Genomic DNA, 57,671 nt, shown 5'->3' on the forward strand with positions numbered 1-57,671 from the left:
CCAACTTCCGCTTCCATCCTACTTTAATAGTGCTAGTACTTAGATCACTCAATGTAAGTAGTGTGTGAATTATTGTTTTGTCTTAACTTCTTTAGTTTCAAGTTCTACAGTTCAAAATCGATTACAAAACCTATTACAACACTTATTACAACACTTATTTTAATGCACAAAAAGAGTATCACCCACTTACAATGCAAGGGGGCAGCGCGTAGGAGGGGCGACTCCCAGAGGATCAGCTCGACAGGAGAGACAACTAAGAGAGCGCAGCGATAGGTTGGCTCACCGCGAGCCCTCTAGGAAAGCGTCACCTCCGTAGCGCTGATCCCTACCCCAACACCCTCTCCAAATGAATAAATGCATAATGGCAATCACACTAACATAGATTAAGAGGTATTTAACCAAATAATTAAAGCGCTTTCATATTTATCTTGTAAACTAAATAGTTTATCGATATACTAATGAACAAGGAATGTTCAAACAATTACAATATTGTAAAGGAGTTGTGAAGATGACACAAAAACCTTGGCTTGCTACTTATCCAAAAGAAATCCCAACGCATTTGGAATACGAAAATATTCCATTGCAAGACTATTTAACAAGGTCCAGCAAGAAATATGCCAACAAAACGGCAATACATTTTCTTGGGAAAGACATCACGTTCAAAGAATTTCATGAGTCTGCGTTGAAATTTGCTACCTATTTGCAAAAGCTGGGGGTAGAGAAGGGTGACCGCGTAGCCATCATGCTTCCGAACTGTCCACAAGGTGCCATTGCGTACTTTGGTATTCTCTATGCAGGTGGAATTGTTGTTCAGACAAACCCACTATATACAGAACGTGAACTACATTATCAGCTATCCGATTCGGGTGCAAAAGTCATTATTTCACTTGATATCTTGTTCCCGCGTGTCACGAAAGCAATGAATGGAACAGCGCTTGAGAATATTATTATAACGGGGATTAAAGATTATCTTCCATTCCCGAAGAATCTAGTCTATCCATTTATTCAGAAGAAAGAACACAAGATCACTGTGAAAGTGGAACATCGTGGTATTCATCATTTATATACTGAAATAATGAAAACGACGAGTGCAGATCCGATTCATGTAAGTTATGAGACGGGCGATATTGCTTTATTGCAATACACTGGAGGAACTACAGGTCCACCAAAAGGCGTGGAGTTGACACATTCCAATTTAATCAGCAATACTGAAATGTGTAGTGCGTGGTTGTACAAAACGACGGATGGCGAAGAAACGATTATGGGTATTCTACCATTCTTTCATGTCTATGGAATGACGACTGTACTGATCTTTGCAGTAATGAAGGGTCATAAAATGGTACTTATACCTAAATTCGACTTTAAGACTGCGTTAAAAGATATTGACAAATTAAAACCGACTCTATTTCCAGGAGCACCTACTATTTATATAGGTTTGTTGAACCATCCGGATCTAGAGAAATACGATCTATCTTCTATTAAAGCTTGTATTAGCGGATCAGCTGCTTTACCAATTGAAGTAAAAGAGAAATTCGAAGCGGTAACAGGTGGAAAACTTGTAGAAGGGTATGGCTTAACAGAAACATCTCCGGTTGCAATGGCAAACTTTGTGTGGGATGGACTTGAGAAACGTGGCTCTATTGGCGTTCCTTGGCCTGATACGGATGCTTGCGTACTAGGACCAGGGTCTACAGAACCGTTGCCTGTTGGAGAAATTGGTGAAATTGCAGTAAAAGGACCTCAAGTCATGACAGGTTATTGGAATAGACCCGATGATACACAAGAGTCTTTCCGTGATGGATGGTTTTTGACTGGAGATCTAGGGTATATGGATGAAGACGGATACTTTTATATAGTGGATCGTAAAAAAGATATGATTATCGCAAGTGGCTTCAATGTCTATCCACGTGAGATTGAAGAAGTCCTCTACGAACATCCAGCTATTCAAGAATGTATCGTCGCAGGAGTACCAGATCCATACCGGGGTGAAACAGTTAAGGCATATATTGTTTTAAAAGAAGGACATTCGGTAACGGAAAAAGAATTAGATACGTATTGCAGAAAACAACTAGCAGCATTTAAAGTTCCAAAGCAATATGATTTCCGTGAAGATCTTCCCAAAACGGCGGTAGGAAAAATTCTACGCAGAACATTAGTAGAAGAAGAACGAAAGAAATTAACAGAAGATCAGAATACATTGAAAAGTTCGTAACAAAATGCTTGACTAAAACACAAAATAATATTACTATGAAAATATGAATGAACCATCATTCATATTTTCTTTTTTGGTGGTGAAACATAATGAAGCGAACAAAACCTAAATATAAACAAATAGTAGATGCTGCAGTAATTGTTATTGCAGAAAATGGGTACCACCAAGCGCAAGTCTCGAAAATTGCTAAAGAAGCTGGAGTCGCCGATGGAACGATTTATTTGTATTTTAAAAATAAAGAAGATATTCTTATATCCGTATTCAGGGAAAAAATGGCGATTTTCGTAGAGAATATTAAAGAGATATTAAAAAAAGACCTTCCCATTGCAGGAAAATTGCAATTGGTTGTAGAAAGTCACTTTAGAGTGCTGCAAGAAGATCCTCACTTAGCGATCGTCACACAATTGGAACTCAGACAGTCAAATAAAGATCTGCGATTCCAAATCAATAATGTGTTGAAAGAATATATGGTTTTGTTGGATACTTTGCTTGAAGAAGGGGTAGAGAAAGGGGAGTTATCTCCTGATCTAGATCTCAGACTAGCAAGACAGATGTTATTTGGCACAATGGATGAGACGATTACCTCTTGGGTGATGAACGAACAGAAGTTTAATTTAGTCAGCTTAGCGCCTAAAGTTAGCGATATGCTACTACATGGCTACAAGCAGCAGTAAGCATTGCACTAAAGGAGAGATAGTAGATGACATTGATTAACATGGAGAAAGACGGTTATGTCGCATTAGCGAAAATTGACCATCCACCCGCGAACGCACTGTCTTCGAAATTGATTGAAGAAGTGGATCAACTGTTAACTAGCGTGGAGCATGACGACGAGATTCGTGTTATTGTTCTTTATGGAGAAGGTCGTTTCTTCTCAGCTGGTGCGGATATTAAAGAATTCACTACAGTGCACACGGGTGAAGCGTTCACGAATCTATCTAGTAAAGGTCAAGAAGTTTTCGAACGCTTAGAAAACTTCCCTAAACCTGTAATCGCTTCCATTCATGGTGCAGCACTTGGTGGCGGCTTGGAGTTGGCAATGGCATGCCACATCCGTTTGGTTACGAAAAGTGCTAAACTCGGCTTACCTGAATTGCAACTCGGGCTAATACCTGGATTTGCAGGAACACAGCGTTTGCCACGCTTAGTTGGTGTAGCAAAAGCGACAGAAATCATGTTGACGAGCGATCCGATTTCAGGCGAAGATGCAGTACAATGGGGTCTTGCAAATCATGCGTATTCAGATGAAGAACTTTCAACTGAGACATTGAAGCTTGCGAAGAAGATCTCTCAAAAGAGTCCGATTGCAGTGAAGCATGCATTGCATATGCTTTCTTATTCAAAAGACCAGTCATTCTATGATGGGGTGGAAGCAGAAGCAAAGTCATTCGGAGAAGTATTTGTCTCTGAAGATGCAAAAGAAGGTATTCAAGCATTTATTGAAAAGCGTCAACCTACATTTACAGGGAAGTAATTATCGAATAGGAGGTTCTATTAATGAACATTTATGCATTAGTAAAAAGAACATTTGATACGGAAGAAAAAATTTCAATCTCAAACGGTGCCATTGCTGAAGATGGTGCAGAATTCATCATCAACCCATACGATGAGTACGCAGTAGAAGAAGCTATTAAACTACGTGATGAACACGGTGGGGAAGTAACTGTATTATCGATCGGTGACGAAGATTCAGAGAAACAATTGCGTACGGCATTGGCAATGGGTGCAGATAAAGCAGTACTCATCAATATTGAAGACGACATTGATGATATTGACGAATATACATCAGCGAAAGTCATTGCAGATTACTTAAAAGACAAAGATGCTGATTTGATTCTTGCGGGTAACGTAGCTATCGACGGTGGTTCAGGGCAAGTAGGACCACGTGTAGCAGAATTGCTTGGGATTAACTATGTTACGACAATTACTGAATTAACAATAGACGGAACGAACGCAACAGTTGTACGAGACGTAGAAGGGGATTCAGAAACTATTGAAACATCCCTACCACTTCTAGTTACAGCACAACAAGGTCTGAACGAACCGCGTTATCCTTCTTTACCTGGGATTATGAAAGCAAAGAAGAAACCTCTCGAAGACCTAGAGTTTGATGACCTAGATCTAGAGGAAGATGAGGTAGAAGCGAAGACGGAAACGAAGGAAGTCTTCTTGCCACCAGCTAAATCAGCAGGGCGTGTACTCGAAGGAGAGCCAGCAGATCAAGCGGCAGAACTTATAAAATTATTGCGCAACGAAGCGAAAGTACTTTAATTCATATAGAGAACCGTAATTAGGAGGGACTACATTATGTCAAAGAAGATGTTGGTTTTAGGTGAAGCACGCGATGGAGAACTACGTAACGTATCATTTGAAACAATTGCAGCAGCAAAGAATATTTCAGGTGGTGGAGAAGTTGTCGCTGTTCTTATTGGCGATCAAGTTCAGTCACTAGGTGAAGAAATGATTCATTATGGAGCGGACCGTGTAGTAACGGTTGAGCACCCACACTTGAAATACTACACGCCAGACGGTTTTGGTCAGGCATTCATGGCAGTTTACGAAGAGGAGTCTCCGGACGGCGTAGTATTCGGTCACACAGCTATGGGTAAAGACTTATCACCCAAAATTGCAAGTAAGCTTGGAACAGGTTTAATTTCAGATGTAACGAAAATTGAAGGAGAAGGCGACGATGCAGAATTCATCCGTCCAATCTATTCCGGCAAAGCATTTGAAAAAGTGGAAATTAAAGAAGGTTTACAATTTATCACAATCCGTCCGAACAACATCGAGCCGTTAGCACACGATGCAAGCCGTTCAGGGGACGTCACAGCAAAAACTGTAGATATTACAAATCTTCGTTCTGTTATCAAAGACGTAGTACGTAAATCAACAGAAGGCGTAGATTTATCTGAAGCAAAAGTAATAGTAGCAGGTGGTCGTGGAGTTAAAGGACCTGAAGGATTCGAGCCTTTAAAAGAATTGGCTGATCTTCTAGGCGGTGCGGTAGGTGCTTCACGTGGAGCATGTGACGCAGATTACTGCGACTATTCACTACAGATTGGTCAAACGGGTAAAGTTGTTACTCCAGACTTGTATATCGCAGCTGGAATTTCTGGAGCAATCCAGCACGTAGCCGGTATGTCTAACTCGAAAGTCATTGTCGCGATCAATAAAGATCCAGAAGCGAACATCTTTAAAATTGCAGACTACGGTATCGTAGGTGACATCTTCGAGATCATTCCGATGATGATTGAAGAAATTAAAAAGATCAAAGTCAGCTAATGTTTTGGTACAGGCATTTTTTTAGCCCCTTCTATACCTCCGTGATATAATACGAATATAGTTAAACACTAAGGAGGAAATAATAATGGCAATTATTAATGCAACTGATTCGAACTTTGCTGAAAACGTAAAAGAAGGCGTAGTACTAGTAGACTTTTGGGCACCTTGGTGTGGACCATGTAAAATGATCGCTCCTGTACTTGAAGAACTTTCAGGTGAATTAGAAGGAAAAGCGAACATTGTAAAAGTAAACGTTGATGACAACCAAGCAACTGCTAGCCAGTTCGGCATCATGTCGATCCCAACACTTCTACTCTTTAAAGATGGAGAAGTAGCTGAGAAGGTAGTAGGCTTCCAACCTAAAGAAGCACTTGCACAACTAGTTGAAAAACACGCATAAATACATTGGACCGGGGCTGCTTTAGCACCCGGTCTTTTAGTAGGTGAAAATAATGAATGAAATTATTGAACATAAACTTTCAATCCTCCCCGAATTGCCAGGATGCTATTTAATGAAGGATCGTCAAGGCACCGTCATTTATGTAGGGAAAGCAAAAGTGTTGAGAAATCGTGTGCGCAGTTATTTCACGGGATCACACGATGGCAAGACCCAGCGATTGGTCGGAGAAATAGAGGATTTTGAATATATTGTCACCAATTCTGAAATTGAAGCCTTGATTCTGGAATTGAACATGATTAAGAAATACGATCCCAAATACAATATTATGCTGAAGGATGATAAAACTTATCCTTACTTGAAAATCACCAATGAAAGACACCCGAAATTGATTATTACTCGTAAAGTAAATAAGAAATCGGGTAGATACTTTGGACCTTACCCAAATGCTACTGCGGCGCATGAGACCAAAAAGTTATTGGATCGACTGTATCCATACCGTAAGTGTCAAAGTATCCCAACGCGTGCCTGTTTGTACTATCATATTGGACAATGTTTGGCGCCTTGTATCAAAGAGGTACCTGCAGAGGCGTATACAGAAATGATTACGGACATTACACGATTTCTAAATGGTGGTTATAAGGAAGTTAAAAAAGAGCTCGAGCAAAAAATGAATAAAGCAGCTGAAGAGTTGGAGTTCGAACGCGCGAAAGAATATCGTGATCAAATCACAAATATCGAAACTGTTATGGAAAAGCAGAATATGAATGCGAACGACTTTACTGACCGAGATATTTTCGGCTATGCAGTCGATAAAGGTTGGATGTGCGTTCAAGTGTTCTTCGTACGTCAAGGTAAAATGATAGAACGTGACGTATCCATTTTCCCAGCCTATAGAGATCCTGAAGAAGAATTACTGACGTATCTAGGCCGTTTCTATGGAGAAGCCCAACATTTATTGCCTAAAGAAGTACTTCTTCCAGAGACCGTTGATTTTGCGTTAGCAGATCAATTGCTTGATACAACCGTGTTAATACCGCAACGTGGAAAGAAAAAAGAACTTGTCAAACTTGCTGCCAAAAATGCGTCTATTGCATTGAATGCAAAGTTCCAAATAATTGAGCGACAAGAAGAACGTACAATTGGCGCTTGTGAAGAACTTGGAGAAGCGATGAATATTAGTACGCCTCTTCGAATAGAAGCATTTGATAACTCTCATACACATGGAGTGGAACCGGTATCCGCGATGATATCATTTGTGGATGGACGTCCGAATCGTAAAGATTACCGAAAGTATAAAACGAAAACAGCTGCAGCTCACGATGATTATGGAGCTATGCGAGAAGTAGTTAGACGACGTTACGCACGTGTATTAAAAGAAGAATTGCCTTTACCGGATTTGATTGTGATCGATGGTGGGAAAGGGCAAATGGAAATAGCCCGAGAAGTCATTGAAGATGAACTCGGCTTATCGATTCCTATTGCGGGTCTTGCAAAGGATGATAAGCATAATACGGCTCAGTTGCTATATGGTCATCCTCCTGAAATCGTTCCATTGAAGAAAACGAGTGAAGCATTTTATTTATTACAACGTGTTCAAGACGAAGTTCACCGCTTTGCTATTACGTTCCATAGACAACGTAGAGGCGCATCATCACTAACATCTTCCTTAGATGGTATTGATGGTATTGGGCCAAAACGTAAGCAACAACTATTGAAGCATTTTAAATCAGTGAAAGCCATACGTGAAGCGACACCTGAACAATTGAAAGAGTCTGGAATGCCTAAAAAAGTTGCAGATGACTTGATCGCTCACTTCCAAAGACCGGAAGATAGTCAAAAGCCCCTGACTGAGTAGTCAAGGGCTTTTCTATAGTAAAGTACTTTAATCTTCTAAAAGCAAAAACATGTTTCAATTTCGCCACATTTTTTCGGAATAGTCAGATATCAGTAGTTTAAAATGTAAATTGGATTATAGCCTAAATTACTTTCGATTAATAAGTCATGATAACCTGTTTGAAAGAGCGTCATTAACAGCTTCTTGCATTGTCGGCAACTGTCGGATCATGTGGTTAATAATGTAGTAAAACGACATTATTGGAAAAGTCATAATATAGTATAAAAAGTAGACAGCATCTTGACCTGCCCCAAACAGAGGAGTACAATGTACATGTTATCATATTATACCACGAAGAGAGATACTGGTGAATGCGGACCAAATAGAGAATCGCATCATTACAGTATATTCTCAGAAATAAGGGAGGGTAAAAGACTTGTCGAAAGAATCAGATTTTTTCTTACGCCGTCTACACTCGTTGCTTGGAGTTATTCCAGTTGGTCTATTTGTTGCCCAACACTTAGTTATTAACCACTTTGCAACGCGCGGTGAAGAAGCATTCAACACAGCATCTAACTTTATGGGGAACTTGCCGTTTGTCTTGTTCTTGGAATGGTTTATTATTTATATTCCACTCATGTTCCACGCTTTTTACGGAGTGTACATAGCTTTTTCAGCGAAATACAATGTGGGCCATTACAGCACTTTCCGTAACTGGATGTTCACGCTCCAACGGTTCACAGGCGTATTCCTAGTCATCTTCATCGCATGGCATGTATACGAAACTCGTATTCAAAAAGCGCTTGGTACTGAAGTAGACTTTAACATGATGGCGGATATCTTATCGAATCCACTTATGCTAGTATTCTACATGGTAGGTATTCTTTCTGCTACTTTCCACTTAGCAAACGGACTATGGTCTTTCTGTGTTACTTGGGGAATTGCACAATCACCAAGATCACAACAGATCGTATCTTATATTACGATCGTTGTATTCCTAGTACTTTCTGTAATTGGAGTTCAAGCACTTCTAGCATTTGTATAATTAATTAAAACAACTAATGAAATTACGTATAATTGAGGAGTGAAACAATAATGGCAAAAGGCAGATTGATTGTCGTCGGTGGAGGACTAGCTGGACTAATGGCTACCATCAAGTCAGCAGAAGCTGGCGTACCGGTTGACTTGTTTTCGCTAGTTCCAGTAAAACGTTCCCACTCCGTATGTGCCCAAGGTGGCATTAACGGTGCTGTAAACACGAAAGGTGAAGGCGACTCCGTCGACATTCACTTTGATGATACAGTGTACGGTGGAGACTTCCTAGCGAACCAAAAACCAGTACAAGCAATGACGGCAGCAGCTCCTGGAATCATCCACTTATTAGACCGTATGGGTGTTATGTTCAACCGTACACCAGAAGGTTTATTAGATTTCCGTCGTTTCGGTGGTACACTTCACCACCGTACAGCGTATGCGGGTGCAACTACAGGACAACAGTTACTGTATGCTCTTGACGAACAAGTTCGTTCTCATGAAGTAGCAGGACTTGTTCAAAAGTATGAGCATTGGGAGTTCCTTGGAATCATCAAAGACGAAGATGGAACTTGCCGCGGTATCAAAGCTCAAAACATGAAGACAATGGAAATCGAAGCATTCAAAGCGGATGCTGTCATCATGGCAACAGGCGGCCCTGGGATTATCTTTGGTAAGTCTACAAACTCTGTAATCAATACAGGTTCTGCAGCTTCCATCGTTTATCAACAAGGTGCAAAATATGCAAACGGCGAATTCATTCAAATTCACCCAACAGCAATTCCTGGAGACGACAAACTTCGTCTAATGAGTGAATCTGCACGTGGTGAAGGTGGACGAGTTTGGACATATAAAGATGGTAAGCCATGGTACTTCTTGGAAGAGAAATATCCAGACTACGGTAACTTAGTTCCACGGGATATCGCAACACGTGAAATCTTCGACGTGTGTGTAAACCAAAAACTAGGTATCAACGGTGAAAACATGGTGTACTTGGATCTATCCCACAAGGATCCTAAAGAACTTGATATTAAACTCGGTGGAATCATCGAGATTTATGAAAAGTTCACAGGAGACGATCCACGTAAATTGCCGATGAAAATCTTCCCGGCTGTTCACTACTCAATGGGTGGACTATGGGTTGACGATCACCAGCAAACAAGCATCCCAGGTTTATTTGCAGCGGGCGAATGTGATTATTCACAGCACGGTGCAAACCGTCTAGGTGCGAACTCATTGCTATCTGCTATCTACGGCGGAATGGTCGCAGGACCAAACGCAATTGATTACATGAAGCATCTGAAGCGTACTGCTGATGAACTTCCTGCAACGATCTTCGAAGATGCAATTAAAGAAGAACAACAGAAATGGGAAGACACTCTTAAGATGGACGGTACAGAAAATGCGTACGTTCTTCACAGAGAGCTTGGCGAATGGATGACTGACAACGTAACGGTTGTTCGTTTCAATGATAAGTTGAAGCAGACAGACGATAAAATTGTCGAGTTACTTGAGCGCTATGAAAACATTAACATTACAGATACACAACTTTGGTCTAACCAAGGAGCTATGTTTACACGCCAGTTGAAGAACATGCTATATTTAGCACGTGTAATCACTTTAGGTGCATTGAATCGTGACGAGAGCCGTGGCGCGCACTATAAGCCAGAATTCCCGAATCGTGATGATGAGAACTTCTTGAAAACAACAATTGCGGAATTTGACGGAGTATCTGCACCAATTATATCTTATGAAGAAGTAGATACTTCTATCATTCCTCCACGTATCCGCGATTACTCAGCGAAGAAAGGAGATTGATAAAAAGTGAGCGAACAACAAACAGCAAGTGCAACTGCAACTGCTACAAAAACTGTCGTGTTTGACATTCAACGTCAAGATACTGCCACTTCAAGTCCTTATACTGAAAGATTTGAAGTTCCATATCGCCCGAATATGAACGTAATCTCGGCTTTGATGGAAATCAGACGTAACCCTGTAAATGCAAAAGGTGAAAAGACTACGCCAATTAACTGGGATATGAACTGTTTGGAAGAGGTTTGTGGAGCATGTTCAATGGTTATCAATGGTCGTCCTCGTCAGTCATGTACTGCATTGGTAGATCAGTTGACACAACCTATTAAACTTGAGCCTATGCGCACATTCCCAGTCGTTCGTGACTTAATTGTTGACCGTGAATTCATGTTTGATTCGTTAAAGCGTATCAAAGCTTGGGTTCCGATTGATGGAACGTACGATCTTGGTGAAGGCCCTCGTATGCCTGAGCGTAAGCGCCAGTGGGCATATGAATTGTCTAAATGTATGACTTGCGGTGTATGTCTAGAAGCTTGTCCGAACGTTAACGACAAGACGAACTTCATGGGACCTGCATTGATGTCACAAGTACGTTTATTCAACGCCCATCCAACGGGTTCAATGAACAAAGATGAGCGTTTGGCTACAGTAATGGGAGACGGCGGAATCACTGAATGTGGTAACGCGCAGAACTGTGTAGTGGCTTGTCCTAAAGGAATTCCTTTGACAACTTCTCTTGGTGCAATTGGTAGAGCAACAACGATCCAAATGTTCAAGAACTTCTTCGGAAGTGACCACCAAGTAGATTAAATTCTATAAACTAAGCTGTCCAAGAAGTCGTAACTCTACGACTTCCTGCGACAGCTTTTTTGTTGTTTCTTAATGGATTGGGAGAACGGTGTTGGGGTTAGGGATTAGCACTCCGGAGGGGACGCTTTCCTAGAGGGCTCGCGGTGAGCCAACTAGGAAAGCGTCCGCCAACTGGAGCTTCCATCCCCTCGTACTCCAAACTTCCTCACTATTCTTAAGCATTCACTTTTGAATTTAAATCCATTCACACACAGTAACATTTTTTACGTCATTTGACGTTCATACATATTTTGATATAATGAAAGAATGAATAGTCATTCATTTGTAGAAAAAGGGGGATATGTAGATGAGAGCGAGTTATATTGAAGATGCAGAGCAATGGGAACGAGGGTTTGAATTTCACGCTGATGTCTCTGTACGATTTTCGGAGACGGATATGTATGGGCATCTAAACAACACGAAGGTATTCGCGTACTTTGAATACGCACGCATCGAATACTTAAAAGACCTGAATCATATGGCGAAATGGTTGGACCCAAAAGGTCTAACAATACCAATCGTTGCGGATTTACAATGCGACTTCGTCAAACAAGTATACTTTGACGAGAAGCTTCGAATCTATGTGAAAGCTAATTCTATGGGCAATAGTTCCGTAGATTTGCACTACATGGCAAAAAATGAGCGTAATGAAATTGTGTGTACGGGTAGAGGCGCAATTGTTCAAGTGGGAAGAAAAGACGGTAAACCTGTTGCTTGGACTGAAGAAGAAAAGTTAGTGTTCTTGAAAAACTCTTAAAAGCCTACACAGCCGCCCTTGCGCTTACATATCTTAAGGTGAAAGCGTAAAGAGGAGGGGCGCATCTTGGATGAAATGCAAAACCGTTCTTTATTAACAAACCGGGAACGACAAATTTTCACTTTGCTAGTAGACGATTTTACAACAAAAGAAATTGCTGGACAGCTGACTATTAGTGAGAAAACCGTAAGAAATCATATTTCGAATACGATTCAAAAACTAGGCGTATCAGGCAGAGCACAGGCTATTGTTGAGTTACTACGTTTAGGAGAACTTCGGCTGAACTAAAAGTACTATCCGCCTAGGATCATTGTCTAGTTTTGTGCAAACCGTGTCGATCACTCCCTCTCTAGCAAAAGATCGCTTGTAAAATTGTTGCGTTCATCAACGAAAACGGTACAATGAAAAGATAGGATTCATTTCAGGGAGCTGATTTTTTGTTGAATGAACAGAAAAACGTATCAATGGATATCGCAAAGATGGAAAAAGATCTACGTTACATTGCATCCATTATCAAGGAGCAAGGACGAAAAATATTAAAAAACTCTACGATTACACCTCCTCAATTTAGCGCTTTACAATGGCTGCTGGAATATGGGGATATGACAATCGGCGAACTATCCAATAAAATGTTCTTGGCTTTTAGTACAACGACTGATTTAGTAGACCGAATGGAAAATAATCAACTAGTAAAGCGAGTGCGAGATGAAAACGATCGTCGCGTTGTCCGCGTTCATTTATTACCTGAAGGTATACGTATTATTGAAGAGGTTATACAGAAGAGACAAGAGTATTTACAGGATGTCCTTGTGAACTCAAATGAACAAGAAATTCAGCAGTTTTCAGGATTGCTGGCAAAATTGCACGAACAGATGACAAGAGATTGAGGGATTACATTGAATGCACCTATTGGAGTAATTGATTCAGGAGTCGGCGGACTTACAGTAGTTAGAGAGTTACGCAAATATTTGCCGAATGAACCTATAATTTATATCGGCGATGATGCACGTTGTCCGTATGGTCCTCGGCCTGCGGAAGACGTGTTGCAATTTACGATGGACATGGTAAATAGTTTAGCGCAAATGGGTATAAAAATGCTCGTTATTGCATGTAACACTGCGACTGCTATCGCGCTAGAAGAAGTACGAAAACAATTTGACTTTCCCGTAGTTGGAGTTATTCAACCCGGAGCCAGAGCGGCTGTTAACGCATCGCAGACAGGCGAAATCGCTGTGCTTGGGACAATGGGCACCGTGAAGAGTAAAGCATATGATGAAGCAATACATGCGCTGAGACCACAAGCAATTGTTCATTCGCTTGCATGTCCGGAGTTTGTACCAATCGTAGAGAGCGGCGAATATCGTACGCAGGCAGCAAGAGATATTGTAGACCAAACATTATTGCCTTTGCATAGCCATTCGTTTGATTCTGTTATACTTGGTTGTACGCACTATCCATTATTACAAGATCATATTGAAGCCCATTTCTCTCATCAAAAAAATGTTATTTCTTCAGCAGTGGAGACTGTGATTGACGTGGAGCGTATTCTTGAAGCGGCAAACACGTTGTCTGTTTCAGCTGAAGAACCTATATTTTATACAACAGGCTCGAAGGATAAGTTTCAAGTCATTGTTGAAGATTGGCTTGCCATTCCTCAACCTGACGTACGCTTATTGACGCTTTAAAATAGAAGACAGGACTCGAAAACAGTACGTTGTTTTCGGGTTTTTTGTTGTGTTTATGGTAAGATAGGTTGAATGTAGACTTGATGAACCGGTCACAACAAATATATGAACTATAACGGAGGAAGCACATGAGACATGATGGAAGAGCTACAGAAGATATTCGTACAGTAACAATTGAGAAAGATTATTTGATTCACCCAGAAGGTTCCGTACTGATTTCAGTTGGAAATACGAAAGTGATTTGTACAGCGACGATTGAAGATCGAGTGCCGCCATTTATGCGTAATAGTGGAAAGGGCTGGATTTCTGCTGAGTATTCTATGTTGCCGCGTGCTACAGGGCAACGGACAATTCGTGAATCATCCCGTGGTAAAGTCGGTGGTCGTACAATGGAAATACAGCGTTTGATTGGACGGGCTTTACGCGCGGTAGTTGATTTAGATGCTATTGGTGAGCGTACGATTTGGATCGACTGTGATGTCATTCAAGCCGATGGAGGAACACGTACATCTTCTATTACAGGTGCATTCGTTGCATTGGTCATTGCTGCGAATAAATTACAAATCGAAAAGAAGCTGCCTATATTCCCAGTTCGTGACTTCCTTGCTGCTACAAGCGTAGGGAAACTGGCTGATGGTCAATTGATCACAGATCTGGACTACGTAGAAGATTCTTCGGCTGACGTTGATATGAATGTGGTAATGACGGGACAAGGCCAATTCGTGGAACTGCAAGGGACAGGCGAAGAAGCTACTTTTTCTCGCGCGGAAATGAATGATTTATTGACGCTGGCTGAATCGGGAATTGAACAATTGATTGCGATTCAAAAAGAAGTGTTAGGTGAGTTGGCGGATAAGATTGGACAACAGGCAGGCGAAGTGCAATGAAAGAAGTGTTAATTGCAACGAATAATAAAGGCAAGGCGAAAGATTTTGAAGTTCTCTTTCGCCCTTTGGGTATCACTGTACTGACCTTGCAAGATATAGAAGAATCAATTGATGTAGAAGAAACGGGTACCACTTTCGTTGAAAATGCCGTTCTAAAAGCGGAGACTGTTGCAAATTTACTAGGGAAAGTAGTAATTGCAGATGACAGTGGACTAGAAGTTGATGCACTCAATGGTGAACCGGGTGTCTACTCTGCACGCTATGCAGGCGAGCCTTCAGACGATGAAGCGAATATCGATAAGTTGCTAGCTAATCTTGTAGAAGTACCTGAAACAGCGCGTCAAGCTCGTTTTCGGTGCGTTCTAGCGATTGCGGGTCCTACTATCGAAACCACTACTTATTCGGGTAGCTGCGAAGGTTTCATTACTGATCAACGACAAGGAACGAATGGATTCGGTTATGATCCAATATTTTATGTGCCGAGTAAAGAAAAGACTATGGCAGAGCTATCTGCAGAAGAGAAGAGTGCCATCTCTCATCGTGGAGCGGCGTTAGCTCAGTTAAAAGAACGGCTACCTGAATTTATTAAGAGGCTAGGTGAAATGAAATGAAGCTAATTGTTTTAAGTGATTCACATGGCGACATAAATACAGTGAAGCAGATTAAATCATTACAAGCAGACGCCATATTCCATTGTGGCGACAGTGAGTTATCTGCAAAGGATCCTTTGCTTAATGGAATCCATATTGTTCGCGGTAATTGTGACAATGATGAGCAATTTCCAGCAACTATAGTACAGAAAGTGGGCGATGAGACTGTATTCATTGTCCACGGCCATGAACACGACGTCAAACGCTCTATGCTGACTCTTTCCTACGCTGCAGCCGAGCAACAAGCTACTATTGCATTATTTGGTCACTCGCATTTATATGGAGCTGAGATGATCAGCGGTGTATTATTCGTTAATCCAGGAAGCACGACGCAACCACGTGGCGGTAGGGCAGCGACGTACGCAGTCATTGAAATCGACGATGCTTATACTGTGAGTTTTTATAGCATGAACCACGAATTAGTAGACCAAATTATATTTAATAAATAGTTTTATGAAATAGTGTTGACTTATCTTTGGATTATGCATATAATAGTTCTTGTGCCTGTGGTTGCAGGTGTTTGTCTCAGTAGCTCAGCTGGATAGAGCAATGCCCTTCTAAGGCATCGGTCGGGGGTTCGAATCCCTCCTGGGACGTTATAAAATGTATGGTAAGATAATATAAAAAGCGCTGTAAACGTTGAGAAATGACGTTTACAGCGCTTTTTATTGTGAGGTATCACCGCAATTAGTATTTTAAAATTCCTCCATGCGGGCAGGGCGGTGATTGGCAGGTTGCCACCCGTAATGCCTATATTGATTTCCCCTATAGAAAATGTTTATGCTTACAAAATTCATTGTGTAAAAGAACTGGGGAGTTGTGCAACCTGGCTATTTAGATGAGAACAGTGACAAGGAGTCTGTCCTCTTGTCACCGTACAATATAACGGTAAATATTTCCCGCTAGCTGAATATTAAATAATTGCTGGCCATCAGTCAGATCGGCTGAAAGAATTTCTTCAATTCGTTTCAGGCGGTAGTTCAGTGTGTTGGTGTGGACGTGAAGGGCGACAGCGGTTCGTTTGATGTTTTGATTTTGACGAAAATAAGTAAGTAGTGTTTGCAACAAGTCCCCTTTGCGGGTTTGTTCGTATTGAATTAGCGAGCCGATGACTTCGTGGACGAAATCCAGTAGTTCTTCTTCTGAATTTTGTAAGATTAAGCGCTGGATACCGAGATCTGTGTAGGACAGGGCACGTTCTTCGAAATGGTAGCTTTTCATGAATGTGATGCATTTTTCAGCTTCTTTAAATGATTCATGGGCGGCGGCAAGGTTTGATTTCATTCTGCCGATGCCGATAGTGATGTCGAGTTCGCTGTATGTTTTTTCGATTTCCTGTTGCAAGTGCAAGGCGAGTCGTTTAATACTGCCTACTTGGTTTGTTGCCTGCAGTTTAGCAGGGTAGGAGAATAAGGCGCCAAGTTTGTTTTGATCGATCAGCGCGGCACCCTGCGAGTTTTTTCCCAGGAAGTATTTGTTCGTTGTTTGTAGCAGATTGTTGATGACGTTTTCGCTGATAGCACCATGCTGCAATTTGTCTTTGTTTTCGACATTGAGACTGACGGCGATGTAGTTGCGGTTCAAGTCGAATTGTAGATTTTTTGCCTGCTTCCTTAATGTTTCATCCATTGCTTGACCGGATAAAATTTTTATCATGAATTCGCTCTGTAGACGCTGCTGTGTTTCATAGACAGTTTGTACTTTGACTAGCTCGAGTATGATAACAGTGCAGATGTGTTCGAGCGCGTTAATTCCGGCTTGTCCGATTGGATCTTTTGAGACGATGATGAGTGTGCCGAGCGTCTTCATTTTCGATTGTAGCGATAGCGCAATGAATTGATAGTTTTCGTGGCCTAGCATGATTTCAGAGACGCTGTACGGGCTGCTAGACGACTGGTCGTTCTGTTTCGCAAAACGTCGCGCCTCGCTTTTCATCTCTTCTGTAACAGGCGTGCGGCAGGCCGAAGCGGTCAGTTCGCCTATTTCATCGAATAAGAAAATATGCTCGCCGATTGTTTTGTAAATATAATCGATAATGGATTGTATTCCTTCTCCGTTGACGACGAGGTTGGCAATGTTGCGCTGTGTTTCAATCGAGCGCGACAGCTGCTGAACAGTCTTTTTTTCTTCATAATAAATATTCGATTTTTCGAGCGCGATGGCGGCTTGCTGGGCGATCGCCTCTAACAGCTGCATATCCTCATTTTTGAAATGAAGCGATTTATCAAATGAATCGAGCGTAATGACGCCTATACATGTTCCTTTCAATAAAACCGGCGATGAAATGATCGAAGTGAAATGGAAATTATCGGGAATCGATTCATCGAGCAGCATTCGGTTGTTAGGAGTGAGTGTATCGAGTGCCTGTTTTATTTCTTCTTCGTTTTTAAACACTAGTCCTTTTTCCGCTTGAAATGTCATGCCTGTCATAGATTCGCCGTTGCTTAATTCAATCGATTTAAAGATTTGTGGATAAAACAAGCCATGCGCGGATTTGGCCATCAAGCGCTGTTTCTGCTGGTCGAAAACCCAAATTGAACCGCCTCCTGCTGCATCTACTGCAGAAATTGCTTCTCCAATGATCAAATCGAAAATCGTTTCAATTTCTAATGAAGAGTTAATAACAGTGGAAACATGTACGAGAGATTTGAGCTGACGGTGAGTTAACGTGTCTTGCATAATCTATCATCCTAATCTTATAGTATTTATATTTTTTGTATAAAACACACAAATTCTTTCAGAAATTCACACATAGAATTGATTTTTCTTATTGTTTATAATTATAAGTGAACTGGAAATAAAATGAAAGCCGGTCTATTGAAAGTATACGTATAGATGAAAGCGTTTGCAATTTAAGTATTAGCAGAACAATTTGCGGAAATGAAAGAATGGAGGGTATTGGATATGAATTTTGATTTGACGGATGAACAACAAATGGTGCGTAAGCTAGTTCGCGAGTTTGCGGAAGCGGAAGTGGCACCAGGAGCAGATGAGCGCGATCGTACAGGAGAATTCCCTAAAGAGATTTTTGAAAAGCTTTCTGAGCTCGGTTTGATGGGGCTACCATTCTCGGAAGAATACAGCGGCGGCGGAGCGGATACGACGAGTTTTGCGATTGTTACAGAAGAATTGAGCCGTGTCTGCGCGTCGACAGGCATCACGTATTCTGCGCATATTTCACTTGGCGGGGCGCCACTTCATTTATTCGGTACGCCGCAGCAAAAAGAGAAATATCTCACGCCGATTTGTACGGGCGAATCGTTCGGGGCGTTTGGATTGACGGAACCGAATGCTGGGTCCGATGCAGGCGGTACAGAAACGACAGCTGTACTTGAAGGCGATGAGTGGGTCATAAATGGTTCGAAATGTTTCATTACGAATGCGAGTTATGCGAAACATCTTGCCGTAACGGCGATTACAGACCGTTCGAAAGGTACGAACGGTATCAGTGCATTTATCGTGCCGACTGATGCACCAGGATTTACGGTTATCGCAAACTACGAAAAGATGGGACTTCATTCTTCCAATACAACGGAATTGATTCTGGAAAATGTCCGTGTGCCGAAAGAAAATCTTCTTGGTGAAATTGGGAACGGTTACAAACAGTTTTTGGCGACGCTTGACGGCGGACGCATTGGCATCGCCGCGATGGGTGTGGGCATTGCACAAGGAGCGTACGAGAAGGCGTTAAATTACGCGCAGGAACGAAAGCAGTTCGGTAGAAGTATTTCGAACTTCCAGGCGATTCAGTTCAAACTCGCGGATATGGCGATGAATATCGAACTGGCACGCAATATGGTGTATAAAGCTGCTTGGTTGAAAGATCAAGGCCGTGCTTTCAAAAAAGAAGCGGCATTTGCAAAGTTATTTGCCTCCGAAATGTGCATGCGGGTCTGCGATCAAGCAGTGCAGATTCACGGTGGCTATGGCTATATTAAAGAATATCAAGTCGAGCGTTTCTTCCGCGATGCGAAACTTTTAGAAATCGGTGAAGGCACGTCCGAAGTTCAGCGCATGGTCATTGCAAAACAGATCGGCTGCTGATTTGTGAAAGATTTTTAATGAATTAACAAAGGGGCGATTGAATGGATATTGAACGAGTTTTACAGTTAGCGGCAAATAGTAAACTTATTTATCCTAGTGAAGAAAAGGCGCGCTCGACGTCGATCGGCAGCGCAGAAGCTTTCCAAGAACTTCTCCGGCAGTCCCAAGAAGATCCCGCGGCATTTTGGGATCAGCAGGCCCGTGAGCTCGAATGGTATGAACCGTGGACAGAGACGATCAGTGGCACACTCCCTGATTTCAAGTTTTTCGTCGATGGTATTACGAATCCGAGTATCAATTTACTCGACCGACATATACAAAACGGTGCTGGTAACCGGACGGCGCTCATTTGGGAAAGTGAGAACGGCGATTCGAAGTTTTATACGTATTCGATGCTTCTTGCGGAAGTGAACCGTTTTTCCAATGTACTTCGGTCATTCGGTGTGAAAAAAGGTGATTGTGTTGCGATTTATCTGCCGAACTTAGCGGAGTCAGTCATAGCGGTGCTCGCTTGTTTCCGTGTCGGGGCGATCTACAACGCAGTCTTTTCTGGCTATTCTGAGCGCTCTTTATCCGATCGGCTAGCAAGCTTTGAACCTAAAGTCATTGTCACAGCAGATGCGACAATACGCCGGGGCAAAGAAATTCGATTGAAAGAAAAAGTCGATCAAGTGGTGCCGTCTACTCCTTCAGTTGAAGCGGTCATCGTTGTCAATCGCATGGGTATTGATATCGATATGCAAGAAGGCCGAGATTACTGGTGGCATGAGTTGACGGAAAAAGCGAGCATCCATTGCGAACCCGAGCGCCTTGAAGCAAATGAAAGCGGCATAGTTTTCTATACGAGTGGCACAACGGGCAAGCCGAAAGGGATCGTGCATTCAGGGACGGCATTCGTAGTGCAGAACTATGTCTACGCAAAATATCATCTCGACCATCGCGATGACGATGTGTTTTGGTGTACGGCCGACATCGGCTGGCTAACAATGCATATTTGGGGTATCGTCGGATCTCTTGCGAACGGTGTCACGACAGTCGTTTACGAAGGAGCGATCGATTATCCCGAGAAGACACGTTTTTATGAAATCATTGAAAAATATCGTGTCAACAAACTATTTACAGCTCCAACAGCGCTGCGTATGTTGAAAAGCATGGGCGAGAAGCCGATTGAGCAGTTTGATTTATCATGCCTTGACGTGATCGCACTCGTCGGCGAGCCGTTCGATGCGGAGACGTGGCACTGGACATATGAAGTGCTCGGCAAGAAAAAAGTTTATATTAACAACACGTGGGGACAGACTGAAACAGCTGGCTCGCCGATTGCAGGAGCAGCCTGGTTGACGCCGATGAAACCCGGCTCTTCCGGCTCACCATTTTTGGGCGCAGTGTTGGATGTCGTCAATGAAGCGGGCGAACCCGTGAAAGCCGGGCAGCTCGGCAACTTGATCATTAAACAGCCGTTTCCGATGCTGTGCCGAACGATTTGGAGAGAGCCGGAACGTTACTACGGTTCATACTACAGCCAAGTCGACGGTAGCTACTATGCAAGCGATCTCGCGCTGATCGACGAAGACGGCTATATTTGGGTAGTCGGCCGTTCCGACGATGCGTTCAACGTTGCAGGTCACCGTTTGAGCACGATGGAAATGGAAAGTGCTGTGCTTGAATGTGCAGGTGTGGCGGAATGCGCGGTCATTGGTGTGCCGGATGAAATTAAAGGAGAAGTGCCTTTCGTTTTTGTCCGCCTTTCTGAAGATGCAGCAGATGGGCAAGAAGTTGTAGAGCGGATTAAAGAAAACATCATCCGCCAAATCGGAAAAATAGCCCAGCCGAAAGAAATCGTTGTAACTGACTCCCTGCCGAAAACAGTGAGTGGGAAAATTATGCGCCGCTTAATTAAAGAAATCGTTACAACAGGCAGTGTCGCAGGCGATGTGACAGGTCTTGAAGATCCGTCGACAGTTGTGGAACTTCAGAGCGTTATGGAAGCGAAACCTGCAGGACAAATAAAATGAATAGTGGAGCGATTCTCTTTACAGCCAGCCTCCTCTTTTCTTAAAAGGCTAGATTACATGATTAATTGAAAGGGTGAACATCATGTTTAAGAAAATTTTGATTGCGAATCGCGGGGAAATAGCGGCCCGTGTCATGCGTACATGCAAAGCTCTCGGCATTCAAACGGTCGGTGTCTATTCGGAAGCAGATGCGGAAGCTGTCCACGTCAAGCAGGCGGATGAAGTATATTTGCTCGGAGGACCGCGTGTAACGGAAAGTTATATGAAAATCGATAAAATTTTAGAAGCAGCGCATCAATCAAAAGCAGAAGCCATCCATCCAGGCTATGGTCTGCTTTCGGAAAATGCGGAATTTGCGCGACGTTGCGAAGAGGAAGGATTTGTGTTCATCGGGCCTTCACCTGAAGTCATTTCTGAAATGGGCAGCAAAATCGCGTCCCGCAAGGCGATGGAAAAAGCCGGTGTTCCAGTCGTACCGGGTGTCACTCGTTCGCTAGCAGACGCGGAAGAAGCAATCGAAGTGGCTGAAAGCATTGGCTACCCGGTTATGCTGAAGGCATCTGCAGGTGGTGGCGGAATCGGTATGCAAGTCGTTTACGGCGCTGACGAAATAAGCAAAGCCTTTGAAGGTAATCAAAAACGAGCTACTGATTTCTTCGGGGATGGTGCGATGTATATTGAAAAATTCGTTGAAAAACCACGCCATATTGAAATTCAGATTTTAGCGGATAACGAAGGAAATACAGTGTACTTATGGGAGCGCGAATGCTCAATCCAGCGCCGCCACCAAAAAGTCGTGGAAGAAGCACCGTCTTCATTCATTTCGGAAGAGACGCGAAGAAAAATGGGTGAAGCGGCGGTTAAAGCAGCGAAGTCCATCGGCTATAAAAATGCCGGAACAATCGAGTTTTTAATCGACGCAGATCAAAACTTCTATTTTCTTGAAATGAATACAAGGCTGCAAGTCGAGCACCCGATCACGGAAGAAATTACTGGGCTTGACTTAGTAAAAGAACAGTTGGATATCGCCGCCGGGAAAACACTTTCATTTGCGCAGGCAGACGTCAAACGCGATGGGCACGCAATTGAAGTGCGGATTTACGCAGAAGATCCGAAAACATTTTTCCCTTCACCCGGAACGATCACGAAACTGAAGCTGCCTGAAGGAACAGGCATCCGCCACGAATTGGCAGTCCACGGTGAGTCGGTCGTCACACCGTTCTACGACCCGATGATCGCGAAACTCGTTGTCAAAGGCAAAGACCGCGACGAAGCAATCGAACGACTACAAGAAGCGCTTTCGAATTACCATATAGAAGGTATCAAGACGAATATTCCTATGCTTCAGGAAGTAGCAGCGCATGAAGCATTCCGTTTGGGAGATACAACGACCGAATTCGTAGAAAAATATTTGACAAAGAAAAAGAAAAAACAAAAGCAGACGAAATGACTCTGGGAGGAATTAGTATGACTGAAATTACTGCAAGCATGGCAGGCAGCGTTTGGAAAGTACTCGTCAAAGTAGGAGACGAAGTAGAAGAAGACCAAGACATCGCAATCTTGGAATCGATGAAAATGGAAATACCGATTGCTACTGATTTTGATGGAGTCGTAAAAGAGGTAAAAGTGAACGAAGGCGAATTTGTCAATGAAGGGGACGTCATCGCAGTCATTGAATAATTCCTGTAGAAGGAGATGAAATGATGAAATGGCCTGAAACGATTACGATTAAAGAAGTAGGACCGCGCGACGGACTGCAAAACGAAAAAATCTTCATTCCGACAGAAGACAAAATTGCCTGGATTAATAAGTTGTCCAAAAGCGGCCTGACATCGATTGAAGTGACGTCTTTCGTTAATCCGAAATGGATACCGGCACTCGCGGACGCAAGTGTTGTGATGGCGGGCATTCAGCGGGAGCCGGGCATCACTTATTCAGCACTTGTCCCAAACCGTCAAGGGCTTGAACGAGCATTTGCGGCCAATATCGATGAAGCGGCTGTGTTCATGTCGGCAAGCGAAACACATAATTTGAAAAACATTAATAAGACGATCGCGGATACATTGCCTGTATTAAAAGAAATTGTACAAGACGCGAATGCGGCGGGCAAGAAGACAAGAGGCTATGTGTCTACAGTGTTTGGCTGTCCATACGAAGGCATGGTTGATACAGAAGCGGTAGTCCGGGTGTCGGAATCGCTGTTTGACATGGGTATTGACGAATTGTCGTTAGGCGATACGATCGGCGTTGCGAATCCGCGTCAAGTCCAGGAAGTACTTGACGTGTTGCTGAAACGTTTTCCGGAAGACAAATTGGCGATGCATTTCCATGACACGCGTGGGACTGCTTTAGCGAATGTCCTAGCCTCGCTTGATATGGGCATTACGGTGTTCGACAGTTCAACTGGCGGACTTGGGGGCTGTCCGTACGCACCGGGTGCTTCAGGCAACGCCGCGACGGACGATTTATTGTATATGCTGCACAGTATGGGCATTCATACGGGTGTCGATGAAGAAAAGATTTTAGCGGCATCCGCGTTTATTCAAGAAAAAATCGGCTATGCACTTCCTAGTAAAAACTTGCAGGCTGCCGGTGCGCATGATAAGCGAAGGACGTGAGTGAATGGGGAATAAAGTGTTAGTAGAGAGGCGCGACGACGGAATTGTGATCATCTTATTGAATCGTCCCGAAGCGGCGAATGCATTGTCAGTCGAGATGCTGAACGGACTTTACAATGCGCTGCTAGAATGTCGCTACGACCTGGAGATCCGCGCAGTTATTATAACAGGTGCCGGTGAAAAAGCATTTTGTGCGGGCGCTGATTTAAAAGAACGCTCAGGAATGAATCCGGTCGATGTCCGCAAGACAGTTTCATTGATCCGCCAGACAATTAACAGTATTGAATCACTGCCGCAGCCGGTTATCGCTGCAATTAACGGCGTTGCACTTGGCGGTGGTACAGAACTGGCGCTGGCATGTGACATCCGTATTGCAGCAGAGACGGCAAAGTTCGGATTGACTGAAACTTCGCTCGGTATTATTCCGGGAGCCGGCGGTACGCAGCGACTGCCTAGATTGATCGGCAAAGGACGAGCGAAAGAGCTTATTTTCACAGCACGCAGAGTCGAAGCGGCAGAAGCATTGGAAATCGGACTCGCTGAATATATTGTGGCATCTGATCAGCTGATGAATAAAGCACTTGCTGTCGCGGGACAAATCGCAGCGAACGGGCCGCTTGCCGTCGCGCAGGCGAAGTTCGCGATTGACCACGGTTATGACGTCGAACTGCAGACGGGACTCGCCATCGAACAGAACGCCTATGAAGTGACGATTCCTTCCAAAGACCGACTCGAAGGACTGCAGGCATTCAAAGAAAAACGCAAGCCTATATACATTGGCGAATGAGGAATGATCATAAGGGAGGCAGGACTATGACTACAGATACGAAATCTTTGCAGCAAGCATTGAATGAAAGAGTAGAGCAGATTAAAGAAGGTGGCGCATCAAAATACCATGAAAAAAATGCAGAACAAGGGAAAATATTCGTCCGTGATCGCTTGAAATTACTATTCGATTCAGATCTTGAAATCGAAGACGGCCAATTCGCGAACTGCATGGCGGGCGATCTTCCTGCTGACGGCGTTGTAACAGGCATGGGGAAGATTAACGGCCAAGTTGTTTGCGTCATGGCGAATGATTCCACAATTAAAGCAGGCTCATGGGGCGCACGGACAGTGGAAAAAATTATCCGCATCCAAGAAACTGCTGAAAAATTGAATGTACCGCTCATATATTTAGTCGATTCAGCAGGCGCACGGATTACGGATCAAGTTGAAATGTTCCCGGGTCGCCGCGGTGCAGGTAGAATTTTCTACAATCAAGTGAAATTGTCTGGCCGCATTCCGCAAATTTGCGTATTGTTCGGACCGTCAGCTGCTGGCGGTGCGTATATCCCAGCGTTTTGCGATATCGTCATTATGGTCGACAAAAACGCATCGATGTACCTTGGATCGCCGCGCATGGCAGAAATGGTCATCGGCGAAAAAGTAACGCTCGAAGAAATGGGCGGCGCGCGCATGCACTGTTCAACTTCAGGCTGCGGCGATGTGCTAGCAAAAAACGAAGAAGACGCAATCGCGGCGGCGCGAAGATATTTATCGTATTTCCCGGCAAACTTTTCGGAAAAGCCGCCTGTACATGATGCTGTGTCGCCGAAACAGCTGGATAAGACACTTGAAGAAATCATTCCTAAAAATGAAAATGCTCCGTTTAATATGCACGACTTGATCAAAGGGATTATCGATGAAGATTCATTTTTTGAAATTAAGAAACTGTTTGCAGGCGAGCTCATTACTGGCCTTGCGCGCATCGATGGAAAAGCAGTCGGCATTATCGCGAACCAACCGCGCGTTAAAGGTGGCGTGCTATTCCACGACTCTGCTGACAAATCGGCTAAGTTCATCAACCTTTGCGATGCATTTCACATTCCGCTACTGTTCTTAGTCGACGTTCCTGGATTCATGGTCGGGACTAAAGTAGAACGTGCAGGCATCATCCGCCACGGTGCGAAAATGATTTCTGCAATGGCAGAAGCGACAGTGCCAAAGATTTCCGTCATCGTCCGCAAAGCATATGGCGCAGGGTTGTACGCTATGGCAGGCCCGGCATTTGAACCAGACGCGTGTTTAGCGTTGCCAACCGCTTCCATCGCTGTTATGGGGCCGGACGCAGCTATCAACGCAGTCTACGCAAATAAAATCGCCGCGTTGCCTGAAGAAGAGCGAGCAGCTTATATTGAAGAGAAGCGTAACGAATACAAAGAAGATATCGATATTTACCATTTAGCTTCAGAAATGATTATCGACGGTATCGTCCCCGCAGACTCACTGCGCGGTGAGCTGATTACGCGCTACGAAGCATATGCGACGAAATATATCCAGTTTACAAACCGCAAGCATCCGGTTTATCCGGTGTGATGGAAGGTGACAAGTACCGCGTCACCATGAACTGAACCCCAAATGATTGACACTTTAAAAAGTGACTCCATTTGGGGTTTTTAAATGCCGCGGCCTATGTATACTGAAGGTAACTATTCTGATAGGAGTGTTTTATATGAGTAAAATAATTTTCTGTTAGAATTAAATCCCTGCATTCACTCTGAATATATCAAGTTGTATAAAAAGTTTTTAAGATATAGAGCATTTCCGTGGAATATGGAATGTTCTATATTTTTGTCTATAATAAAATGAATTTATATCATTGTTGAGCTAGCTTTTTCCAAACTGTGATTTCTAGGTAGAGAAAAAAAGGAAATCGCGATATGATAGGGATAGCTCAAACTTTATTATTTCTAGGATAGAGTTTGTTATTCGTACAGTTCAACAGGGTGTTAGATGTAGAGGGGGAATTAGTTTGGATATTTATCAGGAATTTTCAGCACGACATTTTGGAGCGTATTTGGATTCGGAAGAGTTTCTGGATTATATGCTACGTCAGTGGTTGCTAAAAGGGCGTCACTTGGATGTTTGTCATGTCATCGACCATCCTTCGTTTACGAAAGTAATTAACGAATGCAGGGATGATGACCGGTATGCATTGCTCGTAGAACTATCTGACTTGTATGAGAGTGAAATTACGCTAGCGAGTCAATATAATGAAACGCTGCTCGCGCTGGCTTATGGTGAAGAATTCGATCCCTTTGAGCTGGATCAGGACACGAAGGCCAAAGGAGATTGGAGATATCATCTGTGGTTCTATTTCTTTAACAATGAGGGACATGTGGCAGAGTCTTGGGAGTTGTTCAATCAAAAGATCTATCCATTATGTGCAACATTGATTCATACCCGTGCCGATCATATGCAGACGCTAGCGAGATACTTTAATGAGCTTTGTGTTCTCATGGAGAAAACACGAAATCCGGATATTTTGGAAAGTGTTACGAAAAAAACCATCATGAATCTGTATGACCTATTTCTGCAAGTCGTACATAACGATACATTAATTGACTTCGCCACAAAGCGGAGTTTTTGTGAGCGTTTAATTCATATGATGAAATATAAGGACATGCATCGCGTTGGGCTGGAATTCTATATTACGTTTAACGATCTATTTGATTTGAATGATATCCCGAGTGTCATTAGTTTAGTGAATCTTTCCAAGTCTGCACATGATTATCATGCCGTACATGTTCTTCATGGTGATTTGCAAGCGGTTCAATACCGTATCGAGAAATATAAAGGGGATATCGTTTCCCAATTAACGAAGATTTCCGAGTATATTTTACGAATGAAGAACGTTATTGAAGAGCAACATGGTGGGAAAATCAATGAAGATTCCTTTATCCAGGCCGATTTCAACTTCTTCTTTTATGAATGCGAAATTGAAGAAATGTGTACAGCGAATTTTTCTGAGTTGCCGTTTGAAGATCAAGATGCGATGTTAAGAAACTTATTAAATGCAATGATTTGTTTTTATAAAGCAGATAAAACATTGACTTCTGAAGAAGGGAACACAAAAGAACCTGCGCTAAATTTACTAATTGGTTGGGAACTGGGCAATGAAGGCATGAAGTTGAGAAATCGTGTTCTGTCATTAATACCTGACGAAGGGATCACATACCGTGAAATCATGATTTCCGATGCGTTGATACAATTGGATGAGTTCTTGACAGAATTTTACTTGGATGATTTATCCCTTGAGGTAGAAGCGGTCATACAAAAGGCAGAACAATACGATCTGAAACCAATCGACCAAAAGCAGGCCATGGTTTTGTTGGAAGAGTCCTTTAGATCATTGCACTCCCATAGTGCGTTACTTTTCACAAAATCAGAAGAAGAACGTTTTGAAAAAGCAGGTTCTCAATTATCACGATTAGTAAAATCACAAGAAGTGAAACGTCTATTGCCTTCTGCTGAAGCAAAGTGGCATGAATTGACTAAAGACATGCAACTAGACAATCAGCAACCGAGTCAGAAGATCGCTTTTGTTATCGCAGATTATGTAAAAGCAGTAGAAGAGTTCCTCAGTCATGTTCTGATTAAAGCAAAGGCAGAAAAAGAGAATATGCCTTTACTAGACGTAGTGATACCTGAAACAGGGTTAACTTCTGTTGAAATCGGCAGTGAGCAATACTACCACTCTATTACGCTCGGAAGTCTTTATCGTTATCTAAGAGCAAACGGTACAAGCTTATTAAAAGCGGATGCAGATAAACTAAAAGTTATAGAATATATGACGCGTTGGGTACATACTGTGCGTGATTCATCTTTTGATAAGAATGCTGAGATATCAATTGAAAAAGCTCACGTTTTGAGAAGAGAAACATTAGTCGTTCTAAGACGTTTGCTGGCAGATATGTCAAATTAATTCCTACACCTTAAATAAGCCTTGAATCCTAAATCAATTTATTGACTATATACCCGCGGGGGTATATAGTTTATTTAAGGTTAATTACAAAATAAGGGGATGGCAAAATGAAGTTTGTTATTATTGGCGGAGTAGCAGGGGGAGCATCCACAGCTGCGCGAATTCGACGTATGGATGAGCAAGCGGAAATAATTATGGTTGAAAAAGGACCGCACGTATCTTTCTCCAACTGTTCTTTACCGTTTTATCTCAGTGGGATTGTGGAAGATAGCGATAAACTCGTATTAATGGATCCAGTAGCATTTAAAAATAAATATAATATCGAAGCGCGTGTCAGACAAGAAGTAACAGCGATTAATAGAAGAGAAAAAACGGTGACCATTTTGAATATGCTGACAGGTGAAAGGTATGAAGAAAGCTACGATCGACTAGTGCTATCCCCTGGAGCGAGTCCGATAGTGCCGAATCTAGAAGGTGCCAATTCAAAACATGTCTTTACAGTTCGCAACGTGGAAGATATAGAGCATCTGCAAAATTATGTTCAAACAAAAGATATCAATAATATTGTGGTAATTGGCGGAGGATTCATCGGAGTTGAAGTAGCGGAAAACTTAAAGCTCGCGGGACGAAATGTATCATTGATTGAATTTGCTAATCAAATTATGATGCCTTTTGATTATGATATGGTTCAAATTCTGCATAAGGAAATGATCGATAAAGGAATCGATGTAATAGTAGAAGATGGTTTGGCTAAAATAACTGATACAGACGTTACGTTGAATTCGGGTAAACAAATCGAGGCACAGGTCGTTGTTTTGGCGATTGGTGTTCGTCCTGAAACAAAACTAGCGGAAGAAGCAGATTTGGAAATCGGTGAGCTTGGCGGTATAAAAGTAGATGCTAATTACCGAACAAGCGACAATTCCATCTATGCTGTTGGTGATGCGATTGAAGTCTATCACCGTCTTCTTCATAAACCAACAAGATTGGCTCTAGCAGGACCTGCACAGCGTCAGGCGCGTGCCGCGGCGGATCATATGTATGGGATTCCTCATCAAAATAAAGGTGTCATTGGCTCTTCGAGTATACAGATTTTCGATTTGGCAGCAGCCTCTACAGGTCTCAATGAAAAAATGGCGAAACAAGCAGGAATCCAACATGACAGCGTGTATATCATCGCTGCTGATAAAGTTTCATTGATGCCTAACAGTAATCCACTTCACTTCAAATTAGTATTTGAAGTACCAACAGGAAAAGTATTAGGTGCTCAGGCAATTGGTAAAGGAAATGCGGATAAGAGGATTGATGTCATCGCAACTCTCATTTCAATGGGTGGAACGCTGGAAGATCTCAAAGAACTAGAGTTGACCTATTCGCCTATGTATAGCACAGCTAAAGACGTCGTCAATCTCGCAGCACTTGTTGCCTTGAATATATTATATGGTCGTTTTAAACAAGTTCATGTATCCGAAGTGCGTGAATTGGTAGAGCAAAACGCTGTAATTATTGATGTGCGTGAAGAGCACGAATTTGCGAATGGTCACTTAGTGAATGCGATAAACATACCACTCAGCCAGCTGCGTGATCGCATGAATGAAGTGCCAAAGGATGTCCCGGTCTATGTTCATTGCCGATCTTCACAACGCAGTTATAACGCGTTGATGGCGTTACAAAATAGTGGTTTTGATAATATTGTCAATATCTCAGGTTCATTCCTTGGCATTTCTTTGTATGAATACTTCAATGATGTAGTAATGGATAGGGAGAAAATCTTGACAGCTTATAATTTTAATTAATTATACTTGGCAGTCTACGTTCCTTTAAGGAACGTAGACTTTTTTAATGAATTTAAATCAGTAGTAGCTCATATTATATTCTGATATAATAATCTAATAAAATGAGGTTTATGAGGGCGCTTTAAAGGGCACAAGCAAGGTAGAGGAAAGTAAGGAGATCACTTTATGAAAAAATTTGCATTATATGCATTTTGTTTATTCTTTTTTGTAGCAGGAATTGGACACTTTGCATTGGAGTCATTCTTTACAGGGGCCATGCCCGAATGGATACCATTTAGAAAAGTCATTGTTTACATATCAGGTATAATGGAAATTGCATTGGCTATCGGATTGTTTTTGAAGAGAACGCGCTATGTTACCGGTTTTTTAATTGCGGTATTTTTAGTTCTTGTATTACCAGTTAATATTTATATGGCACTCACAGCAGAAAATTATGATTTGCCCGCAGTGGCATTGTGGATTCGACTTCCGTTACAATTCGTATTAATTTGGTGGGTGTTGAAGGTTCGAAAAGTATAAAAGCGAAAGAACACGCAAAACCAGTGATGGTTTTGTGTGTTCTTTTAGTGTGCTTCTAGATACGCATTTCTTATCGTCAAATATTGACCATCCGTTACCTTGATAGACGTTTCACCTTCTACTACATCACTTACGAGAAGATCTATCATATCTTGTCTGCTGTTTTTACTGATTTCATAAAAACCTATATCGTTTTGATCATCCACCTTCAAAGTATGTGTACCAGCAGGGATATCTGTTCCTACTTTATATTGTCCATCTTTGTATATTCCGTCAGCTGGTTTAATATCAGGTGCAGAAGCTACAGGATACATTTCTCCACCTTTTAAAGTGAAGTATTCTCCTTGCAATAGTGTTACATACGTGTGGGAACGACCATCTAATGCAACGTTGAACACAATACTGTCAGGATTCCCCGATTGATCTTTTGTGTTTTCGAGAAGCGTAATACCGTTAGAAAAAACGAGATATTCACCTGGTTCGATATCAGCCCCCACTTGATAGGTACCATCTTTTATTAGGGTCGTAGCTGCCGACGTAGGTTGTTTTTGTGGTTCGGTTGGCTTGGGTGCAGATGTTGACGGTTGTGCTTGTGGTGTGCTTGGAACGTTTTTAGATGAATCTGTATCAGGCTTTGTTGGTTGTTCATTTTTTGATTCTTCGCGATTTGGCCCTTCTTTATCAGGGGCTTCTATTTCAGACTGTTCTTTCTTAGCCTCTTCTTGAAGTACAAGCTCCTCAGTAGGTTCCTTAAATGTGTCCGGTGTCGAAGTGCCAGTAATCATAGGTTCTTTCGTTACAGTTTCAGTTGACTCTTTGTTGCTTACGATCGCTATAATCAACGCGAACAATAATACAGCTGCACCAACAGCTGCCCAACTTAATTGTTTTTTGTTCATATAGTATGTAACCTCACTTTTATCATGATGCCTATATGATACATGATAGTCTATGTTGGAATCTACTTATAGGGTATTTTTGGAAGGCTGAAAATCAATAATTACTTATATATATATGGTCAAAAGTTGTGCTCTTGAATCAGTAGTGGGAGATGGGATTAGAAAGTCGTTGTAATGAATAGACCCTATCATTCTATAACGGTAGGTCTTGCTCGAAAAGAAGAGAAACATTTTTTATTACGAGAAAAGAAATCAGCAATCTAGCCGGATTAATGGTATACTAGCCAAGTATAATTTACAAGCGAGTAGGTGAAAGATATGATAGAAGTAAAACTTTCTCCAATTGGCGAAGGCGAATTCAATAGGGGTGTGTTCGCGAAATGCGATATCAAAGAAGGGCAGCTATTACACGAAGCGCCTGTGATCTCCTATCCAAACGAACAACATCAACATATCGAAAAAACGGTTCTTGCTGATTATGCTTTTGAGTATGGAGCCAACCATACAGCGGTACTACTTGGCTACGGAATGTTATTCAATCATTCCTACGAACCTAACGCGACATATGACATTAATTTCGACAACCACACATTTGATTTCTTTGCGTATAGAGATATTAAAGCTGGAGAAGAGATTTTGATCAACTACAATGGCGATGTGGATGATGATGAACAATTATGGTTCAATGAAGATTATGATGGTACGGCCAACGATTAATAATTCATGAGAACACTTTGATACGATGTACAGTCGAAGTGTTTCTCGTTTTTATCATGTCTCAGTAGCTCAGCTGGATAGAGCAACGCCCTCCTAAGGCGTAGGTCGGGGGTTCGAATCCCTTCTGGGACGTCAAATACGTGTCTATAATTTTAGTGCACTTGAGAAGTTAGTATGTAAATCTAACTTCCTAAGTGCACTTTTTTATATTTTCATATACTACGCCGTATGTTTGAATCCAATGCTTCCTCGGTACTTTTGCATGATGCAAAAAAAGAAGCTGTCTTTTATAGACAACTTCTTTTTAGTATCAAATTATTGATGTCTCATTGCGGAATCTCAGTAGTTTCTTTCATTAGAAGTATATTCTTCTGTTTCTTCTTGATAGTCCGTATTCTGGTCTTCTTCAAGATTTTCAACATACTCACCATCTTGCTCGTTTTTATCCTCTAAAGATAAAAACTCCCGCAATGCTTGCCTGTTTTGTTCTAGATTAATATCAAGCACTTGCCCTACATTTGTACGTAAGTCGCCGAATGAACCTTCGACTGGAATACGTAGTGATTCCATTTTATTATCTTTATCACCGGTTAACATACCTTTACCGATTGAGAATATCGTTTTTTTATCGATATTTGTATTAATATAAGGATCCATTACGCCCAATAACTTAGGTAAATTGACGATCGTTTGGAAACTAATCGCTTCATCTTTAAGCTTCGACAAAGCTTCTTGCTGCCGTTCGACCCGTCCATAATCACTATGGATGTCGTGACGGAATCGCACATATCCAAGTAATTGGTCACCATTTAGTTTCTGTTGACCAGGATAGAGAGTTAAGCCAATACCATGTGACATTTCATAAGGAATATCTACTTCAATTCCTTCAGGAGCGATTACATCAACCATTTTTGAAAAACCTTCAAAGTTTACGATCGCATAATATTGTACGTCTACATCAAAATTATGCTTAATAGTTTTACGGACTAATTCGGGTCCACCAAGAGCATAGGCTGCATTAATCTTTTCCATGCCGTGATCGGGGATTTCAACGTATGTATCACGCATGAGAGAGACTAACTTCACTTGATTGGTTGTTTGGTCGTAATGACCGATCATCAAAGCATCTGAACGAGTGTCTTCTTCGTCGCCTCTTGCGTCATCACCGATCAGCAACACATTGATTTCACCGAACTGTGATTCTCCGCCTTCAAAATCATCAAAAGCCGAATCGCTATCAGAAAATGTATTACTGCTATCGCTAAGTTCTGTATGTATATCATTGGTTTTACCATCATTCGCAAAAGATAGGCCATTTGAATATTGCGCAGCGACATATCCGCCACCCGCTAATAGTAGCAACGTGAATATCATAAAGATTACACGTTTATATTTTCTTTTAAGTTTTTTCTTACGACGCTTTTCTGTCTCTCTGTTTTCCAATAGTGCCACCTACTCATCAGATTATGAATTTTTTGTTAGTACGCTTGAAGCAATTTGAACTGCTATCGCATCATCTACATACCCGACCGCGAATATATAATCGGGAATGACGTCAACCGGAACGATAAAATACAATAATGCGCTACCGATAATGGCAAGATCACGTTTTGCAACATCTTGCATTTTGAACCGTGTAAATAATTCCTTCATTTGATCGACGAATGGACCTACTCCGCCAGCCAATTTTAACTTCTTATCAAAGTCATGTAAAATTCTTTCTCTTCCTTCATTCGTCTGGACATACGCTTCGTAACCTGTCAATTGGAGTTCTACTTTTTCAATGGAGATATCCGCAGATAGAAGTTCTGATGTATCAACCAGTTGTTGAATGGTTTCGTCATAAGCTGACCGTTTTGTGTTTTTTTGATTAACTGGATAACCTGCCGCTTGAAGTAGCTTTGCTAATGGGATGTCTAAAATCGTCGCAAATTTCTCCAGATGATCGAGTGTTGCTTTTCGTTTGTCGTTAATGATTCGGGAGATCGTCGCAGTATCAATATCTGTAAGTTCGCTTAGTTTACGCATGGACAATGAACGTTCATCTAACACATCACGCAATAACTGCCCTATAGTCAAACCAAGGCTTCCTTCTGACATGATACTATCCCTCCTTTTTCCAAGACAACGTAAATATATCTTCGCTCTCAAAATAATAAATGCTTGTTGACAAATTGTCAACAGTTATAGATGAAGAACTATTTTTTGTCGGAAAATGTCGGTATTCCCTCATTTTAAAGTTTTTCCAAGTCTTATTCCATACGTTGTACCATGTATTTATTTTATACTAATTGTATGAATAGGGAAAAGGAGGATTCACCATGTTGAAAAAGTTCATTATGTTATTGGCAATTGTTGCCGTTTTAGGTGCTTGTTCGTCTTCTGATACAGCGAGTAGCGCGAATGACATTGCTTTACAGGACTTTGATGGAAAAACCGTCAGTCTTGCGGATTATGAAGGCAAGAAAGTGTATGTAAAGTTTTGGGCTTCTTGGTGTCCTATCTGTCTAGCAGGTCTCGATGAAGTGAATACACTAGCTAGAGAATCTACTGATTTCGAAGTGCTGACTGTAGTAGCACCTGGTTATAATAATGAAAAGAAACATGATGACTTTATAAGATGGTTCAAAGGTGTTCAAAATGTAGACGATTTGCCGGTGTTATTAAATGATGGTGGCAGCCTAGTGCAAGACTTCAACGTGAAAGGGTATCCAACGTCTGCTTTCATTGATACAAAAGGAAAACTAGTTCGCTCACAACCAGGACACTTATCGAATGACCAAATTATCGATGCTATGTCACAAATTAATTAATGAGGGGAGTACTTTATTATGAAGCTGAAATGTATACTTAGTTTAGTTTGCATCTTGCTGCTCGCAGGATGTGGCATAGGAAATTCAGATTCATCCACTAGTCTAGGTTCACTGACTGCTTCGTCAGATTCTAAGTATCCAGCCAATCCGAACGAAGATCTAACATTTGATGAAGAAAAACTTCAGGACATCTATTTGGCTGGAGGGTGTTTCTGGGGCGTGGAAGCGTATATGGAAAGAGTATATGGCGTGTATGACGTAACGTCTGGCTTTGCGAACGGCACAACGGAAAACCCGACATACAATGAAGTCATTACAGGTAAAACAGGTCACACGGAAACAGTGCATGTGCAATTCGATCCAGAGCGTACAGACTTGAAAACAATTGTGGAGCACTTTTTCATGATTGTGGATCCAACATCTTTGAATAAACAGGGAAATGACCGTGGTACACAATATCGCTCAGGTATTTATTATACGAATCCCGACGACAAAATAATCATTGATGAAGTTGTTGCGACAGAACAAGAGCGTTATGATGATAAAATTGTTACAGAAGTAGAGCCGTTAACGAGCTATACTCTGGCAGAAGAATATCATCAAGATTACTTAGAGAAAAATCCGGATGGATACTGTCATGTAGAGTTCGATACACTTGAAGATCAAGACATTCCGTCTGTAATTGACGCTGCGGACTATCCGAAGCCGAGCGATGAAGAATTGAAAAAGAAATTGACGAAAGCTCAGTATCAAGTGACACAGGACAACAATACGGAAGCGGCATTCTCGAATGAGTACTGGGATACATTTGAAGACGGCATTTATATAGATGTCGCTACAGGAGAACCCTTATTCTCAAGTGCGGATAAGTATGACTCGCAATGTGGTTGGCCGAGTTTTACGCAGCCAATCATTCCAGAAGTTATGACGGAACATATAGATAAAAGTTTCAATATGGTGCGAACTGAAGTGAGAAGTCGTGCAGGTGATAGTCATCTTGGTCATATCTTTCCTGATGGGCCTAAAGATCGTGGTGGATTACGTTATTGTATAAACAGCGCAGCGATAGACTTCGTACCTCTAGACGAGATGGAAGCTAAAGGGTACGGCTATCTGACAAGTTATGTGAAATAATGTACACTGAATATAACAAAAGGAAAGGGGCCACCTTGGCAACCTTTCCTTTTTACACGATAAAAAAGGGGTTGGATTCAATGAAAGAAATGATAGCGAAGTGCAGATCGGAAGTCGAAGGGATTTATAATAAATTTGATGCAAGCCATGATCTCGATCATATTGACCGCGTAATGAAAAATGCAGAGAAAATCTTAATAACAGAGCCGGATGCTGATGAACTAGTCGTTAAACTAGCTGTTCTGTTACATGATGTCGAAGATACGAAGTATGAAAAGATGCATGAGGCAACGACTGAGGAATTGCTTGCAAGAATAGGTGCGACGCAATCGATTACGGATCAAGTGCTGTCTGCGATTGAAAGTGTTTCATTCAGTGGAGGCAACGCAAAAGAACTCACTTCGATTAATGGAGCCATCGTTCGGGATGCTGATCGTTTGGATGCGATCGGTGCAGTGGGAATAGCGCGTGCATTTGCATTTGGAGGTGCGCGTGGTAGAAAACTCTATGATCAGCAAGAAGAAGCACGAATGGATATGTCAGAGTCAGAATACCGCAAGAAAGAAACGGCTACGGTTACGCATTTTTATGAGAAGTTACTATTATTGAAAGAGTTGATGGTAACGAAAGAAGGTACACGGCTGGCGGAAGAACGACATGAATTCATGGTAGTTTTTTTAAATCAATTAAAGAAAGAAATTGATTGAAGATTAGATTGCTTATTCAGAACTTGATAGGATAGAATGAAGTCACTAGCAATATAATCTATCCGATAGAGAAATAGGTGACGTCTTGGACAGAAATAATCGATTATTCATCATTACACTCGTTGTCATCGCCTTGTTTACATTAGGTGGATTCGCCGTGCAAAAGGGATTCATTACGTTTTAATATAATCACGAGTATTCGTAGCTCATCGGTCGTACTAGATCGAGGGCTTTTTTTAATGACCTACTAATTATTTGAAACGATATAAACCAAAAAAACACCGGACATCCAGTAGGGATATCCGGTGTTTTCGCTAGTTACTTTATGATTTTTTTTAATTCTTCTGCAGTTAAACCCATATCTTTCAATGTTCTGCCCGTATTAAAATAATCAGTATCATTATAAGCGGAAGCAATATGGATGCAAGACTCTACGATAGGTACACGTATACCAACTGCCTGCGCTAATTCGAAGCATGGAACGAGAAGATAGGGTACATCTTCTGTTACATATCGGTTTTTAGAGCTGTTCGGTGCGCTATTGATCTTGCCATGTGTTGTGGAGTCACGATTGAAATCATAAACCGTTTCATAGTTTGAACCATACAAGGCATTCATCGCTTCTAATTCAGTCTTCAATGAAAATCCAAGAGCTTCTCCAACAGCTAATCGTTCTTTATCCATTTTTGCTGCGGCATTGGCGGTAGCTGGGCTACAGCAGTCTCTGTAATAGTTGAAATCACCGTCAAAATTCTCAAGCAGCCCCATATTTAATGTCGTTAATAAGGGATGTCCACCAAAGTTGATATTTTCTAATCCGGCGACTATTGGATTGTCCAAAAACTCAACGGGAACAGGTAGTGATTCCGTAATCAGTTGCTTCACTTCATTCGTCGCATTTTCAGCGGGGAAAATACTGACGGATAAAAACTCTTTCAGTCCCATGATGGTCAAGACGCCTGGCTCAACTATGCGCGTTGCCCAAGGAATACTGATACCGTCTACAAATGTAATATTGACATCTTTCTGTTCGGATTCGTTTTTCATTCGATTCAAGACTAATCCGCCATAGTTTCCAGGTAGTACAAAAACGATTTGTCCATCTTGTAAGTGGGGGAGCATTTGTTTAAACAACAGTTCCTGTGCGAATGAAGGACAAATCATGATAATCATTTCCGCAAATTCCATTGCTTCCTTAATATCAGTTGTTGCATAGTCTATTTTCTCAAAACCAGCAAACATCATTTCGGCTCCGTGATCTTCTGCTAGTGCTTTTATGCCGCCCTGTTTATTAACCGCAGTAATTTGTGTGTCGAACTCCGGTGAATCATATAGGCAAATGCTATGTCCAAGTTTTGATAAATGATAAGCGGCCGTTAAGCCACCGTTTCCTGCTCCGATAATTGAGATTTTGTTCATATGAACTCCTCCTATAAGTTAGATAATAGACAACGTGACTAATACGACAGTCGTGATCAATATAATACCAAGTACGAATGGAATAATATGTTTCAGCCAGCGTTCATATGGAATGTTCGCCAACGTCAAGGCACCAACTAAAACGGCTTGTGTCGGGGAGAATAAATTCATCGTTTCAGCCCCAGCTTGCATCGCAGTTACAATATACGATCGGTCCACGCCTGCAAAGTCTGCGAGCGGTGCCAGTATCGGAATGGTCGCTGTGGCAAGCCCTGATGATGAAGGAATCAGAAATGCTAGCGGTATATATAACAAATAAGCAAGAGGTGCAATAACAGAGCTACTAACATTTGCTAATAGATGTTCTCCGAAATTCAAGATAGTTCCTATAATCATTCCGTTTGTCATCACTACAGAGATTCCTTTTGCTACTGCTAGAATGAGTGCAACACTGATCAAATCTTTTGCGCCATTTAAGAACAAGCGGACGATTTCATCTTCTTTATACGAGTACATTTTTCCGATGATAATAGAGCCAAGGAAGAATAAAACTGTTAACTCACCGAACCCCCATTCTCCGAGTGGACTAATATGTCCTAAAACTACACCGAGTACAGGGGTTTGTTGGATCTTGTCATGCAATGTGTTGAATAATGAAATTCCAAACTTATCCTGCCACGGAATGAGTGCCACAATCATGATGAGAAAGAAACTGCCAAATACAGCTAGTACTGCTTTCCTTTTTCCTGTTAGATCTGCCACATCATTTGGATCGATTTTTTTAAAAGGCGCTTCCACTTTACTTTTGATATCAAATACGATGGATTTCTCTGGATATCTTTTTACTTTAGCCGCATAACGCATCACGAAGAAAATGCCGAATACGAGGAACAATGAAAAGAGCAATAATCGGTGAAAGATTCCATCGCCTATTGAAATACCTGCTAAATTCGAAGCGATACCAACTGAAAACGGATTAGTAATTCCACCCGCTACACCAATTCCAGCTCCTAGGAAAATGACCATGACCGCTGTAACGACATCGTAACCGGCTAATAGAAGAATAGGAACGACAATTGGGTAGAACGCAATCGTTTCTTCCGCCATCCCATAAGTAGCCCCGCCGATTGCACAAATTGTCATTAAAATGGGGATCATTAATTTCTCGCGTCCCTTTAAGGAAAACACGACTTTGGATAGACCGGCATCGATTGCTTTCGTTTCAAATACGATACCTAAACAACCACCAAGAACTAGGACGAAAATAATAATATCAATTGCATCAAAAAATCCGTTGATGGGTGCGGAGAAAACATCCCACAAACCTTGAGGATTTGATTCTACTTGCTCGTATGTTCCGACAATCGGTGTTCCGTCTTCGTTGTATGCATATTCACCAGCAGGTATAATAAACGTCAAAAATGCAATACCGAATGTAATAATGAGCAATGTAGTAAAGGCCGTGGGTAGTTTGAACTTTTTCTTTTCCATAGTAAACCTCCCTGTTTCATAGTCTTGTATGCGCTTACTTTCTTCTTGCATCAAGTGATCTGTTTCCTATGATAGAGAGTGAATATGTACATTTTTTCATGAAAATGTATTCGTTGATGTGCGAAATGTGTTTAATTATGTCAGCGGAAAGGATGGCTCTACATTTGTATAGAAGAATTGTATACTTAAAGTACTATTTAAAACGAAAGGGGAGAGCGAGATGCAAACAATTTGTCTAGTTGAAGATGAACAAGATCTATTGCAAGTACTCTCCATTTATTTGGAGAAGAATGGTTGGAATGTCTTGTCGTGCACTAATTTGCAAGAAGCTCAAAACAAACTCCTTATACATGTGGATTGCTGGGTAGTGGATATCATGCTTCCGGATGGTAGTGGATTTGAATTATTAAAGGAAATTAAAAAGCTCAATGACAATACCCCTGTAATTTTAATATCTGCAAGAGGTGAGAGTATAGATCGAGTGATCGGATTTGAAATTGGTTGTGACGACTATATAACTAAACCTTTTTTGCCAGCAGAATTAGTGTTGCGCGTGAAGAAAATCTTGCAAACTACATCAAGAACAGATCAAACGGAACTTATAAAAGTGGGTCCTTATAAAATAGATGAAAAACGAAGAATGATTTTGCTGGATAGTCAGGGGCTGGATGTAACAAGTCGAGAATTTGATATCATTCAATTTTTTGTGAAACATAATCAAGCAGCAATCCCTAGAGAGTTGCTACTCCAGCAAGTTTGGGGAGAAGATTACTTTGGTAGTGAACGAGTGGTAGACAATTACATTAAAAGAATTCGTCAGAAGATGCCTCACTTTCATATCGAAACCATCTACGGTTTTGGCTACCGGTGCAATATATGAAAAAACGTCAGACGTGGCTTGCATCAAAGATGACTATTCTACTGGCCGTATTCATTACATTAATGAGTATTGCTAGTGTCGCGATCGTATACTTTTGGTCATACTATTATTTCGGGAAGATATTTGAAGATCGCATCATTGATGAATATACGTATGAAAAGAATGAAGAACGAGGTGTATATAATGAATGGATTTTAGGTGTGACTGCCCACAGTATCGATATAGTGGAAGCCATTCATGGTCAGCTGACAGCGGAACATATACTCGATCAATCAGTTGAGCAGATGAAAGAAAGTGAAGTATATAGGGAGAAGATCGATGGGAAGTATCTATTATATAAAATTGATTTGGATTATGAAAACGGAGAAAAGGTGTACAAGTATTCTATTGTAAAAGACATCTACCGCGAAATACTTCCCAAAATGTTAGTGTGGTTTTTAGCTATTACCGTCTTCATCTTTATTCTATCTGTATTACTTACACGATTGATCACGAATAAGCTCTATCATAATATCCATAAATTAAAACAATATATTATGCAGACTGATACGCGGAATTGGGACACCGAACTTGTACTAGAAACTGAAGACGCAGATATTCAAGATCTGGCTTCCTCTTTTTCCGCCATGAAATATAATTTAAAACAAAAAGATTTAGCCCAGCAGTCCATGTTGCAATACATTTCACATGAACTGAAGACCCCCGTTATGATTATTTCTAGCTATGCAGAGTCTGCAAAAGACGGAATTTATCCGAAAGGAACGATAGAAGAAACATTAGACACCATCACTAATCAAGCAATTAGAATTGAGAATAGAGTAGAAGATCTACTGTTCATCGCGAAATCCAATGCACAACAATTGGAATCCGGACAAGATATCCAGCTTGTCCAGTTGGATGAATTGATTGAACAAGTCGTCACCAATCTAAACGTACACGGATCTGGCTTAACGATTGATTTGCAACTTGCTAAACAGTTGACGGTTATTGGCTATCAACATGAATTAGAAATACTCATCGAAAATATGCTAGATAATCAAATGAAATATGCAAATAAGCTCCTGTCGATCCGGTGTGTAAAGGAAGACGGCAAGGCTGTACTTTATTTTCATAATGATGGGCAGGTTATCGATTCTTCTATTAAAGACCAACTATTCACGCCGTTTACTAAAGGTGAGGCTGGTGCTCATGGTTTAGGACTATCCATTGTTAAAGAGATTGCTGAGAAACATCAGGGGTCTATCGATCTAGTAAAGCTATCTAGCGGAGTGACGTTTAAAATAATCTTACGAAATTGCATATAAAGTTGTAAAAGAGCTGATTATTTTCGTATTCAGCTCTTTTCTTCTTTATTTCTTCATCGTAGTAATCTCATTCAGCAAAAAATCAATTTGTTCCTGCATTTTAGCCAATTGATCTTCTTCAATCTCCTCTTCTTCCAATGCGAGATAGGCAGCTAATGTTGTAATCGCTTGGCCGAACAAGCCGATGGATTCACCAAGCAATGCCAATTTAGCAATCTGTTTTTCATTTTCACTCATAGGGAACCCCCCCTAAACTGTTTTCCTATAAGTTATGATGAAGTCTTTGTTCTCGTTCGAGTAATTAAGCCATAAATGAAGTATGAATAGCTAATGGTGTTGCATAGAAATGATAGTACTGTAAAAAAGGAGAGTGTTTTGTATGTATAACGAACAAGAAACACGAACTATTACTGTCTTTGGCGAAGGTGCGGTGAAAGTTTCACCTGATACGGTTCATATGGTGTTATCTGTTACAACAAGAGGAACGGAACTCAAGGATATCCAACAAGAAAATGCTAATCGTATGAATCAAGTCATCCAATCACTGCAAAAAGTAGGAATTGAAGAATCGTCCATTCAAACAATAGATTTTCAAATTCGACCAGTCTATGAATACGTCAATGGCGAACAGCGATTTCAAGGCTACGAAGTAATCAATTCCATCCGGATTACAAGCAACGAACTGTCACGCACCGGTGAACTAGTCGATCTTGCGGTCAAAAATGGTGTCAATCAAGTGGGGAGTATTGAATTCACGATGCAGTATCAGGATGATCGATACCAACAAGCTTTGGCGCTAGCCCTTACAGACGCTGAAACAAAAATGATTACAATCGGTACCTCATTGAAATTACAAAATAAGCCGATTCCAATGAAAATTGAAGAACAGCATACGTCTCAGCCAGTTGCATTTCGTGCGATGGCCATGGCGGATACAGGTAGCACGCCGATCGAATCCGGTACTATTACGATCAGCGCAAGTCTACAAGTGAAGTATCAAATCGTCTAATAAATTGGCTAGTATGTCTTTTGGCAGTCTGCTACTATGATGAAAAGGCTTTCGAAAGAGGCGGTACACATGGAAGTGCATTTCATTATCAATGAACAGGCTGGAGACGGTAAAGGGGCTAAAGTGTGGGCGAGCCTGCGGAAGAATATTAACTATTCATTTCATCTGACAGAGCGGCGTGGTCATGCGATAGAACTGACAAAGCAACTGGCTGGACAAACTTCTGAGTCATTGTTGCTTATCGTGATAGGCGGAGATGGCACGATTCACGAAGTGCTAAATGGGGTGGTAGGCTATCCTCATGTAACCGTCGGGGTCATGAAAGCAGGATCGGGTAATGATTTCGCGAGGGAATTTCCTGCGTTTACTAATTTGCAGGAAATTGAAAACTATATCGCAATCAAACCGATTAAGAGAAAAACGGTAGACTTTGGATCGGTTCAATTAGACACTGTTCATCAACGCTATTTTGCGAGTAATAGTGGATTTGGTTTGGATGCGGATATTTCACTGGCAGCTAGTCAATCTACTATTAAAAAGACATTGAATAAATGGAAGCTAGGTAGCGTAGTGTATGCATTGACGGTAGCAAAGAGTTTACTAGCTTTCAAACCTTTTAACGCGGAAATCCAAATAGGCTCAGATATTCGTATGTTCCGTAAAGTCTGGATGATCACAGTGAGTAATCAAAAATATTACGGTGGCGGCATGAAAATTTCACCGCAATCTATTTATGACGATGGGGAGTTTGAGCTGACAGTCGTTCATTCCATATCCACGCTGAAATTCCTCGCCGTATTTTTAACCGTCTTTACTGGAAGTCATACGAGGTTAAAGGGAGTTTCTACTTATACGAGTGATACGTTCATCATTGAACCTGATCGAATGGTAGGTTGCCACACTGACGGAGAATACATTGGCACCACTTCAGACCGACCTGTTATTTGCAAAGTGGACGAGCGAAAGTGGTATGTGGCGGATCAGTCGTCAGTATAACCGTCTCCCTTCATTCATTGCGTCAAGCTGGAATCGGTTTAGAATGCTGTGATATAGTGAAAGTAACAAAGCAGGCAGGTGAGTACAGTGCAAAAGAAGCGTAGACAAGTCATTAGAAAAGGAAATATGGTAGTCTTTCCTGGAACACTCGAGCGTCTTCACCGAGATGGTAGAGAGGCAATGGATCGTGATTTGCATGAAGATGCGATCAGCCATTTTGAATCTGTATTGGAAATTGATCCGGAAGATTATTCGGTTTTCGATGGCCTGGCCATTTCCTTATACGAAATGAAAGAATATCAACGAGCGAAAGAATTTGCCTTGCTTGCTATGCAAAATCAGGCAGGCGATTACATAGAATTACTCGAGCTTTATCTTTCGATTTCGATCCAACTCCAGCAATACGATGAAGTGGAGCTGACGATACAAGGTCTTTTGGAAAAGGAAATGATTCCAGAAAGCAGCTTGAAAAAGTTTCAATATTTACGCGAATTAAATGGGCGTTTATCCGAGCGCTATGAGGAACCTTCTATTGAGGAGCCTTCCATTACAAGTAGCCATTTTTATAAAATGGGATCAATGGAGCAACAAGAATTTTTATTGTCGTTGCAACATCAGAAACTACAACCGTATATTCCGCTGTTGGTGGATGTCATTGAAGCAGAGGATACATTACCTGTAGTGAAAACATATGCGTTACTGTTACTGCAGCAAACGGGATATCAAGAAACGTTAGCTATTCGCAAGTATCACTTTGAGACAGAGACGAATCCATCGAGACTCGTGTCCCCAGAAGAAGATCAATTCATTGGGGAAGTACAGTTTCTTGCAAAGGCACAATTTGAGAAAGATCCTACAGCGAGTGAGCTAGTAGTGAATTTGATATTGAAATACAGTGTGTTGCTGTTTCCGTTCCACTGGGGTCCTTATACAGCGGAAGAGGTGGCGGGCGCCTATGTAGCGTATACGAAGCAGTTATTATACGGTAAGCTGACAGAGGAATCTTCATTGCTAACGTTCATACGTTCGGTGGATGAAGAAATGGAAAGCTAACAGTGATTAATTCTTGAAAGATGAATAGACTATGTTATACTAAAATGGTTGTCAACTGCTTATCTGTATTCAGTAACGTTGTCGCTTGTAATAGGCACAACAAAATGAGCTGATTCAGGTAAAGCCTTCAAGGAGTGTCGAAGATTTTTTAGGAAGTACAGAAAAAATTTAGATACAGTCATGCGAAGGTATAATTGATTAAAATAAAAATAAAAGTATTGCAAATGATTTGGAGGTCATACATATGACAGTTAAATGGGAAAAATTAGAAGGCAGTGAAGGGAAACTTACGTTTGAAGTTTCTGTAGAACGTTTCAACGAAGCACTTGATGAAGCATTCAAAAAAGTAGTAAAGAAAGTACAAGCACCTGGTTTCCGTAAAGGAAAAATGCCACGTAAAATGTTCAACCAAATGTACGGTGAAGAATCACTTTACAACGATGCAATCGATATCGTGCTACCTGGAGCATACTCTGCAGCAGTAGACGAAGCAGATGTAGATCCAATCGCTGCACCTGAGATTGACATCGAAAAGTTAGAAAAAGGCGAGCCGGTTGTATTCACAGCAGTTATCGCACTTAAGCCAGAAGTGAAACTTGGCGAATACAAAGGTCTTGAAGTGACTCGTCAATCAGTTGAAGTAACAGACGAAGAAGTTGAAGCACAGCTTGAACAACGTAAAGAAGCACTAGCAGAAATGGTAGTCAAAGAAGACGGCGTTGTTGAAGAAGGCGATACAGCGACAATCGATTTCGAAGGATTCGCTGATGGCGAAGCATTCGAAGGCGGACAGTCAGAAAACTACGAACTTGAAGTTGGATCTGGTTCATTTATTCCAGGATTCGAAGAACAAGTAGTAGGCATGAAAACAGGAGAAGAAAAGGATATTGAAATCACTTTCCCTGAAGAATACCATGCTGCTGAACTAGCTGGTAAACCCGCTACATTCAAAGTAAAAGTTAACGAAATCAAGTCTAAAGAAGTTCCTGAACTTGATGACGAGTTAGCGAAAGAAATCGACGAGAGCGTTTCTTCAGTAGAAGAGCTACGCACGAAGTTGAAAGAAGAAGCTGAAGAAGTGAAGAAGAATGATTCTGAAACAGCTCTTCGTGACGATCTAGTAGAACAGGCTGCAAGCAACGCTGAAATGGAAATTCCACAAGCGATGATCGATTCAGAAACGGATCGTATGATGCAGGACTTCGAACAACGTCTACAAATGCAAGGCATGAACTTGGATCTTTACTTCCAGTTCTCTGGTCAAGATGAGAAAACACTTCGCGACCAAATGAAGGACGACGCACTAAGCCGCGTACGCGTTTCGTTAACACTTGAAGCAATCGGTGCTGCTGAAAATGTTGAAGTACCTGAAGAAGATATTAATGCAGAACTTGAAAAGATGTCTGAGCAATTCGGTATGGACGTTGAGCAAATCAAGACTACTCTTGGTGGCACATCTGTACTTGAAAACGATCTTCGTTTCAACAAAACAGTTCAACTACTTGTTGACAGCGCTAAAATCGTCGACTAATCTTTCTATATAGATAAAACAAGGTACGGTTTGCCCGTACCTTGTTTTTCTTAAATAAAAGACTTCATGTATAGAGTTTTCTAAACTCCATAAGCTAGAGCGTAAATAACCATACATATCAGGCTGGTTGTGTTGGTCGTTAAGTTCTAATTAGTTGATTAAGTAAAAGTAATCTTGTAGTATATTCACTTGAATAGGGGTGAGCATAATGTTCAAATTTAATGATGAAAACGATAACTTGAGCTGTTCTTTTTGCGGGAAATCTCAAGAGCAAGTCCGCAAACTAGTAGCTGGTCAAGGTGTTTATATTTGTGATGAATGCGTTGAACTTTGTGCGGAAATCGTGGAAGAGGAAGTCGGCCTTGAAGAAGGCTTTGAACTAAAAGACGTTCCAAAACCAAGAGAGATCCAAAGTATCCTCGATGATTATATCATCGGGCAAGATCGTGCAAAGAAATCACTCGCAGTAGCAGTATACAATCATTACAAACGAGTGAATTCAGGTAGTAAAATTGATGAAGTCGAGCTGGCTAAATCCAATATCGTCTTAATTGGACCAACTGGTAGCGGTAAAACTTTACTTGCTCAAACATTGGCTCGTATTTTGGATGTACCATTTGCGATTGCAGATGCGACTTCATTAACTGAAGCAGGTTACGTTGGGGAAGACGTAGAGAATATCCTCTTGAAATTAATTCAAGCAGCGGACTTCGATATCGATAAAGCTGAAAAAGGAATTATCTACATCGATGAAATCGATAAAGTAGCTCGTAAATCTGAGAACGCATCGATTACACGTGACGTATCTGGTGAAGGTGTACAACAAGCCTTACTGAAGATTTTGGAAGGAACAGTTGCGAGCGTACCACCACAAGGCGGTCGTAAACATCCTCATCAAGAATTCTTGCAAATCGATACAACGAACATCTTGTTTGTTGTCGGTGGAGCATTTGACGGCATCGAAGATATCGTTAAACGCCGTATTGGACGTAAAGTCATCGGTTTCGGTTCTGAATCGAAGCAAGAAATCAATGAACAAGATAGCCTATTGGCTAAATTGATTCCTGAAGATCTACAATCATACGGTTTGATTCCAGAGTTTATCGGTCGTCTGCCGGTTATCGCAACTCTCGATACACTAGATGCGGATACACTGTATCAAATTCTAACTGAACCGAAAAATGCGATCGTTAAACAATATCAAAAGATGGTCGAATTAGATGATGTTGAACTTCAATTTGAAGACGACGCATTAATCGAAATCGCGAAAGAAGCAATTGCTCGTAAAACGGGTGCTCGTGGACTTCGTTCGATTATCGAAAATATCATGTTGGACGTAATGTATGATCTTCCTTCACTTGAAGAAGTAAAGAAATGTATCATTACTAAAGATTCCGTTACTGGGACATCTACTCCGCTCTTATATAAAGAAGACGGATCAGTTTATGAAGTAGATAACGAAAAAAATACTGCATAACGCCGAAATGGCAAAAGGGCCGGCTCCACCGATGCGTATCCTATACGTTCGGCAGTCGGCTTTTTCTTACATAAGATTTTATTTATGAACTATTTACATACTTAGACATAATTTATTTGGAGGTGGCTTATCATGCCGACGATTCAAAAACAGAACATCCCATTATTGCCACTTCGCGGAGTGATTGTATATCCGACGATGCTTTTACATATCGATGTAGGTCGAGAGCGTTCGATTTTTGCTATTGAACATTCTTTAGCAGGTGATCATCAAATTTTCTTAGCAACGCAGAAAGATTTAAGCTTAGAAAATCCAGAAAAAGATGATTTACAAACCATTGGTACGTTGGCGAATATCAAATCGATGACGCAATTGCCAAACGGTACCTATCGAGTATTGATCGAAGGGGTACATAGAGCGAAGTGGTCTGGTTACGAGGAAGCGGACCTATATCCCGTTGTGAATGTGGAATGCTTCAAAGAGAACGAAGAAAAAGATGCTGAGGCAGAAGCGCTCATGCGTTCACTCGTTGCACAATTCAAACGATACGCGAAAAACAGTAAACGCATTTCCGAAGAAACACTCGAAACAGTTGAGAGTATTCAAGAACCGGGAAGATTAGCGGATATGATCGCATCGAATTTACCGTTAAAATTAACAGCGAAACAAGAAGTGCTTGAAATGATCGATATACCTGGACGCTTGGAATGGCTAATCAGTCGTATGTATAATGAACAGGAAATTATGGAGCTTGAACAGAAGATTAATGAACGTGTAAAAGAAGCAATGGAACGTACACAAAAAGAGTTCTATTTACGCGAGCAGTTAAAAGCAATTCAGACAGAACTGGGCGATAAAGACGGTAAAGGTCTTGAAGTTACAGAGCTGAATAAGAAAATTGAGGAAGCGAATATGCCTCAATCTGTAAGGGAAGCGGCAGAGCGAGAACTAGAACGCTATGAAAAGATTCCTTCTATTTCTGCAGAAAGCGGCATTATCCGTAACTATATCGAGTGGCTGATCATGCTGCCATGGACAGATGCTACAAAAGACCAATTGGATTTGAAGCGTTCAGAAGAAATATTGAATCGGGACCATGAAGGCTTAGAAAACGTTAAAGAACGGATTCTTGAGTATCTAGCAGTACGTCAGATGACCAATTCACTACGTGGGCCTATCCTTTGTTTAGACGGACCTCCAGGGGTTGGTAAAACATCATTGGCACGTTCAATCGCCGAGTCATTAGGACGCAAATTTGTACGCTTGTCTTTAGGGGGCGTTCGGGATGAATCAGAAATTCGAGGTCATCGTAGAACGTATGTAGGTGCCATGCCAGGACGTATTATTCAAAGTATGAAGAAAGCGGGTACTGTGAATCCAGTTTTCTTACTCGATGAAATTGACAAAATGTCGAATGATTTCCGAGGTGATCCATCGTCTGCTATGTTAGAAGTGCTGGATCCTGAACAAAACAGCACTTTCAGCGATCATTATATAGAAGAGCCGTATGATCTCTCGAGTGTCTTATTCATTGCTACATCAAATGATTTGGGGGCTATTCCTGGACCGTTACGTGACCGCATGGAAATCATATCGATCCCAGGTTACACAGAGCATGAAAAACAAACGATTGCCATCAATCATCTGATTCCAAAACAAATGAAAGAACACGGCCTGAAGAAATCCCAGCTACGCTTCCAAGATGAAGCCGTACTGGAAGTTGTTCGTTATTATACGCGAGAAGCAGGTGTGCGTTCATTGGAACGTGAAATCGCCAGCATCTGTCGTAAAGCTGCTCGTCAGATCCTCGCCGGTGATAAGAAAAGCTTGACTGTGAGCCCGAAAACATTGGAAACATTACTTGGTAAAAAACGGTTTCGATTCGGACAGGCAGAAACGGTCAATCAAGTCGGAGCAGCAACAGGGTTAGCTTATACATCAGTAGGCGGAGATACATTGCAAATTGAAGTATCCTTATCACCAGGTAAAGGTAAATTATTGCTGACTGGAAAACTTGGAGATGTTATGAAGGAGTCTGCACAAACAGCATTGTCGTATGTACGTTCTCAAGCTATGACATTTGATATAGATCCGGATTTCCATGAAAAGTGGGATATCCATATACACGTTCCGGAAGGCGCTACACCAAAAGATGGACCTTCCGCTGGTATAACCATCGTAACGGCACTAGTATCTGCATTGACGGAACGCCCGATACGCCGTGAAGTCGGTATGACAGGTGAAGTGACATTGCGTGGACGAGTATTGCCTATTGGTGGACTGAAGCAAAAAACACTAAGTGCCCACCGTGCAGGTCTTCGCACGATCATCATCCCGTCTGATAATGAACGTGATCTAGATGATATTCCAGATAGTGTAAGAAAAGAATTAACATTTAAACTCGTGTCGGATGCTCATGAAGTACTCGATATCGCTTTGGAGGAAAAGAAATGAAAGTCCATAACGTTGAAATGATTATGAGTGCGGTTAGACCTGAACAATATCCAACAGAAGGCTATCCTGAATTTGCGTTAGCCGGTCGCTCGAATGTAGGAAAGTCTTCATTCATCAATAAAATGATCGGGCGTAAGAGCTTAGCTCGTACGTCTTCGAAACCAGGAAAGACTCAAACACTCAATTTCTATAAAATTGAAGAACAATTATTTTTCGTTGACGTACCTGGTTACGGCTATGCGAAAGTGTCTAAAACAGAAAAAGAAAAGTGGGGCGGCATGATCGAGCAATACATTACGTCACGTGAAGAGTTACGTGCGGTAGTGCAAATTGTCGATTTGCGCCATCCACCGACAAAAGATGACTGCATGATGCATGATTTCCTTGCTCACTATAATATCCCTACAATCGTCGTTGCGACAAAAGCCGATAAAATTCCTAAAGGTAAATGGGAGAAGCATAAGAAAGTAGTTCGTACAACATTTAACATGGAAGTCCATGAGCCGTTGATCTTGTTTTCATCTGAAAAGGGAATAGGGATGGATGAAGCGTGGCATGAAATTGAAAGTCGCATGTAAGTAATACGATAGTTTTGATGTATTTGCTACATTATGGCTTCAAAAGATGTTCACAATTTGCATTCCGACTAAAGCGCTATGTATGTTATAATGAATGTACGAAAAGATTCCGAAAGGTGTGAGCACCTAATGTATACAGTCGTTGTCGGTGTTAACCACCGAACCGCCCCTGTCGAAATTAGAGAGAAGCTATCATTCGTCGAGGCTGATTTGCCACAAGCGATGCAAACATTGCAACAGCAAAAGAGCATCTTAGAAAACATTATTATTTCTACTTGTAACCGCACAGAGATTTATGCGGTAGTCGACCAGATTCATACAGGACGTTATTATATAAAAAAATTCCTTGCTGATTGGTTTTCGATTCCTATTGAAGACTTCTCCAGTCACTTGATTATTCATGAAGAAGATGGTGCAATCGAACACTTATTACGTGTAACTGCAGGCATTGATTCGATGGTACTGGGTGAAACGCAAATACTAGGACAAGTTCGCAGTAGTTTCTTTGCTGCACAAAATATTGGTACAACAGGTACCGTATTCAATGAACTGTTCAAACAAGCGATTACAACAGCGAAGAGAGCACATACCGACACAGCAATTGGTGAAAATGCCGTGTCAGTTTCCTATGCAGCCGTAGAACTAGGTAAGAAGATCTTCGGTTCTTTAAAGAATAAGCATATTGCCATTCTTGGAGCAGGTACGATGGGTGAATTAGCAGTCAAGAACTTGCAAGGTAGCGGTGTCGGGAAGATTACTGTAATCAACCGTACGTTTTCTAAAGCAGAAATCTTGGCGGCGAAATTTAACGGTGAAGCAAAATCTATGCAAGAGCTACAATGCCTCTTACTTGAAGCAGATATTTTAATTAGTTCAACAGGTGCTACTGAATATGTCATCGATTATGAATTGATGAATTTTGTAGAGAGATTACGTAAAGGCAAGCCGCTATTTATGGTGGATATAGCTGTACCACGTGATCTTGATCCGAAAATCGGTGAACTGAGCAGTGTATTCTTGTACGATATCGATGATCTTCAAGGCATTGTCGAAGCAAACTTGGCCGAACGTAAGCGTGCAGCTGATGAGATCGGTTTAATGATTGAACAAGAAGTAGTTGCATTTAAAGAATGGTTAACAACACTCGGTGTCGTGCCAATGATTTCTGCATTGCGCAAGAAGGCAAGTCGCATTCAAAGTGAAACAATGGCTAGCATCGAAAATAAAATGCCGGATTTAACAGAACGTGAAAAGAAAGTTCTGAACAAGCATACAAAATCGATTATCAATCAATTGCTGAAAGAGCCTATTTTACAAGCTAAAGAATTATCTACTGATAAAAAAGCAGCAGAGAAACTCGCACTTTTCGAACAAATCTTTGGGATTTCTGAAGATGTCGTAACAGAAAAGGAACAGCTGGCATTACAAGCAAAAGAACGTCTTCAAAAACGTGCTGATCAAAAATCAGATGTTGTTGATGTGACGAACTTAAATTATCAACACTAATTCCAGGTGGTTCTGTATCTGTCTTTCACAAGAACGATACAGGCCCACTTTTTTTATTGCAGTTAAATATGCAAAAAAAGTATAAATATTCGTGGTACTACGAGAAAGATGCTTTCTTTGGATGCAATTATTTGCAGTAACACCCTCTCATTTGAGACAATATAAACGAACACTCCTTACTAGCAAAAGAGAGGTTTTCGCTCGAAAGGCAGAGAATAGCATATGGTTGATTTAACCGTCGCAAGACTTCAGGAATTCATGATTGTTCTTTATGCCCTCGGTCTTGTTTTTTACTTAATAGATTACTTTAAAAAGTCAAAAGTCGTGCAACGTACTGCTTTTTGGCTCATCGTTTCTGTATGGGTTACACAAACGATTATTTTATCTTTTTACATTTATGAAATGAAACGTTTTCCCGTACTATCGCTAGTTGAAGGAATTTACTTTTATGTATGGTTACTAGTTACACTATCTATCGTCTTTCAGTTGATTTATAAAGTGAACTTTATGGTGTTTTTTACAAATATCATTGGTTTTGCTTTTTTAATGATTCACGTGTTTTCCAATCTAAAATATACAGCGTCCACTGTGGGTGATTCGCTTATTTCAGAAGTGTTATTTGTTCATATTACATCAGCAATCCTCTCGTACGCGGTGTTCGCATTAGCATTTGTTTTCGCGATATTGTATTTGATTGTATATAACGTATTGAAAAGTAAGAAGCTAGGTAAGCGGTTTTCTAGTCTGCCGAACTTGCATCAAACGATGATGGGCATGAAAATGTCGATCTACACGGGTATCCCGATTTTATTTGTTAGTTTATTGTTTGGTGTACAATGGGCGTATGTAGCGCTAGAAGACTGGTCTCCGTTTGATGTGAAAATCATGGGATCATTTGCGGTATTGCTCATCTACTCGTCAGTGGTTTATTACAACTACAAAGGCAAGCTCCAGTCAGTGGAGTTCGCTTGGATGACGATATTTGCATTTCTCTTAACAGTTGTTAATTTCTTTTTGGGCAGTACGCTGTCACAATTTCATTTATGGATATAAGAGAGGAAGAGTTTTGTGAGAAAAATTATTGTAGGTTCACGTAGAAGTAAGCTGGCATTAACTCAAACGAATTGGTTCATCGAACAAATGAAGCAAGCGGGTGCGCCATTTGAGTTTGAAGTGAAAGAGATTGTGACGAAAGGCGATCAAATATTGGACGTCATGTTGTCAAAAGTTGGCGGTAAAGGATTATTCGTAAAAGAAATTCAGCAAGCATTATTTGACAAAGAAATTGATTTTGCGGTACATAGCATGAAGGACATGCCAGCAGTAATTCCTGACGGCTTGACAGTCGGTTGTATCCCTAAACGTGTAGATCCACGTGATGCGTACATCGCAAACGATCATGTTCGCTTCATGGACTTACCAATCGGAGCGGTTGTCGGTACTTCTAGTTTACGTCGCAGTTCACAGTTGTTGATGTTACGTCCGGATATTGAAATTAAGTGGATCCGCGGCAATATTGACACACGTCTTCGCAAGCTCCAAGATGGCGAATATGATGCAATCCTCTTAGCTGCGGCGGGACTTAAGCGTATGGGCTGGGATGATAACATCGTCACAGAACACCTATCGCTCGAAGATTGTATTCCAGCAGTAGGACAAGGTGCATTAGCAATTGAATGTCGGGAAGACGATACAGAATTGCTAAATGAACTAGCGAAATTAACAGATGAGAACACATGGATTGAGCTACAGGCTGAGCGTACATTCCTTAACGAAATGGATGGTTCTTGCCAAGTACCAATCGGAGGATTTGCAAAGTATGATGGGAATGAAGTAGAAATGACAGGTTTCATCGCGTCTCCGGATGCAATTCAAGTGTTCCGTGAAACGGTGAAAGGAACAGATCCTGTTGCAGTCGGTAAAGAAGTCAGTAGAATTTTACGTGACCAAGGTGCTGCTGAAGTTATCGAGAAAGTGAAGGCAGAGATGGATGCGTAACGCATTACCGTTAGCAGGAGAAACGGTTATTTTCACCGGTACGCCAAAATCTTCGGAAGCTGCTGAACTCGTGAAAAAGTACGGTGGCATTCCGATTTCCATTCCGCTTATTGAAGTAGGAGAAATACAGAAGAAGGCTGATCAGCAAAAATTGCAGCAAGCAATGAAAGCTGATTGGCTCATTTTTACGAGTCAATCAGCAGTTGCTGCGTTCCGTGCGAAAATGATGCGGTTCAATGTAACAGCTGATACGTACAATGGAAAAGTTGCTGCAGTCGGAACGCGAACAGCTGCTGCGCTAGATCAACTTGGTTTTGCCGTGTCTTTCATTCCGAGCGTATTTAGTGCAGATGTTTTCGTCAAACAGTTTAATCCGAAAAAATCAGAACGGTTGCACGTGGTCTTTTTGAAAGGTACGCTTGCGGGAAGTCTGATTCGCGAGGAGTTGCCGTTTCATGTATCGGAATGGACAGTCTATGAGACCAAAAGTGCAACGAGTGAAATAGATAAATTGAGTCGTTTTATACTTCACAAAAATCAGGTGTCTGTTTTGTTCGCAAGCCCGTCAGCGGTGGAAGTGTTCTCTTCACGTATTGCACCGAAAACGACGTGGTTCGGCTTTACGGTTTGCGCGATCGGACATGTTACGGAACGTGCATTGTTAAAAGTAGGTGCGCCTGTTCACGTCAAACCTGAAACGTATACATTAGTCGAGCTAGTTCATGAACTAGCCAAACGAAAGGGAGAATTCAAATGAATCCAATAGAATTTAAGCGTCATCGCAGACTTCGTACACACCCAACAGTGCGTGCGATGGTAAGGGAGACAGAAATTAAAGCAGCGGATTTCATTTATCCTATCTTTGTTACAGAAGGCGAGAACGTACGTAATCCAATCGCTTCGATGCCAGGCGTAGATCAGTTTTCCATTGATTTATTATTGAAAGAGACGGATGAAGTAGTTGAACTCGGTATTTCATCGATTATTTTATTCGGTATTCCTAATGAAAAAGACGCTACCGGATCTGAAGCGTATGACGATGAAGGAATCATCCAACGTGCTACACGTGCTGTAAAAGAACGTCATCCAGAATTAGTCGTAGTGGCGGATACATGTTTATGCGAGTATACCGATCACGGTCACTGTGGCGTTATTCACGACAATGATGTAGATAACGATGCAAGCCTTGTATTGCTTGCGAAGACGGCAGTCAGCCAAGCGAAAGCAGGAGCAGATATCATTGCGCCTTCGAATATGATGGACGGATTTGTTGCAGTTATTCGCCAAGCACTTGACGATGCAGGATTCCAAAACATTCCGATTATGTCGTATGCGGTGAAATATGCATCTGCTTATTACGGTCCATTCCGTGAAGCAGCACAATCCACACCACAATTCGGCGATCGTAAAACGTATCAAATGGATCCAGCAAACCGTATGGAAGCTATGCGTGAAGCGGAATCCGATATTCTTGAAGGTGCAGACTTCCTTATTGTGAAGCCAGCATTGTCTTATCTTGATATCATTCGCGACGTAAAGAATCATGTACTATTGCCTGTCGTGGCGTACAACGTCAGTGGGGAATACGCAATGGTCAAAGCGGCTGCATTAAACGGCTGGGTAGATGAGAAGAAAATTGTACTAGAAACGTTAACAAGTATGAAGCGTGCAGGCGCAGATATCATCATGACGTATCATGCAAAAGATGCTGCTCGCTGGTTGGAGGAGAAGTAATATGGGACAGAAATCATATACGAAATCTGAACAAGCATTCAAAAAAGCAGTTGATTTAATGCCGGGTGGCGTTAACTCACCAGTTCGTGCATTCAAATCAGTCAATATGGATCCGATCTTTATGGAAAGTGGTAAAGGAGCGATCATTAAGGATATTGATGGCAATGAATATATTGACTACGTTCTATCTTGGGGTCCTCTGATCCTAGGACACACACACCCTGACGTAGTATCAGCAATCCAAAAAGTAGCTGAAACTGGTACAAGTTTCGGAGCACCAACTCTTTTAGAAAATGAATTAGCTGAGCTTGTCATCGACCGTGTACCATCCATTGAAATGGTACGTATGGTATCTTCAGGTACGGAAGCGACAATGAGTGCACTTCGTTTAGCACGTGGCTATACGAAGCGTAATAAAATCCTGAAATTCGAAGGTTGCTACCACGGACATGCGGATTCTTTGCTAATTAAAGCAGGATCGGGTGTCGCTACATTAGGTTTACCAGATAGCCCTGGAGTACCTGAATCGATTGCGCAAAACACGATTACAGTTCCATATAACGACTTGGAAAGTGTTAAATTGGCGATTAAAGAGTACGGAGACGACTTAGCTGCAATTATTGTAGAACCGGTTGCAGGAAACATGGGCGTTGTAGGACCGGATAACGGCTTCCTCAAAGGCTTACGTGAAGTAACAGAAGAAAACGGTTCTTTGCTCATTTTCGATGAAGTGATGACTGGATTCCGTGTAGGTTATAAATGCGCACAAGGTCATTTCAACATCAAACCGGATCTTACATGTCTAGGTAAAGTAATCGGTGGCGGACTGCCT

At 41.5% G+C, this 57,671-nt stretch carries 53 protein-coding genes and 2 tRNA genes (1 of these 55 running past the window's edge); 48 read left to right on the forward strand and 7 right to left on the reverse strand.

Features of this window, described 5'->3' with window-relative positions; genetic code table 11:
* Positions 1 to 508 precede the first annotated feature (508 nt).
* The 18 genes from Q7P97_RS13615 to Q7P97_RS13700 all read left to right on the forward strand — a co-directional run bounded on the left by Q7P97_RS13615 (position 509) and on the right by Q7P97_RS13700 (position 15,996).
* Entirely contained in the window at positions 509 to 2,212 is a 1,704-nt protein-coding gene (locus Q7P97_RS13615) for a long-chain-fatty-acid--CoA ligase (protein WP_303969864.1), read from the forward strand.
* 89 nt (positions 2,213 to 2,301) lie between these two features.
* Positions 2,302 to 2,886 carry a fatty acid metabolism transcriptional regulator FadR gene (gene fadR, locus Q7P97_RS13620; RefSeq protein WP_303969865.1) on the forward strand — a complete coding sequence of 195 codons (585 nt, stop codon included), beginning with the start codon at positions 2,302 to 2,304 and terminating at the stop codon, positions 2,884 to 2,886.
* Positions 2,887 to 2,912: 26 nt separating this feature from the next.
* Positions 2,913 to 3,686, forward strand: coding sequence for an enoyl-CoA hydratase (locus tag Q7P97_RS13625; protein WP_303969867.1), 774 nt, complete (start codon positions 2,913 to 2,915; stop codon positions 3,684 to 3,686).
* Positions 3,687 to 3,709: 23 nt separating this feature from the next.
* Positions 3,710 to 4,483 (forward strand): electron transfer flavoprotein subunit beta/FixA family protein, encoded by a 774-nt coding sequence (locus Q7P97_RS13630; protein WP_303969868.1) that lies wholly within the window; start codon positions 3,710 to 3,712, stop codon positions 4,481 to 4,483.
* Between the two features lie 36 nt (positions 4,484 to 4,519).
* Entirely contained in the window at positions 4,520 to 5,494 is a 975-nt protein-coding gene (locus Q7P97_RS13635; RefSeq protein ID WP_303969870.1) for an electron transfer flavoprotein subunit alpha/FixB family protein, read from the forward strand.
* 85 nt (positions 5,495 to 5,579) lie between these two features.
* The gene (trxA, locus tag Q7P97_RS13640) at positions 5,580 to 5,894 is read left to right on the forward strand and encodes a thioredoxin (RefSeq protein ID WP_029052960.1); all 315 of its coding nucleotides are present in this window, start codon (positions 5,580 to 5,582) and stop codon (positions 5,892 to 5,894) included.
* 52 nt (positions 5,895 to 5,946) lie between these two features.
* The gene (uvrC, locus tag Q7P97_RS13645; protein ID WP_303969873.1) at positions 5,947 to 7,749 is read left to right on the forward strand and encodes an excinuclease ABC subunit UvrC; all 1,803 of its coding nucleotides are present in this window, start codon (positions 5,947 to 5,949) and stop codon (positions 7,747 to 7,749) included.
* A 415-nt stretch (positions 7,750 to 8,164) separates the two neighbouring features.
* Positions 8,165 to 8,773, forward strand: a complete 609-nt coding sequence (locus tag Q7P97_RS13650) for a succinate dehydrogenase cytochrome b558 subunit (RefSeq protein ID WP_303969875.1) — start codon at positions 8,165 to 8,167, stop codon at positions 8,771 to 8,773.
* Between the two features lie 50 nt (positions 8,774 to 8,823).
* The gene (sdhA, locus tag Q7P97_RS13655; protein WP_303969877.1) at positions 8,824 to 10,578 is read left to right on the forward strand and encodes a succinate dehydrogenase flavoprotein subunit; all 1,755 of its coding nucleotides are present in this window, start codon (positions 8,824 to 8,826) and stop codon (positions 10,576 to 10,578) included.
* A 6-nt stretch (positions 10,579 to 10,584) separates the two neighbouring features.
* A complete protein-coding gene (gene sdhB, locus Q7P97_RS13660; RefSeq protein ID WP_303969879.1) occupies positions 10,585 to 11,382 on the forward strand; it encodes a succinate dehydrogenase iron-sulfur subunit in 798 nt (265 codons plus the stop codon).
* Positions 11,383 to 11,728: 346 nt separating this feature from the next.
* Positions 11,729 to 12,178, forward strand: coding sequence for an acyl-CoA thioesterase (locus Q7P97_RS13665; protein ID WP_303969881.1), 450 nt, complete (start codon positions 11,729 to 11,731; stop codon positions 12,176 to 12,178).
* A 75-nt stretch (positions 12,179 to 12,253) separates the two neighbouring features.
* Entirely contained in the window at positions 12,254 to 12,466 is a 213-nt protein-coding gene (locus tag Q7P97_RS13670; protein WP_037561560.1) for a helix-turn-helix domain-containing protein, read from the forward strand.
* Positions 12,467 to 12,642: 176 nt separating this feature from the next.
* The gene (locus Q7P97_RS13675; protein WP_303969957.1) at positions 12,643 to 13,065 is read left to right on the forward strand and encodes a MarR family winged helix-turn-helix transcriptional regulator; all 423 of its coding nucleotides are present in this window, start codon (positions 12,643 to 12,645) and stop codon (positions 13,063 to 13,065) included.
* A gap of 9 nt (positions 13,066 to 13,074) precedes the next feature.
* A complete protein-coding gene (gene racE / locus Q7P97_RS13680; protein WP_303969883.1) occupies positions 13,075 to 13,863 on the forward strand; it encodes a glutamate racemase in 789 nt (262 codons plus the stop codon).
* A 128-nt stretch (positions 13,864 to 13,991) separates the two neighbouring features.
* Positions 13,992 to 14,750 carry a ribonuclease PH gene (gene rph / locus Q7P97_RS13685; RefSeq protein WP_303969885.1) on the forward strand — a complete coding sequence of 253 codons (759 nt, stop codon included), beginning with the start codon at positions 13,992 to 13,994 and terminating at the stop codon, positions 14,748 to 14,750.
* Positions 14,747 to 15,361 carry an XTP/dITP diphosphatase gene (locus tag Q7P97_RS13690; RefSeq protein ID WP_303969887.1) on the forward strand — a complete coding sequence of 205 codons (615 nt, stop codon included), beginning with the start codon at positions 14,747 to 14,749 and terminating at the stop codon, positions 15,359 to 15,361. Before rph ends, Q7P97_RS13690 begins: the two co-directional genes overlap by 4 nt.
* Positions 15,358 to 15,849: a metallophosphoesterase gene (locus tag Q7P97_RS13695; RefSeq protein ID WP_303969889.1), complete on the forward strand. Its 492-nt coding sequence runs from the start codon at positions 15,358 to 15,360 to the stop codon at positions 15,847 to 15,849. The genes Q7P97_RS13690 and Q7P97_RS13695 overlap by 4 nt, the downstream gene beginning before the upstream one ends.
* A gap of 73 nt (positions 15,850 to 15,922) precedes the next feature.
* Positions 15,923 to 15,996 (forward strand) — tRNA-Arg (locus tag Q7P97_RS13700).
* A 274-nt stretch (positions 15,997 to 16,270) separates the two neighbouring features.
* On the opposite strand, the gene Q7P97_RS13705 is transcribed toward Q7P97_RS13700, so the two are convergent.
* On the reverse strand, positions 16,271 to 18,079 hold the full coding sequence (locus Q7P97_RS13705) for a helix-turn-helix domain-containing protein (protein ID WP_303969891.1): 1,809 nt from the start codon (positions 18,077 to 18,079) through the stop codon (positions 16,271 to 16,273).
* Between the two features lie 225 nt (positions 18,080 to 18,304).
* Between Q7P97_RS13705 and Q7P97_RS13710 the strand changes: the two genes are divergently transcribed.
* The 10 genes from Q7P97_RS13710 (at position 18,305) to Q7P97_RS13755 (ending at position 31,139) form a co-directional block, all read left to right on the forward strand.
* Positions 18,305 to 19,444: an acyl-CoA dehydrogenase gene (locus Q7P97_RS13710; RefSeq protein WP_303969892.1), complete on the forward strand. Its 1,140-nt coding sequence runs from the start codon at positions 18,305 to 18,307 to the stop codon at positions 19,442 to 19,444.
* A gap of 41 nt (positions 19,445 to 19,485) precedes the next feature.
* Positions 19,486 to 21,459: an acetate--CoA ligase gene (gene acs, locus Q7P97_RS13715; protein ID WP_303969893.1), complete on the forward strand. Its 1,974-nt coding sequence runs from the start codon at positions 19,486 to 19,488 to the stop codon at positions 21,457 to 21,459.
* 82 nt (positions 21,460 to 21,541) lie between these two features.
* Positions 21,542 to 22,909 carry an acetyl-CoA carboxylase biotin carboxylase subunit gene (locus Q7P97_RS13720; protein ID WP_303969894.1) on the forward strand — a complete coding sequence of 456 codons (1,368 nt, stop codon included), beginning with the start codon at positions 21,542 to 21,544 and terminating at the stop codon, positions 22,907 to 22,909.
* A 17-nt stretch (positions 22,910 to 22,926) separates the two neighbouring features.
* On the forward strand, positions 22,927 to 23,139 hold the full coding sequence (locus Q7P97_RS13725; RefSeq protein ID WP_303969896.1) for an acetyl-CoA carboxylase biotin carboxyl carrier protein subunit: 213 nt from the start codon (positions 22,927 to 22,929) through the stop codon (positions 23,137 to 23,139).
* A 23-nt stretch (positions 23,140 to 23,162) separates the two neighbouring features.
* Complete coding sequence (locus Q7P97_RS13730; RefSeq protein ID WP_303969959.1) at positions 23,163 to 24,077, forward strand: hydroxymethylglutaryl-CoA lyase; 915 nt, start codon at positions 23,163 to 23,165, stop codon at positions 24,075 to 24,077.
* 4 nt (positions 24,078 to 24,081) lie between these two features.
* Positions 24,082 to 24,864 carry an enoyl-CoA hydratase gene (locus Q7P97_RS13735; RefSeq protein WP_303969898.1) on the forward strand — a complete coding sequence of 261 codons (783 nt, stop codon included), beginning with the start codon at positions 24,082 to 24,084 and terminating at the stop codon, positions 24,862 to 24,864.
* Positions 24,865 to 24,890: 26 nt separating this feature from the next.
* Positions 24,891 to 26,435, forward strand: coding sequence for an acyl-CoA carboxylase subunit beta (locus Q7P97_RS13740; RefSeq protein ID WP_303969900.1), 1,545 nt, complete (start codon positions 24,891 to 24,893; stop codon positions 26,433 to 26,435).
* Positions 26,436 to 26,871: 436 nt separating this feature from the next.
* Positions 26,872 to 28,824 carry a hypothetical protein gene (locus tag Q7P97_RS13745; RefSeq protein WP_303969902.1) on the forward strand — a complete coding sequence of 651 codons (1,953 nt, stop codon included), beginning with the start codon at positions 26,872 to 26,874 and terminating at the stop codon, positions 28,822 to 28,824.
* A gap of 107 nt (positions 28,825 to 28,931) precedes the next feature.
* On the forward strand, positions 28,932 to 30,620 hold the full coding sequence (locus tag Q7P97_RS13750; RefSeq protein WP_303969904.1) for an FAD-dependent oxidoreductase: 1,689 nt from the start codon (positions 28,932 to 28,934) through the stop codon (positions 30,618 to 30,620).
* A 165-nt stretch (positions 30,621 to 30,785) separates the two neighbouring features.
* A complete protein-coding gene (locus Q7P97_RS13755; RefSeq protein ID WP_303969906.1) occupies positions 30,786 to 31,139 on the forward strand; it encodes a DoxX family protein in 354 nt (117 codons plus the stop codon).
* A 44-nt stretch (positions 31,140 to 31,183) separates the two neighbouring features.
* Here Q7P97_RS13755 and Q7P97_RS13760 read toward each other — a convergent pair whose 3' ends face one another.
* Positions 31,184 to 32,038 (reverse strand): Rv1352/Rv1906c domain-containing protein, encoded by an 855-nt coding sequence (locus Q7P97_RS13760; protein ID WP_303969908.1) that lies wholly within the window; start codon positions 32,036 to 32,038, stop codon positions 31,184 to 31,186.
* 318 nt (positions 32,039 to 32,356) lie between these two features.
* On the opposite strand from Q7P97_RS13760, the gene Q7P97_RS13765 reads away from it, so the two are divergent.
* Positions 32,357 to 32,755 (forward strand): SET domain-containing protein, encoded by a 399-nt coding sequence (locus tag Q7P97_RS13765; RefSeq protein WP_085426451.1) that lies wholly within the window; start codon positions 32,357 to 32,359, stop codon positions 32,753 to 32,755.
* A 58-nt stretch (positions 32,756 to 32,813) separates the two neighbouring features.
* Positions 32,814 to 32,887: transfer RNA gene (locus Q7P97_RS13770), tRNA-Arg, on the forward strand.
* A 207-nt stretch (positions 32,888 to 33,094) separates the two neighbouring features.
* On the opposite strand, the gene Q7P97_RS13775 is transcribed toward Q7P97_RS13770, so the two are convergent.
* Together Q7P97_RS13775 and Q7P97_RS13780 are read right to left on the reverse strand one after the other, a co-directional pair.
* A complete protein-coding gene (locus tag Q7P97_RS13775; RefSeq protein WP_303969961.1) occupies positions 33,095 to 34,129 on the reverse strand; it encodes an LCP family protein in 1,035 nt (344 codons plus the stop codon).
* 90 nt (positions 34,130 to 34,219) lie between these two features.
* On the reverse strand, positions 34,220 to 34,855 hold the full coding sequence (locus Q7P97_RS13780; RefSeq protein ID WP_303969911.1) for a DUF1232 domain-containing protein: 636 nt from the start codon (positions 34,853 to 34,855) through the stop codon (positions 34,220 to 34,222).
* Positions 34,856 to 35,076: 221 nt separating this feature from the next.
* Here Q7P97_RS13780 and Q7P97_RS13785 point away from each other — a divergent pair, with 221 nt between their 5' ends.
* The 3 genes from Q7P97_RS13785 to Q7P97_RS13795 all read left to right on the forward strand — a co-directional run bounded on the left by Q7P97_RS13785 (position 35,077) and on the right by Q7P97_RS13795 (position 37,409).
* On the forward strand, positions 35,077 to 35,568 hold the full coding sequence (locus tag Q7P97_RS13785; RefSeq protein WP_303969913.1) for a redoxin family protein: 492 nt from the start codon (positions 35,077 to 35,079) through the stop codon (positions 35,566 to 35,568).
* 18 nt (positions 35,569 to 35,586) lie between these two features.
* Positions 35,587 to 36,702 carry a peptide-methionine (R)-S-oxide reductase MsrB gene (gene msrB, locus Q7P97_RS13790; protein WP_303969914.1) on the forward strand — a complete coding sequence of 372 codons (1,116 nt, stop codon included), beginning with the start codon at positions 35,587 to 35,589 and terminating at the stop codon, positions 36,700 to 36,702.
* 80 nt (positions 36,703 to 36,782) lie between these two features.
* On the forward strand, positions 36,783 to 37,409 hold the full coding sequence (locus tag Q7P97_RS13795) for an HD domain-containing protein (protein ID WP_303969915.1): 627 nt from the start codon (positions 36,783 to 36,785) through the stop codon (positions 37,407 to 37,409).
* A gap of 318 nt (positions 37,410 to 37,727) precedes the next feature.
* Here Q7P97_RS13795 and Q7P97_RS13800 read toward each other — a convergent pair whose 3' ends face one another.
* On the reverse strand, positions 37,728 to 38,828 hold the full coding sequence (locus Q7P97_RS13800; RefSeq protein ID WP_303969917.1) for an NAD/NADP-dependent octopine/nopaline dehydrogenase family protein: 1,101 nt from the start codon (positions 38,826 to 38,828) through the stop codon (positions 37,728 to 37,730).
* 18 nt (positions 38,829 to 38,846) lie between these two features.
* Complete coding sequence (locus tag Q7P97_RS13805; RefSeq protein WP_303969919.1) at positions 38,847 to 40,319, reverse strand: YfcC family protein; 1,473 nt, start codon at positions 40,317 to 40,319, stop codon at positions 38,847 to 38,849.
* 220 nt (positions 40,320 to 40,539) lie between these two features.
* Here Q7P97_RS13805 and Q7P97_RS13810 point away from each other — a divergent pair, with 220 nt between their 5' ends.
* Positions 40,540 to 41,199, forward strand: coding sequence for a response regulator transcription factor (locus Q7P97_RS13810; RefSeq protein ID WP_303969921.1), 660 nt, complete (start codon positions 40,540 to 40,542; stop codon positions 41,197 to 41,199).
* On the forward strand, positions 41,196 to 42,503 hold the full coding sequence (locus Q7P97_RS13815) for a sensor histidine kinase (RefSeq protein ID WP_303969923.1): 1,308 nt from the start codon (positions 41,196 to 41,198) through the stop codon (positions 42,501 to 42,503). Before Q7P97_RS13810 ends, Q7P97_RS13815 begins: the two co-directional genes overlap by 4 nt.
* Before the next feature lie 45 nt (positions 42,504 to 42,548).
* On the opposite strand, the gene Q7P97_RS13820 is transcribed toward Q7P97_RS13815, so the two are convergent.
* Positions 42,549 to 42,740: a hypothetical protein gene (locus Q7P97_RS13820; protein ID WP_303969925.1), complete on the reverse strand. Its 192-nt coding sequence runs from the start codon at positions 42,738 to 42,740 to the stop codon at positions 42,549 to 42,551.
* A gap of 142 nt (positions 42,741 to 42,882) precedes the next feature.
* On the opposite strand from Q7P97_RS13820, the gene Q7P97_RS13825 reads away from it, so the two are divergent.
* The 13 genes from Q7P97_RS13825 to hemL form a co-directional block, all read left to right on the forward strand.
* Entirely contained in the window at positions 42,883 to 43,512 is a 630-nt protein-coding gene (locus Q7P97_RS13825; protein ID WP_303969927.1) for an SIMPL domain-containing protein, read from the forward strand.
* A 69-nt stretch (positions 43,513 to 43,581) separates the two neighbouring features.
* Positions 43,582 to 44,508: a diacylglycerol/lipid kinase family protein gene (locus Q7P97_RS13830; protein WP_303969929.1), complete on the forward strand. Its 927-nt coding sequence runs from the start codon at positions 43,582 to 43,584 to the stop codon at positions 44,506 to 44,508.
* 87 nt (positions 44,509 to 44,595) lie between these two features.
* Positions 44,596 to 45,561, forward strand: coding sequence for a tetratricopeptide repeat protein (locus Q7P97_RS13835; protein ID WP_303969931.1), 966 nt, complete (start codon positions 44,596 to 44,598; stop codon positions 45,559 to 45,561).
* Between the two features lie 244 nt (positions 45,562 to 45,805).
* A complete protein-coding gene (gene tig / locus Q7P97_RS13840) occupies positions 45,806 to 47,092 on the forward strand; it encodes a trigger factor (RefSeq protein WP_303969933.1) in 1,287 nt (428 codons plus the stop codon).
* A gap of 208 nt (positions 47,093 to 47,300) precedes the next feature.
* Positions 47,301 to 48,569, forward strand: coding sequence for an ATP-dependent protease ATP-binding subunit ClpX (clpX, locus tag Q7P97_RS13845; RefSeq protein WP_303969935.1), 1,269 nt, complete (start codon positions 47,301 to 47,303; stop codon positions 48,567 to 48,569).
* Positions 48,570 to 48,701: 132 nt separating this feature from the next.
* A complete protein-coding gene (gene lon, locus Q7P97_RS13850) occupies positions 48,702 to 51,023 on the forward strand; it encodes an endopeptidase La (protein ID WP_303969937.1) in 2,322 nt (773 codons plus the stop codon).
* Positions 51,020 to 51,601: a ribosome biogenesis GTP-binding protein YihA/YsxC gene (gene yihA, locus Q7P97_RS13855; RefSeq protein WP_303969939.1), complete on the forward strand. Its 582-nt coding sequence runs from the start codon at positions 51,020 to 51,022 to the stop codon at positions 51,599 to 51,601. The genes lon and yihA overlap by 4 nt, the downstream gene beginning before the upstream one ends.
* Positions 51,602 to 51,730: 129 nt before the next feature.
* On the forward strand, positions 51,731 to 53,107 hold the full coding sequence (hemA, locus tag Q7P97_RS13860; RefSeq protein ID WP_303969940.1) for a glutamyl-tRNA reductase: 1,377 nt from the start codon (positions 51,731 to 51,733) through the stop codon (positions 53,105 to 53,107).
* 222 nt (positions 53,108 to 53,329) lie between these two features.
* Positions 53,330 to 54,160 (forward strand): cytochrome c biogenesis protein CcsA, encoded by an 831-nt coding sequence (ccsA, locus tag Q7P97_RS13865; RefSeq protein WP_303969942.1) that lies wholly within the window; start codon positions 53,330 to 53,332, stop codon positions 54,158 to 54,160.
* 15 nt (positions 54,161 to 54,175) lie between these two features.
* Positions 54,176 to 55,105: a hydroxymethylbilane synthase gene (gene hemC / locus Q7P97_RS13870; RefSeq protein WP_303969943.1), complete on the forward strand. Its 930-nt coding sequence runs from the start codon at positions 54,176 to 54,178 to the stop codon at positions 55,103 to 55,105.
* On the forward strand, positions 55,098 to 55,862 hold the full coding sequence (locus Q7P97_RS13875) for a uroporphyrinogen-III synthase (protein ID WP_303969945.1): 765 nt from the start codon (positions 55,098 to 55,100) through the stop codon (positions 55,860 to 55,862). Before hemC ends, Q7P97_RS13875 begins: the two co-directional genes overlap by 8 nt.
* The gene (gene hemB, locus Q7P97_RS13880) at positions 55,859 to 56,839 is read left to right on the forward strand and encodes a porphobilinogen synthase (protein ID WP_303969947.1); all 981 of its coding nucleotides are present in this window, start codon (positions 55,859 to 55,861) and stop codon (positions 56,837 to 56,839) included. The genes Q7P97_RS13875 and hemB overlap by 4 nt, the downstream gene beginning before the upstream one ends.
* Before the next feature lies 1 nt (position 56,840).
* Positions 56,841 to 57,671 carry the 5' portion of a glutamate-1-semialdehyde 2,1-aminomutase gene (hemL, locus tag Q7P97_RS13885; RefSeq protein WP_303969949.1) on the forward strand. The gene runs 465 nt beyond the window's last position, so the window shows 831 of its 1,296 coding nt (coding positions 1-831); the start codon lies at positions 56,841 to 56,843; the stop codon falls past the right edge of the window.

Origin of the sequence: Sporosarcina ureae (assembly GCF_029267015.1) — a bacterium.
Classification (GTDB): Bacteria; Bacillota; Bacilli; order Bacillales_A; family Planococcaceae; genus Sporosarcina; species Sporosarcina ureae_D.

Excerpts from the sequence above, each read along its gene's own strand:
- Q7P97_RS13690 (WP_303969887.1), top strand. The coding sequence starts at position 14,747 with ATGAAAGAAGTGTTAATTGCAACGAATAATAAAGGCAAGGCGAAAGAT.
- Q7P97_RS13805 (WP_303969919.1), bottom strand. The coding sequence starts at position 40,319 with ATGGAAAAGAAAAAGTTCAAACTACCCACGGCCTTTACTACATTGCTC.
- Q7P97_RS13710 (WP_303969892.1), top strand. The coding sequence starts at position 18,305 with ATGAATTTTGATTTGACGGATGAACAACAAATGGTGCGTAAGCTAGTT.
- hemA (WP_303969940.1), top strand. The coding sequence starts at position 51,731 with ATGTATACAGTCGTTGTCGGTGTTAACCACCGAACCGCCCCTGTCGAA.
- Q7P97_RS13625 (WP_303969867.1), top strand. The coding sequence starts at position 2,913 with ATGACATTGATTAACATGGAGAAAGACGGTTATGTCGCATTAGCGAAA.
- Q7P97_RS13740 (WP_303969900.1), top strand. The coding sequence starts at position 24,891 with ATGACTACAGATACGAAATCTTTGCAGCAAGCATTGAATGAAAGAGTA.
- fadR (WP_303969865.1), top strand. The coding sequence starts at position 2,302 with ATGAAGCGAACAAAACCTAAATATAAACAAATAGTAGATGCTGCAGTA.
- tig (WP_303969933.1), top strand. The coding sequence starts at position 45,806 with ATGACAGTTAAATGGGAAAAATTAGAAGGCAGTGAAGGGAAACTTACG.
- Q7P97_RS13705 (WP_303969891.1), bottom strand. The coding sequence starts at position 18,079 with ATGCAAGACACGTTAACTCACCGTCAGCTCAAATCTCTCGTACATGTT.
- Q7P97_RS13825 (WP_303969927.1), top strand. The coding sequence starts at position 42,883 with ATGTATAACGAACAAGAAACACGAACTATTACTGTCTTTGGCGAAGGT.
- lon (WP_303969937.1), top strand. The coding sequence starts at position 48,702 with ATGCCGACGATTCAAAAACAGAACATCCCATTATTGCCACTTCGCGGA.
- yihA (WP_303969939.1), top strand. The coding sequence starts at position 51,020 with ATGAAAGTCCATAACGTTGAAATGATTATGAGTGCGGTTAGACCTGAA.
- ccsA (WP_303969942.1), top strand. The coding sequence starts at position 53,330 with ATGGTTGATTTAACCGTCGCAAGACTTCAGGAATTCATGATTGTTCTT.
- uvrC (WP_303969873.1), top strand. The coding sequence starts at position 5,947 with ATGAATGAAATTATTGAACATAAACTTTCAATCCTCCCCGAATTGCCA.
- Q7P97_RS13820 (WP_303969925.1), bottom strand. The coding sequence starts at position 42,740 with ATGAGTGAAAATGAAAAACAGATTGCTAAATTGGCATTGCTTGGTGAA.
- trxA (WP_029052960.1), top strand. The coding sequence starts at position 5,580 with ATGGCAATTATTAATGCAACTGATTCGAACTTTGCTGAAAACGTAAAA.
- msrB (WP_303969914.1), top strand. The coding sequence starts at position 35,587 with ATGAAGCTGAAATGTATACTTAGTTTAGTTTGCATCTTGCTGCTCGCA.
- Q7P97_RS13695 (WP_303969889.1), top strand. The coding sequence starts at position 15,358 with ATGAAGCTAATTGTTTTAAGTGATTCACATGGCGACATAAATACAGTG.
- Q7P97_RS13630 (WP_303969868.1), top strand. The coding sequence starts at position 3,710 with ATGAACATTTATGCATTAGTAAAAAGAACATTTGATACGGAAGAAAAA.
- Q7P97_RS13725 (WP_303969896.1), top strand. The coding sequence starts at position 22,927 with ATGACTGAAATTACTGCAAGCATGGCAGGCAGCGTTTGGAAAGTACTC.
- Q7P97_RS13760 (WP_303969908.1), bottom strand. The coding sequence starts at position 32,038 with ATGAACAAAAAACAATTAAGTTGGGCAGCTGTTGGTGCAGCTGTATTA.
- Q7P97_RS13635 (WP_303969870.1), top strand. The coding sequence starts at position 4,520 with ATGTCAAAGAAGATGTTGGTTTTAGGTGAAGCACGCGATGGAGAACTA.
- Q7P97_RS13730 (WP_303969959.1), top strand. The coding sequence starts at position 23,163 with ATGAAATGGCCTGAAACGATTACGATTAAAGAAGTAGGACCGCGCGAC.
- Q7P97_RS13795 (WP_303969915.1), top strand. The coding sequence starts at position 36,783 with ATGAAAGAAATGATAGCGAAGTGCAGATCGGAAGTCGAAGGGATTTAT.
- Q7P97_RS13755 (WP_303969906.1), top strand. The coding sequence starts at position 30,786 with ATGAAAAAATTTGCATTATATGCATTTTGTTTATTCTTTTTTGTAGCA.
- Q7P97_RS13775 (WP_303969961.1), bottom strand. The coding sequence starts at position 34,129 with ATGATATTCACGTTGCTACTATTAGCGGGTGGCGGATATGTCGCTGCG.
- rph (WP_303969885.1), top strand. The coding sequence starts at position 13,992 with ATGAGACATGATGGAAGAGCTACAGAAGATATTCGTACAGTAACAATT.
- Q7P97_RS13735 (WP_303969898.1), top strand. The coding sequence starts at position 24,082 with ATGGGGAATAAAGTGTTAGTAGAGAGGCGCGACGACGGAATTGTGATC.
- Q7P97_RS13810 (WP_303969921.1), top strand. The coding sequence starts at position 40,540 with ATGCAAACAATTTGTCTAGTTGAAGATGAACAAGATCTATTGCAAGTA.
- Q7P97_RS13830 (WP_303969929.1), top strand. The coding sequence starts at position 43,582 with ATGGAAGTGCATTTCATTATCAATGAACAGGCTGGAGACGGTAAAGGG.
- Q7P97_RS13675 (WP_303969957.1), top strand. The coding sequence starts at position 12,643 with ATGGATATCGCAAAGATGGAAAAAGATCTACGTTACATTGCATCCATT.
- hemB (WP_303969947.1), top strand. The coding sequence starts at position 55,859 with ATGAATCCAATAGAATTTAAGCGTCATCGCAGACTTCGTACACACCCA.
- Q7P97_RS13800 (WP_303969917.1), bottom strand. The coding sequence starts at position 38,828 with ATGAACAAAATCTCAATTATCGGAGCAGGAAACGGTGGCTTAACGGCC.
- Q7P97_RS13720 (WP_303969894.1), top strand. The coding sequence starts at position 21,542 with ATGTTTAAGAAAATTTTGATTGCGAATCGCGGGGAAATAGCGGCCCGT.
- Q7P97_RS13750 (WP_303969904.1), top strand. The coding sequence starts at position 28,932 with ATGAAGTTTGTTATTATTGGCGGAGTAGCAGGGGGAGCATCCACAGCT.
- acs (WP_303969893.1), top strand. The coding sequence starts at position 19,486 with ATGGATATTGAACGAGTTTTACAGTTAGCGGCAAATAGTAAACTTATT.
- sdhA (WP_303969877.1), top strand. The coding sequence starts at position 8,824 with ATGGCAAAAGGCAGATTGATTGTCGTCGGTGGAGGACTAGCTGGACTA.
- Q7P97_RS13875 (WP_303969945.1), top strand. The coding sequence starts at position 55,098 with ATGCGTAACGCATTACCGTTAGCAGGAGAAACGGTTATTTTCACCGGT.
- Q7P97_RS13665 (WP_303969881.1), top strand. The coding sequence starts at position 11,729 with ATGAGAGCGAGTTATATTGAAGATGCAGAGCAATGGGAACGAGGGTTT.
- Q7P97_RS13670 (WP_037561560.1), top strand. The coding sequence starts at position 12,254 with ATGCAAAACCGTTCTTTATTAACAAACCGGGAACGACAAATTTTCACT.
- clpX (WP_303969935.1), top strand. The coding sequence starts at position 47,301 with ATGTTCAAATTTAATGATGAAAACGATAACTTGAGCTGTTCTTTTTGC.
- Q7P97_RS13780 (WP_303969911.1), bottom strand. The coding sequence starts at position 34,855 with ATGTCAGAAGGAAGCCTTGGTTTGACTATAGGGCAGTTATTGCGTGAT.
- Q7P97_RS13815 (WP_303969923.1), top strand. The coding sequence starts at position 41,196 with ATGAAAAAACGTCAGACGTGGCTTGCATCAAAGATGACTATTCTACTG.
- Q7P97_RS13765 (WP_085426451.1), top strand. The coding sequence starts at position 32,357 with ATGATAGAAGTAAAACTTTCTCCAATTGGCGAAGGCGAATTCAATAGG.
- Q7P97_RS13785 (WP_303969913.1), top strand. The coding sequence starts at position 35,077 with ATGTTGAAAAAGTTCATTATGTTATTGGCAATTGTTGCCGTTTTAGGT.
- Q7P97_RS13615 (WP_303969864.1), top strand. The coding sequence starts at position 509 with ATGACACAAAAACCTTGGCTTGCTACTTATCCAAAAGAAATCCCAACG.